This is a genomic window from Lysobacter antibioticus HS124, assembly GCF_000336385.2.
GTDB classification, from domain to species: domain Bacteria; phylum Pseudomonadota; class Gammaproteobacteria; order Xanthomonadales; family Xanthomonadaceae; genus Lysobacter; species Lysobacter firmicutimachus.
In genome coordinates, this window is the sequence record NZ_HG424534.1 from 10,326 (window position 1) to 62,936 (window position 52,611).

Here is a 52,611-nt window from a genome sequence, read left to right on the forward strand (position 1 = left end):
TCAGCCGCACCCGCTCAGCTTCAGCGTCTGTCCCGGCTTGACCAGGTAGCGCGGCGCCTTGATGCCGTTGGCCTTGGCCAGTTGCTTGGTATCGCACTGGAACTTCTGCGCCACGTCGGTCAGGGTTTCGCCGCGGCGGACCTTGTAGCTGCCCGGCTTGGCCGGCTTCTTCGCCGGCGCCGGCTTGGCGCTCGCCGCCGGGGACGGCGCCACAGCGGCCGCCACAGTGCCGTCTTCGCCGTTGCCGGTGCTCGGCACCACGGTCACCGGGCCGGTGCGGACGATGGCGCTGGCGACGTCGCTATTGACCAGGGTGCGGGCCAGGTCGGCGCGCTTGCCCTGCAGGCACCAGCGGTTGTAAAGGCCGACCATGCGCGCGGTCGCGTTGAGAGTGGTGCCGGCCGACAGGTAGGTATCGGCCTGGTAGCGCGGGTTGAGGTTGCGCAGCGCGCGCATGTAGCCCTCGCGGGTGCCGCTGCTGCCCAGGCAGATGGTCAGCTCGTAGATCGAACTCGGCCGGCTCAGGCGCAGTTGCGCCGGCTTGGCGTCGACCTTGTGGAAGTTCAGCCCGTACTCGCGCGGGTGCAGGAACAGCCAGGCCGCCGCGATCACCATCGGCACGTAGTCGCGGGTCTCGGCCGGGAACTGGTTATAGACCGACTCGTCCCAGAAATTGCGCCCGCCGCTGGCGTTGTTGATGCGCAGCGCGCGGCCCTCGCCGCCGTTGTAGGCCGCCAACGACATTTCGATGCTGTTGTTGAGCTGGCCCAGGCGCTCGTTGAGATACTCGGCCGCGGCCGCGGACGACTCGCGCGGGTCGTAGCGGGTGTCGAAGCCCGACCCGTCGTCGCCCAGGCCGAAGCGCTTGCCGGTGGCGAACATGAACTGCAACGGGCCGGCGGCGCCGGCGCGCGAAGTCACGTGGACCTTGCCGTTGGATTCCTTGGCCATGATCCCGAACAGCAGCGCCTCCGGCAGGCCGGCGCGCTCGAACTGCGGCCACATCATCTGGCGCATGTACTGGTAGTTGTCGTAGCTCTGCATCAGCGAGCCGCGCATGTCGGTCAGCCAGCGGCGGATGCCGGCCTGCACCGCCGGGTTGTACTGCACCATCTTGACGAAGCGCTGGCCGTCGGCGCTGAGCAGCGCCGCCGCGCGCGCGGCCTCCGGCACGTCGGCGGCCAGGCCTTCGCTGTCCAGCGTGCCGCTGTCCTCGCCGTCTTCGTCGACGCTGGCGGAGGCGTCGGCATTGGCCTTGAGCAGGCGCTTGTAGGCCGCCAGCAGGGTATTGGTCTGGCAGCCCTTCTGCTTCATGCAGGCCGCGAGCACGTCCTCCATGTCCTCCAGCGCCGCGTCGCTGTCCTGGCGTCCGGCCGGATCGGCGTTGCGGATCTTGACCAGGGCCGACTGGTAGCGCGCCTCGGCCGACTGCATGCGCTGGTTCAGGGCATCGACCGCGGCCTGATCGCGCTTGGACAGGGCGGCGGCTTGCGGCGACAGGCTGCACAGCGCGAGCGCCGCGGCGAGCGGCGCCAGCGCGCCGGAAATGCGGAAGGAAGCGGGCATGAGGCGTGCAGCAGGTCCTTTTTGCGGGGGGCCAGGGTAACGGCGCCGGTCCGGGCCGGGCAAGAACCGCGACACATTGCCGGCTTGCCCGGTCGGGCGGCTCGTCGCCGCATCGCCCGGAGTCCGGCGCGCGTCGCCGCAAACGCTGGGACGCGGTTCATCTGCGGCGCGCCCGGCGTCGTCCCCTGCCGCTAGAATCGATCCCCGCACTTCATTTCCTGGACCACGGACGCGACATGGCCCCGACCCCCGGCGCAAACCCGAACGACATCCTGATCGGCAAGGCGGTGACCACGCCGGACAGCGGACAGGTGTTCCTGCACACCAAGCTCGGCAACCGCCATGGCCTGGTCGCCGGCGCCACCGGCACCGGCAAGACCGTGACCCTGATGACCCTGGCCGAAGGCTTTTCGCGCCAGGGCGTGCCGGTGTTCCTGGCCGACGTCAAAGGCGATGTCGCCGGCCTGGCCGCCGCGGGCACGCTCAACGACAAGCTGCAGGCGCGGCTGAACGAGATCGGCCTCAGCGATTACGCGCCATCGGCCAATCCGGTGGTGTTCTGGGACCTGTTCGGCAAGCTCGGCCATCCGGTGCGGACCACGGTCAGCGAGATGGGCCCGACCCTGATCTCGCGCATCCTGGAACTCAACGACACCCAGTCCGGCGTGCTCGACATCGTGTTCAAGCTCGCCGACGACCGCGGCCTGCTGCTGCTCGACCTGGCCGACCTGCGCGCCCTGCTCGGCCTGGTCGCCGAGGAACGCAAGGACATCTCGACCAGCTACGGCCTGGTCAGCGCGCAGTCGATCGGCGCGATCCAGCGCGCCCTACTGCGCCTGGAGCAGGAGGGCGGCGCGCATTTCTTCGGCGAGCCGGCGCTGGAGCTGACCGACCTGATGCGCACCACCCAGGACGGGCGCGGCGTGATCAACGTGCTCGCCGCCGATTCGCTGATCCTCAAGCCGCGCCTGTACTCGAGCTTCCTGCTGTGGCTGCTGTCGGAGCTGTTCGAGCAACTGCCCGAAGTCGGCGACCTCGACCGGCCCAAGCTGGTGTTCGTGTTCGACGAAGCGCACCTGCTGTTCGACGACGCCCCGGCGGCGTTGCAGCAGCGGGTCGAGCAGGTGGTACGGATCATCCGTTCCAAGGGCGTGGGCGTGTACTTCTGCTCGCAGTTCCCCGACGACGTGCCCGACGCCATCCTCGGCCAGCTCGGCAACCGGGTGCAGCACGCGTTGCGCGCCTTCACTCCGCGCGACCAGAAAGCGGTGCGCACCGCCGCCGAGACCTTCGTCCCCAATCCGGCGCTGAACGTGGCCGAGGCGATCTCCAAGCTCGGCACCGGCGAGGCGCTGGTCTCGACCCTGCAGGACAAGGGCGTGCCGATGCCGGTGGAGCGCACCCTGGTCGCGCCGCCGCGCTGCCGCATGGGCGCGATCACCGAAGCCGAGCGCCAGCAGGTCCGCGCCGGCAGCCCGATCGGGACCAAGTACGACCAGGAAATCGACCGCGAATCGGCCGCCGAGATGCTGGCCAAGCGCGCCGAGACCGCGACCGCGCAGGCCGACGCGCCGGCGGCCAAGACCCGCGAACAGGACGACCAGGAACCAGGCGGTTTCGGCCAGGCGGTGAAGGACGCGGTGTTCGGCACCAAGCGCCGCCAGGGCATGGTCGAAACCATGGCCAAGCAGACCGCGCGCACCGTCGGCAGCCAGATCGGCCGGCAGATCCTGCGCGGTCTGCTCGGCGGCATTTTCGGCGGCAAGCGCTGACGCCGCCCGCACTGCGGCGGCCGCCCGGCCGCCGTCCCATCCACTCCATCAGGATCCGACCGTGACCAAGCACCTGCTCGCCCTCGCCTGCCTCGCCGCGCTCTCGCTGAGCGCCTGCAAGAAGCCCGACGAAGCCGCTCCCGCGGCGGAAGCGCCCCAGGCCGCCGAAGCCGCTCCGGCCCCGGCGCCGGCCGCTCCCGCGGAGCCGACGCTGGTCGCCGAAGCGCCCAAGGCCGGTTTCGACGCCGCCGCCTTCGCCGGCACCTTCTCCGGCACCCTGCCCTGCGCCGACTGCAGCGGCATCGACACCAAGATCGACCTCAAGGCGGACGGCAGCTACACCGTCGACGAGACCTACCAGGGCAAGAAGGACGGCGCGTTCAAGGGCGACGGCCACTGGGCCGCGGAAGAGGACGGCAAGCGCCTGCGCCTGGACCCGAACAGCAAGAGCGACCAGGACCGCGTGTACGAAGTGGTGTCCAACGACGAGATCCGCCTGCTCGACCAGGAAGGCAAGAAGATCGAGTCGGAACTCAACTACAGCCTCAAGCGCGCCGGCGCGGCGCAGTGACGAGAGGATGAGTCGCTGGCGCCCTCCCGCCGAGCACGGCACCGCCCTGATCACGCGGGAGGGCCACGCGCGCCTGAAGCACGAACTCGACGAACTGTGGCGGCTGCGCCGCCCCGAGGTCGTCAAAGCCCTGGCCGCCGCGGCGGCCGAGGGCGATCGCTCGGAAAACGCCGAATACACCTATCGCAAGAAGCAGCTCGCCGAGATCGACCGGCGGGTGCGCTACCTGAGCAAACGCCTGCCGCTGTTGCGGGTGGTCGACACCGCGCCCAGCGACCCGCAAGCGGTGTTCTTCGGCGCCTGGGTCGAAGTCGAGAACGTCGCCGACGGCGAGATCGCGCGCTACCGCGTGGTCGGGCCGGACGAGACCGACGCCAAGCTCGGCCACATCAGCATCGACTCGCCGCTGGCCCGGGCCATGCTCAAGCGCCGGGTCGACGACGAATTCGAAGCGCTGCTGCCGGGCGGCCCGCAACGTTACGCGATCGTCGAGGTCGCCTATCGGCCGCCCGCCGAGGAATGAGCCGCGTATGAGCGACGAGGCCCCTCTGCGAATCGCCACGGCGGCAGACGCCGAAGCCATCAGCGCCCTGGTCCTGGCTTCGGCGCAACACTGGATCTTTCCACTTTGCGATGTCGACGGCCGCGCCGTGCTGGCCGCCTCGATGGACACCGAGGCCACCCGCGAGCGCCTGCTCGCCGAGCATGCCTACCTCGTCGCCGAAGCCGAAGGCCGCATCGTCGGCGTGGCCGCGCTGCGCCTGCCGGCGCATCTGTATAACCTGTTCGTCGACGACCGCTTCCAACGCCGCGGCATCGCGCGTCGGCTCTGGTCCGGCCTGCGCGCGCATCCCTTGTTGAAGGACGCCTGGCCCGCGCAGATCACCGTCAACGCTTCGCGACACTCCGTCGGCGTGTACCTGCGCCTGGGTTTCGAGGCTCAAGGGGAAGAGCAGACGCGCGGCGGCATACCCTCGACACCGATGCTGTGGCGGGCGCCGCAGGCCTGATCGGGTCGACGCCGCGACCGCATCGACGTTCGGCGCAGATCGGCAAGTACGGCGACTCGATCCCCGGCCGCCTTATATCGCCGGGATCGGTCCGGGTTGCCATCGCCGGCGCGACGATCGACAACGCCGCTGCGAACAGACCCAGAATCGGTTTCATCGCGTTCTCCCGCCAGGGCTGCGCGAATCGGCGCGGGTCGGCACCCGAGCATCGGGCCCGATCGTTCATCGGACGCGCAATCCAATGCGTCCAGGCCACGGCGATGGCGACTCGCGGCCCCTCCGCCCCGACCCGACGGCCCAAAACGACGACGGCCCTCGCCTGAGCGAGAGCCGTCGATGCGACGGGGCGTTTGCAGCCCTGCCCTCAGCCACGCGACTGCCTGCGCAGGCCGAAGAATTGCAGTTCGGCGAAGATCGCCACCACCGCCGCCTGCGCCAACACGTAGGCCGTGCCCAGGGTGTTCGGCGCGATCGCGCCTTCGACCAGCACCAGGACCGAGGCCACGACCCACGCCAGGTTGGTCCCGATCACCGTCCACGCCATCGGCGGCGAGACCGTCTTGCGGGTCAACATCCAGCCGAGCAAGGCGGTCCAGGCCAGCAAGACCACGCCGCTGCGCTGCAGCCAACCCGCCTCGATGGCCAGCAAGCCGGACAAGGGTCCGGCCACGGCGAGTTGCAAGGCGCCGACGGCGCCGGAAATAACCGCGTCGGCGACCAGCGCACGACGTAACAGAGAAGAAGGACGAGCTTGAGCGGCGATGGCCATGGTCGACTCCTGGAGGCTAGCGGGTGAAAGGGGGACGAATCTCGGTAGCCATCACACCGCCGCGGCGGCCGCGGGTCGATTACTTGCCAGGTAATGCCACCGACCGTGGCCTCGGGCTATGGTGAGCGCATGAACGATCTCCGCCCCGTGGGCGAGCTGTTGCGCGACTGGCGCCAGCGTCGCCGCCTGACTCAATTCGATCTGGCCGAAATGGCGCAGATCTCCACCCGCCACGTCAGTTTCATCGAAACCGGCCGTTCGCTGCCGAGCCGGGCGATGCTGCTGCGCCTGGCCGACCGGCTCGAAGTGCCGCTGCGCGAGCGCAACGTGCTGATGACCGCCGCCGGGCTGGCGCCGATGTACGCCGAACGCCGGCTCGAAGATCCGGCGCTGCGCGAGGCCCAGGCCGCGGTCGACCTGGTGCTGTACGGCCACGAGCCGCACCCGGCGCTGGCGGTGGACCGGCACTGGAACCTGATCTCGCACAACCGCGCGGTCGCGCCGCTGCTGGCCGGCGTCGCCGAGCATCTGTTGGCGCGGCCGTCGAACGTGTTGCGGGTCAGCCTGCATCCGGAAGGCCTGGCGCCGCGCATCGTCAACCTCGGCGAATGGCGCGCGCATCTGCTGCACCGGCTGCGCCACCTGGCCGACAGCACCGGCGACGCGGTATTGGCCGAACTCCATGCCGAACTGGCCGCCTACCCTTGCGAGGACGATTACGACGAATCGATGCTGTCGCCGACGGCGCACGTGGCGGTGCCGTTCCGGGTGCGCAGCGATTTCGGCGAACTGGCCTTCATCAGCACCATCACGGTGTTCGGCACGCCGCTCGACGTGACCTTGTCCGAACTGGCGATCGAGTCCTTCTTCCCCGCCGATGCCGCCACCGCGCAGGCGATGCGCGCGTTCGGCGCGACCCTGGAACCGCTGCCGCCCAGCCATTGAGCCCAGCGACGCGGGCCGTTGCCCCCTCCTTACCGTCGGTCGGCGGGGCGGAAAATATTCAACCAAGCGGTTGACAATCGTCCGGCCCGGGCAGATATTCAACTCCATGGTTGACTATCGCTCCGAACAGCTCGACGCCGTGTTCCACGCCCTCGCCGACCCGACCCGACGCGCGATGTTGCGACGCTTGGCCGATGGCGAGCGGAGCGTGGGCGAACTCGCCGAGCCCTTCCGCATGACCCTGGCCGCGGCGTCCAAGCACATCAAATCGCTGGAGCGCGCCGGTTTGATCGAGCGCACGGTGCGCGGCCGCATCCACGTTTGCCGCCTGCAGCCCGCGCCGCTGCACGGCGGTTACGAATGGCTGCGCCACTACGAACGTTTCTGGAGCCAGCGCCTGGACCTGCTGGAAGCGCTGCTGCACGAAGACGACCGGCGAGGCGCGCCGGACACCGCTCCGCCGTCGCGCCGCAAGCCGCGCCCCCGCGACTGAGCGCCGCCGTGTTAGCCGCCCGCCGCTCATCCGCCCCCATCGCCCTGCGGCCGCGCAACGCAGCGGTCGCCGGCGACGCCACGTTTCGCTCGCTGCGCCGACCGGCCAGCGCGCCCCACCCCACACGCCGCCCCGCGGCCCGAAGGAGTCGCCGATGAACTCGCTCACCCCACTGGACTACGGCACGGTCGTCGCCACCGACACGGTGCGCATCGAACGCATGCTGCCCGGCCCGATCGACCGGGTCTGGGCCTACCTCACCCAGGCCGACCTGCGCGCGCGCTGGCTGGCCGGCGGCGAGATGGACCTTCGCCCCGGCGGCGCGGTCGAGCTGCGCTTCCGGCACAGCCAACTCAGCCGCGACGACGACGCCCCGCCGGACAAGTACGCCTACTGCGCGCAGGAAGTAAGCGAACACGGCCGCATCACCGCGATCGATCCGCCGCACCGCCTGGCCTATACCTGGAACGAAGCCGGCGACGAGTCGTCGGAAGTCGAGTTCGAGCTGCACGAGCACGGCGATCAGGTGCGATTGGTCGTGACCCATCGCCGCCTCGCCGACCGCAACGCCATGGTCAGCGTCGCCAGCGGCTGGCACGCTCATTTGGACGTGTTGCTGGCGCGGCTGTCCGATCAGGAACCGGGCGGGTTCTGGCGCAATCACACCCGCCTCGAAGCCGAGTACGAACGCCGCATTCCGGCGGATTGACCCACCGATATCGCCGGCAGGGGCTAAGCTGTGCGCCCTTGCCGGCGAACTTCGAGGTCGCGCGTGTCCGTACCAGCTTCCGCTCTTTCGTCCACCGCTTCATCCGCGCGCCCGACGGCGTTTCGCCGTCTGCGCGCGGCCCGCCTCGGCGCCGCTCTGCTCTGCGCCGCGCTCGCCCTGAGCGCTTGCCAGCGCCCCGCCACCGAGGCTGCGGGCGAAGGCGCGGCGCCCCAGGTCTACAGCGGCCGCATCGCCCAGTTCCAGACCATCGACGAGCGCATCGGCACCGGCGCGACGGCGCAGCCGGGGCAGACGGTGATCGTGCACTACACCGGCTGGCTGTACGACGAAAAAGCCGCCGACAAGCACGGCAGCCAGTTCGACAGCTCGCTGCCGCGCGGCCGGCCGTTCGAATTCCTGCTCGGCGCAGGCCGGGTGATCCGCGGCTGGGACGATGGGGTCGCCGGCATGAAGGTCGGCGGCAAGCGCGTGCTGATGGTGCCGCCCGACATGGGTTACGGCGCCGCGGGCGCCGGCGGCGGCGTGATCCCGCCCGACACCTCGCTGGTGTTCGAGGTCGAACTGCTCGGCGTCGAATCGCGCTGAGCCACCGCGCGCCGCGCCCCGGAGCGCGCGACCCGCCCTGCGCGCGGCTCAGGCCGCGCGCAGGGACCGGCAGGCCTGCGCCGCCAAGGCGAAGGAGTGCAGGCGCGCGGCGTGGTCGTAGATGTTCGCGGTCAGCATCAACTCATCCGGGCGATGGCGGGCGACGAAGTCGGCGATGCCTTCGCCGACTTCGGCCGCATCGCCGACCACCGCGCAGGCCAGGGCCTGGGCTACGCCGGCTTTTTCCAGCGGCGTCCAATAGCTTTCGATATCGTCGATCGGCGGCGGAATCAGCCCCGGCCGGCCGCGGCGCAGATTGACGAAGGCCTGTTGCTGAGTGGTGAACAAGCGCCGCGCCTCGTCGCTGCGATCGGCCGCGACCGCGTTCAAGGCCAGCATCGCATGCGGTCGCGCCAACCGCGCCGACGGCGCGAAATCGCGCCGGTACAGAGTCAAGGCCTCGTCCATCGCATCCGGGGCGAAATGCGAGGCGAATGCGAACGGCAGACCCATCGCCGCGGCCAGGCGCGCACTGAACAGACTCGAGCCCAGCAACCACACCGGCACGTCCAGGCCGGCGCCCGGCACCGCGCGCACCGCCTGCCCGGGCTGGGCCGGCTCGAAGTAATGCAGCAACTCCGCCACGTCCTGCGGAAAACTGTCGGCGCCGTCGTAATAGCGGCGCAACGCGCGCGCCGTGGCCTGGTCGGTACCCGGCGCGCGGCCCAGGCCGAGGTCGATCCGGTCCGGATACAGCGAGGCCAGGGTGCCGAACTGCTCGGCGACCTGCAGCGGCGCGTGGTTCGGCAGCATGATGCCGCCCGCGCCGACCCGGATGCTCGAGGTGCCGCCGGCGATATGGCCGATCAGCACCGCGGTCGCGGCGCTGGCGATGCCGGGCATGTTGTGGTGTTCGGCCAGCCAATAGCGCGTATAGCCCAGAGCCTCGGCATGCCGTGCCAGGGCCAGGCTGTTGGCGAAGGCCTGGCGGGTGTCGCTGCCCTGGGTCACCGGGGCGAGATCGAGTACGGAATACGGCAGCATGCGCGGCGATCCGGAAGAGATCCCTCCGATTTGGGGACCATCGCGCCCGATTCCAGCGCCGCTGCGTATCCGGCGCGGATACGCAGTGTTTCCGGCTCGGCGCTGAACCGCCCCGTATCGCCCGTTCCGGCAAAGCCTCGCGCGAGCGGCGGCGTCAGAACAGATCGAACCGCAGCCCTTCGCGCTCGTTGTCCCAGACCGTGCAGAACACCCACCAGCGGCCGTGCTCGTGGCAGAGCTGGATGCTGTTGGCGCCGCGCTTGAGCAATACCGGCGAATCCGGCGCCGGCCGCGCGTCGTACTTGCTCCAGACGTGGGCGACCTGGCCGAAGCGCTCGATGCGCTGGTCGGTTTCGACTTCGAAGAAGGACTGCTCGGCGAACAGGGGCGCGACGTTGGCGATATAGCTTTCGACATCGAATACCGCCGCCCGGGTCGAGCCGTCGGCCTCGACCACCGTGCGCAGCGACAAAGCGCGCGGATGCTGCAGATAGCGGAACCGGGCCCAGTCCCGCGGCGCGCCGGCCGGGCCGGAAATGCATTCGTAGACCGCGCGCACCAGCCGGCCGATGTCCTGCACGTCTTCGCGCCAGGCGGCGGGAACCGGGTCCGGAGCCTCATGCGCGCCGTGGCTGTGCGGCGAATCGAAAGCGTCGTTCATGGCCTGCCGTCCTGGTCGTGGTGAGAGAGAGAAACTGCGGCAACGCGCGGCCGGGCGCTCACCACGGCAGCGGCCAGCCCAGCGACGGCGCCGCCAGGCAGTACAAGGCCGCGGCGACCACGCCCCACATCGCCGCCTTGAGCAGGAAACCGACCAGTTTGAAGGCCAGATACAGTCCGACCGCCAAGGCCAGGATCGCCGCCACGCTCATGCATCGCTCCGCTGTTGCCGATTCGAGGCCCGAGCTTAAGCGCCGCGGCGATGGCCACCAAGTGCCGCACTGAGCGGTGCCTGAGCGGACCGGCGACCGGGCGCGACAAGTTCGCACGACAGGCTTAAGGTGACGCACTGGTCCGGTTCGCCTGCGAGTGCCGCGATGCCCTATTCCCGCTCCGTCGCCGCCGCTGCGGCATTGCTTGCGCTGTCCTCGATCGCCGGCGCGGCGCCGCCGGCCGCATCGCCCGCCGCGGACCTGGACCGGGTACGCGGCTGCTGGATCCAGCGCGTCGAGCCCGATGGCAAGGCCACGCGATGGTTGCGCCTGCTGCCCGATCACGAGCGCCCGGGCTGGCTCGGCGGCCAGATCCAGCGCGCCGATGGCGACGATCCCGATCGCCGCCTGCAGTTGGCCTTCTCGCGCGACGGCGAACGCGCCAGCCTGACCCGCGCCACGCCGGCGGCGCATGCGGGCGGCGCAACACCGCAAGGGTTGGTCGTGCAAACGCATACGCGGATCGATTTCGTCCGCGCGCTCGCCTCCGGCCAGGCCGCCGCCGATGCCGCCTCCGGCGCGACCACGCTGGAGTACCGCGCGAGCAACGGCGCGCAGCGACTGCGGGTGGAGGTCGAAGACGAGCGCTTGCGCCTGAGCATCGACGGCCTCGGGCCGCTGCGGCCGCGCCGGCCTCCGATCGCCCAGACCCTGTTCGACGGCCGCCGCGACGGTTGCGACTGAGGCGGGCGCCGCGCCGCTCAACGCGCCGCCGTCACCCGCCACACCGCGTTGCCGACGTCGTCGCTGACCAGCAGATCGCCGCGTCGATCCAGGCGCACGTCGACCGGGCGGCCGCGTGCGCGCTCCTTGCTGTCGAGAAAACCTTCCAGCACCGTCAGCGGCGCGCCGTCCGGGCGGCCGTCGCGGAACGGCACGTAGATCACCTTGTAACCGCTCTTGGGCTTGCGGTTCCACGAGCCGTGCTGGCCGACGAACAGGCCGTTGGCATAGCGCGGCGGCAGGCGCGTGCCGTGCGAGAAGGCGATGCCGAGCGAGGCGGTGTGCGGACCGAGCGCATAATCCGGGACCACGGCCTTGGCCACCAGGTCCGGCCGCGCCGGCTGGACCCGCACATCGACGTGCCGGCCGTAGTAGCTGTAAGGCCAGCCGTAGAAACCGCCGTCGCGCACCGAGGTGATGTAGTCCGGCACCAGGTCGCTGCCGATCTCGTCGCGTTCGTTGACCGCGGTCCACAGCGCGCCGGTCTGCGGTTCCCAGGCCAGGCCGTTGGGATTGCGCAGCCCGGTCGCGAACAACCGCTTCTGGCCGCTGGCGCGGTCCAGCTCCCAGATCGCGGCCCGGCCTTCCTCCATCTCCATCCCGTTCTCGCCGACGTTGCTGTTGGACCCCACGGTGATGTAGAGCTTGCGGCCGCCGCCGCCGGCGATCAGATTCTTGGTCCAGTGATGATTGATGCCGGCCGGCAGGTCGGTGACCTTGGTGCCGGCCTCGTTGATTTGCGTCGCGCCTGCGCGGTAGCGGAAACGCCAGACCGCGTCGGCATTGGCGACATAGAAGTCTTCGCCCACCAGGGCCATGCCGAACGGCGAGTGCAGGTGCTTCAGGAACACCGTGCGCAGCTCGGCCACGCCGTCGCCGTCGGCATCGCGCAGCAGGCTGATGCGGTCTGCGCTCGGCACCGCCGCGCCGGCGCGCTTCATCACCCGCCCGGCGACCCAAGCCTTCAAGCCCGAGGCCTTGCGCGCCGGCGCATTGCTTTCGGCGACCAGCACGTCGCCGTTGGGCAGCACGTGCAGCCAGCGCGGATGATCCAGTCCGGTCGCATAAGCGTTCACCGCCAGGCCTTCGGCCGGCGTCGGCGCCGTATCCGCCGGCCAGCCCACCGCCGGGGCGATGTTGACGGTCGGAATCGCGGTCGGATTCGGCGCCGGCAGTTGCGGCCGCGGGCCGGTGCCGTCGGCCACCTGCAGGTTCGCGCGCTCGCCGCAGGCGCTGAGGACCAAGGCGGCGCATGACAACGCCAACGGTCGGACCATGCGGATTCTCCTGCGTTCGCGGCGTAGCGCCAGCATGCCCGCGATGCGGCCGGCGGGCTGAGAACGCGGTCACCGCCTTCCGCCAGAACCCGCGGCGACGCCTAGAATGCGGCGCATGAAGATCACCCTCGACGAATTGCAGGCTTTCGCCGCCGTGGTCGACAGCGGCTCGATCACCGCCGCCGCGCAGGCCTTGGCGCAGACCGTGTCCGCGGTCAGCCGCACCCTGAACCGGCTCGAGAGCAAGCTGGGCACCACCCTGTTGCGGCGGACGACCCGGCGCCTGGAGCTGACCGAGGAAGGCGAAGCCCTGCTCGACCGCGCACGCGCCATCCTGGCCTCGGTCGAGGACGTCGAAGAGCAGATGGCGCTGCGCCATCAACAGCCGGCCGGGCGCCTGCGCATCAACGCCGCCTCGCCGTTCATGCTGCATGCGATCGTGCCGCTGATCGGCGCTTTCGGCCGTCGCTATCCGCAGATCGGGCTGGAGCTCAACACCAACGACCAGATCATCGATCTGATCGAACAGCGCACCGACATCGCGATCCGGATCGGCCGCCTCGCCGACTCCACCCTGCACGCCCGGCCGCTGCCCAGCAGCCGCCTGCGCGTGCTCGCCAGCCCGGCCTATCTGCAGGCGCACGGCGAACCGCGCAGCGTCGCCGACCTGAGCGCGCACCGCCTGCTCGGCTTCGCCCCGACCGCGACCTTGAACCGCTGGCCGCTACGCGATGCGCACGGCGCCGAGCTCGACATCGCGCCGCAGCTGCATGCCTCCAGCGGCGAGACCTTACGCCAGCTCGCTCTGGCCGGCGAAGGCATCGTCTGTCTGTCGGACTTCATGACCCGCGACGACCGCCGCCGCGGCGAGCTGGTGCAGGTGCTGGCGGGGCAGACCCTGGACGTGCGCCAGCCGATCAACGCGGTGTACTACCGCAACACCCCATTGGCCTCGCGCATCGCCTGCTTTCTGGATTTCCTCGCCGAACGGCTGGAGCCGCGGAACGGCACCGCGGCCTGGGAATGAGCGGCGGCGACAAGGAAAGGCCCCGCACCGCGTAGCGCCGCGATGCGGGGCCGTAAGTGGCGCGGCGGGCACGGTCCCGCGACGCACCACAAGCATCCGCCGCTCCCCTGGAGACGAAACGGCGGGTCGACGACGATCCCGTCTTGACTAGACAACGCAGCACCGCCCCGCCCCCCTACCCGAGGCGGACGGACGGCGGGAGCCGGCGGACCGGAGCCCTGTCGGCGGAAGTTGGGGCGCCGTGCACCGAAACCGGCCCCACACATGAAAACGAAGCTCCCCCGCTTCCCGCCCTTCGGCGACGGCGCTCGCGGAGGCCGTGGCGACGGTCGCGGCCCGCGCCGCTCCAGCCCCAACCGCAGCGACAGGGGCGTTGCCATTGCCGTAACGAGCTTGGCGCCGCATCGAACTCGCGAGAACGCACCGAAACCCCGGAGGGCGGCCCGCAGGGAGGGCCGGTGCGGAGCGGCCCCGTGGAAACCACGTCCCATAGGGGCTTTTGAGCCGAAACCGCCATGGCGTTTTCTTTGGTTACTTTTGACCGAAGGAAATCCAGTAGGACGTTATCGCCTTGGACACAGAAAGTGACCCGCCCGCTTGCGGACGGAAGCTTTGCTTTGAAACTTTTGCCACAGAAGCCGGCGCGAAGGTTTCGAGCTTCGGTCAACGGCGGAGGCGTTGATTTATCTGCGCGTTCCTTGGTCGCGGCTTACGCCGCTCCTACAGGGTCTGAGGACAAAGACGCCGCGAGCGGGCGAGAGAGCGGTCGCGACTTGGGCCGCTCCTACCCCCGCCATGGTTTCGGGCTTCGATCGTTGGCGTCGGCGTTGGGCTCTCTGCGTATCCCGTGGGCGCGTGGCTCGCGCCGCTCCTGCAGGAGACCCGCGGACCTGCGGATCAGGCACCGGTCGTCGCCGCGACCGGACTCAAACGCAGATCCTGGAAGTCGAAACTGAAATCGGTCAGCGGCGACACCGCCTCCATGCGCACCTCGCGCACCTTGCCGTCCGCAGTCAGAGCGAAATTGACGAAGGCATCGGCGTTGAGCCAACGCCGGTCCCAGCGCACGATGAAACTGTCGTGCTGCCAGTGCTCGAGCGTACCGACCAGTTCTGTGGTGCGGGTGAAGCGCAGGCGCAGCTTGCCGTCGGCGGCGGCCTCGATGCTCACGTCGCCGTACCACGGATCGCGATAGGTGCCGGCATAGCCTTGCGGCGGCAGCGATGGGCGAGAGTCCGGCGCGCGCGCGGCCACGTGCTTGTTCCAGCTTTCGTCGGCCTTGCTGCGGCTTTTGGCCAGGGCCGCCGCATAGGCCGCATTCCAATCCGTGCGCGGCGCCTCCAGATACGCGTCCAGCGCACGCATAGTCACCGCCTGAAACGCGCCCGGCAATTCGGCGTTGGTCAACACCACCACGCCGAGCTTGTGCTCCGGCACCAGGGTCACGCGCGAGACCATGCCCGGCCAGCCGCCGGTATGCCACACCAGCTTGCGGCCACGATAATCGGTGAGCTGCCAGCCCTCGCCGTAGCCGGCGAAGTTCGGCTTCGCCGCGGCCAGCTCCGGCACCGAGGGCTCGAGGATCGGCATCGGCGTCACCACCGACCACATCGCCTGCTGGCGCTGGGCGCTGAACAAGCGTTGTTCTTTGTCGCCGCTGCGCGTGTATACGCCGCCGTCGAGCTGCACGCGCATCCACTTGCCCATGTCATGGACGCTGGAATACAGGCCGCCGGCGCCGGCGACGTTGGCCCAGGTCATCCGCGGCGCCGGCTGCAAGTCCTTGAAGTCGGCCTTGGCGTGGCCGCTGGCGACCTTGTCGCCCGGACGAAGCGCATCGCTGTTGTAACGGGTTTCGTCCATGCCCAGCGGACGGAAGATGCGTTGCGCCAGGAACTCGCGATAGCTCTGCCCGCTGGCTTTTTCGATCACCAGCTGGGCCACGCCGTAGAGGATGTTGTCGTAGGCGTATTGGGCGCGGAAGCCGCCGCTGAGGGGCACGTCGGCCAGGCGCCGCGCCACTTCTTCGTTGCTGTAGTCGGTGCCCGGCCAGTACAGCAGGTCGCCGGCGCCCAGGCCCAGGCCGCTACGGTGGGCGAGCAGATCGCGCAGGCGCATTTCGCGGGTCACGTAGGGATCGGCCATGCGGAACCAGGGCAGATGGTCGATGACCCGGTCGTCCAGAGCCAGCTTGCCCTCGTCGGCCAGCATCGACAGCGAAGCGGCGGTGAAGGCTTTGGTGTTGGACGCGATCGCGAACAAGGTGTGGGCGTCGACCGTTTCCGGCTTGCCCAGCTCGCGCACGCCGTAACCGCGCTCCAGCACCACCCGGCCGTCCTTGACGATGGCCACCGCGATCCCCGGCACCTCGAACTGGCGCCGCACGCCTTCGACGTAGGCATCGAAGTCGCGCAGTGGCTCCGGCAGCGGCGCCGGCTCGGCCGGTGCGGTCGCCGGCGCTGCGCCGGCGACGCCGGCGCTCAGGCACAGCAGCAGGCCGGCGCCTTGGGTCTTCCAGTCGGATCGGGGCATGGTCGGGTTCCGGGACGCGAAGCCCGCACTGTGGGCGATGCCGCGCCGCCGCGCCAGAGCCGGAACGGGCCGATGGCGAGCGCGGCATAATAGGCGGCCGTCCGCCCCTCCTCCCCCACGACCGCATGTCCGCCGTTTCTTTTCCTGCCCTGCCCGGCCTGGCCGTGATCGGCGGCGGCCCCGCCGGCCTCATGGCGGCGCAGACCGCGCGCTCGCTCGGGGTCGACGTCGATCTGTTCGAGGCCAAGGGCTCGGCGGGGCGCAAGTTCCTGATCGCCGGCAAGGGCGGGCTCAACCTCACTCACGGCGAACCGCGGCCGGATTTCGACCGCCGCTACGGCGCGCGCGCCGAAGCGATCGGCCGCTGGCTCGACCGCTTCGATGCCGATGCGCTGCGCGAGTGGGCGCGCGGTTTCGGCGTCGAGACCTATGTCGGCAGCTCCGGGCGGGTGTTCCCGCTCGACCGCAAGGCCGCGCCGCTGCTGCGCGGCTGGGTGCGGCGGCTGCGCGAAGACGGCGTGCGCTTCCACGTACAGCACCGCTGGACCGGCTGGGCCGCAGACGGCGCGCTGCGCTTCGACACGCCCGATGGCGAACTGCGGGTGCGCGCCGGCGCCAGCGTGTTGGCGCTCGGCGGCGGCAGTTGGCCGGAGTTGGGCTCGGATGGCGCCTGGGTGGCGCCGCTGCGCGAACGCGGCATCGATATCGCCGAACTGGAGCCGTCCAACTGCGGCTTCGACATCGGCTGGAGCGAGCATTTCGCCTCGCGTCATGCCGGAGCGCCGCTCAAGCCGGTGGTCGCGCATTGGCGCGATGCCGAGGGCGAACGCGCACTGCAGGGCGAATGCGTGGTCACCGCCGGCGGCATCGAAGGCAGCCTGATCTATGCCTTGTCGGCGATGCTGCGCGACGCCATCGCCGCGCATGGCGACACCGTATTGCACCTGGACCTCGCACCCGGCCGCGACTTGGACCGCCTGCAACGCGACTTCGCCCAGCCGCGCCGCGGCCGCAGCGTCGGCGAGCACCTGCGCCGGCAGACGGGGCTGGACGGGGCCAAGGCCGCGCTGGTGTTCGAAACCCTGGGCAAGCACGGCCTCGACGACGCGGCCGCCGTCGCGCGCACGATCAAGCGTCTGCCGCTGCGCCTGCGCGGCGCGCGCCCGATCGCCGAAGCGATCAGCAGCGCCGGCGGCGTGCGCCTGGAGGCGATGGATGCGCAGTTGCGCCTGCAAGGACTGCCAGACGCGGTGTACTGCGCGGGCGAAATGCTCGACTGGGAAGCGCCGACCGGCGGCTACCTGCTCACCGCCTGCTTCGCCAGCGGCCTGATCGCCGGCGAAGCCGCCGCCCGCCGCTTGCTGGCGGCCGCTCCGGACCCGTAGCAGCGGCGCCCGACGGGGACTTTCCTGCGCTCGTCGCCACGACCGCCGCACCGGCGCGTCAACGCTGTGGTCCCGGCGTGGATGCGCGCCATCCCGGCCAGCGCACGTGCGTCGCCTGTCTGTGGGTACTTGCATGGCATCGCGTCGCGTCGGCTGTCGCGGCTTACGCCGCTCCTGCAAGAACGCGGCCATACGCCGCCCCTGTAGGAGCGGCGTAAGCGGCGACTACCGCAGCGGTTCACGTCGGCGCTGCGTCCGAAGCTCGGACATGCGGTGCACCGCAGGGACCGCCGTGGCCGCCGCTCAGCCCGCGCCCTTCTCCTGCGCCTTGCCCAGGTAGAACATCGACGCGCACAGGCCCACGCCCTGCGACGTCGCCGCCGGCAGGTCGCTGCCCTGCAGCGCGATCAGCTTGATCACGTCGCCGGTGGCCTCGCTGACCTTGGCCAGAGCGATGAAGCCGGTCGGGGTGGTGCCGCAGTAGGCATTCGCCGGGGCCTTCTCCGGCGGCTTCTGCTCGATCACCCGGCGCAACTCGATCGCCTGGCTGGCCTCGACTTGCATGATCGCGCCGTAAGTCTCGCCGGCCGCGTACTGATCGCCGCCGCGCACCAGGGCGACGCGTTCGGTCTTGTACAGCGCGCCGTTCTCGCCCTTGAGCTCGAGATCGTCGATGGTCAGTTTGCCGGTCATGGCTTCGGCCAGCGGATTGCCGGGCTCGAAAGTGCCCAGCGCGACCGGGGTCAGCACCGGCGGCGAAGCGCGCGTGCCCGGATCGGCGGCCGGATCGGGCACCGTCTGCGGTGCCGGCGGCGGCGCTGCGGTGGTTTCCTGCGGGGCGGCAGTGTTGACCGGCGCGCTCTGGTTGCAGGCGGCGATCGCCATGACGGCGAACGCCAATGCGGACAGGGCGGGAAGCGAGCGTCGGTTCATCGAAAATCCTCGTTCTGATGCAAGCGCGGGCGCCTGCCATGCGCAGATCGCCCGCTCGCGGCGCGTCGTCGGGGGAGGCCGGCGCGAAGGCGCAGGCGCGACACGAACGCGCAGCCTAACCGTTCGCCCGGCGTGGCCGGGTTAATAGTTTGTAAGAAACGGTAAAAGTTGCGAAATCCGTCTAAACCGTCAAGCTGCGGCGTCGTGCAACGGCTGCAGCTGCGGATCCAGGGCGACGCGCTCGTCGAAGACGAAGCAGCGGCCGTCGTAATGGCGTCCGCCGACCTGCTCGAAATAGCCCAGGATGCCGCCGTCGAGCTGGAGCAGATTGTCCATGCCGTCGGCGCGCAGCCACAGCGCGGCCTTCTCGCAGCGGATGCCGCCGGTGCAGAAGCTGACCACGGTCGCATCGGCGAGCGCCTCGCGATGCGGCGCCAGCGCCTCGGGCAGTTCGGTGAAGTTGTCGATCGGCAGGGTCAGGGCGTCGGCGAAACTGCCGTAGCCGACTTCTTCGCGATTGCGCGTGTCCAGCAGCACCACCGGCCGGCCGGTGTCGTCGCGGCCGGCGTCGAGCCAGCGCGCCAGGGTCTGCGGCGACACCGTCGGCGCGCGTTCGCGCAGCGGCGAAGCGCCGTCGCGCCGGAACGCGATGATCTCACGCTTGAGCTTGACCTTGAGCCGGGCGAACGGCATGCCCCGGCTGCGGCTGTACTTGACGATCAGATCGGCGAAACGCGGATCGGCGCGCAACTCGCCCAGCAAGTCTTCGATCGCCTGCGCGGCGCCGGCCAGGAACAGGTTGATGCCCTCGCCCGCGACCAGCGCGGTGCCGCGCAATTGCAACGCTTCGGCGCGTTCGCGCAGACGCGCGGCCAGGGCCGGCGGGTCGGCGATGGCGACGAAGTGATAGGCGGCGATATTGACGATCATCGGCCCATTCTACCTTGCGCGCCGAATCCGCCCCGGCGGCGCGCCCGCCGGGCCGTCTTTGCCGAATCGGGCGCCGGTCCGCGCAGCCGATCCGCGAGGCTCGCATGTTCCGGCTGGGCCGAAGCTGAACGTCGCGAGAACCTTCTGCGGCATCCCCGGTCGGACTTAGGGCATGGCCGCAACGCGAATGCGCGGACCGTGCGAGAAGCCGCCGCAGGGGCGGCGGCTTCGCCCTCTCACTGCGCCAAAGGAGGCGTCTGCATGAAGGTTCAGCTCAACACCGACCACCACCTGCGCGGCGACGAATCGCTCGCCCAACACGTCGAAGGCGTGGTCGATCACAGCCTGGGTCGCTATCGCGACCAGGTCACCCGGGTCGAAGTGCATCTGCGCGACGTCAACGGCGCCAAGGCCGGCGGCGGCGACAAGCACTGCACCATCGAAGCCCGCCTCGAAGGCCGGCCGCCAGTGGCCGCGACCGAGGATGCCGACACCATGCGCGCGGCCATCAGCGGCGCGGCCCGCAAGCTGCAGCGCGTGCTCGACAGTTCGCTGGGCCGCCTGAGCGCGTAAGCGCCGCCTCCCTGCCCGTCACGTTCCGCACGCCTGGCCGGACCTTGCCGGGCGCTGCGGCCCCGGCGACCGCGAACCGGTCGTCCCTCCGGCACGCCCGTACTGCGGGCGCGCCTTTCTCTTGCCGGCACGCCCTGCGGCGCCGCGCCGGCCCTCAGCGCTTGGTGGTGATGGCCCGGCGCAGGTTGTTGCGCGCCGCCGCGTCGTAGCGCCGGTGGTAGTGGTCGCTGAGGAAGATCCGCTCGCGCTTGAGCAGCCCTTTGAGAAAACGCCGGCGATTGAGCCGGAACAACGGCCCCGGCACGTGGCCGCGGTACTCCGAGGCGATGCCGCGGTCGTAGGCGTCGAACGCCGCCGGCTCGGCGCCGAGGATGGCCATGTCGCCGTCGAGGAACAGCCGGGTTTCCTCGTCCACGTCCTCGCGCGCGATCGCGCCGTGGCGCGCGGTCAATTCGATCAGTTCGGCGACGCGATCGGCGTCGATCCCGGCCAGGGGCAGCCAACGCGCGATGTGCTCGCGCGCCAACTGCGCCGACCGCGCCTCGTTGTCGCGCCGGCCGGCCTGGTAGACCGCATCGTGGTACAGCACCGCCAATGCGACCTCCATCGGCTGCCGCCAGCCCGGGCCGGCGGCGACATCGGCGTAGTGGCCCAGCACTTCGGCGACATGGCCGAGGTTGTGATAGGCCCGCGGCGGAGTCGCATAGGCCGACTCCAGCGCCATGCGCAGCTCGTCGGGCAGGCTCAACGGCAGCTGCGCCAGCGCCGCTGCGGACAATCGCGCAGGCACGCGTTCGACGGAAGGCGGAACGGGATCGGGCATTGCGGCGACCGCACGACGGAACGGAGCCCCATCTTGGCATTTCGGCGACCGCCGCGCGCGCCCTCCCCCGCGCATCGTCCTTGCGGCGGCGGACGCGGCCTGGGCCGCGCCCGCCCCGATCTCAGTACTTCTTCTCGAAGTTGATCAGGACGCTGTGGTCGTCGTCGTTGCCGCTGCCGAACAGGCCGCGGTATTCGAAGCGCAGCGCCCAGTCGCGCTCGCCCTGCAGCACAGCGCCGAGGCCGAACACGTAGCGATTGCGGTCCAGGCCGACGACGCGCGCGCGGTAGAACGGTCCGCCGAGCATGTCGGCATAGCTCATCGTCGCGATGCTGTCGTCCTCGAAGTCGTGCTGGTACTCCAACAGCACCCGCGGCGACAAGCGCCCCCAGCTCATGTCGTAACGGTAGTCGATGCGCAGACCCAGGCTGGTGGTGGTGGTGTCGACGTCCTGGTCGCGATAGCGCAGCGCGTACAGCGGATCGCCGTGCTCGGTGTAGCCGTGCAGGCGCGCACGGGCGATGTCCAGGCGCGCGTACGGGGTCACCCGCAGGCGGTCGCGCTGGTGCTCGAAGCCGGCCGAGACCGAACCGAACCACTGCTTGCCGTCGCGCGAACCGCTTACCGTGCCGCCGGTGTCGGTAACGTAGCGGCGGGTGTCGAACGAGAGCCACTGGTAGCCGAGCAGGCCGTCGAGATAGAAGGTCTTGCCCGGGTGATAGCTGGCGTAGCCGACCAGGCTGTAGCTTTCGGCCTCGCTGCGGCTGCCTCGCTGGCCGACGTCGGTGTCGTCGCGGCCGTAGCCGACGCCGCCGCCGAGGGCGAAGGCGTCGCTGAGGCGCACGTCGGCGCCGGCGCTGATGCCGCTGGTCTCGAAATCGAACCCGGCCGAGCCGCTGCGTCCGTCGCGGTTGCCGCTGTTGATCGTGCCGCCGGTCCACAGGCCGTAGCGGGTGCCGCTGCCGGCCACCGGCGCCGGCTCGGCCAGCGCCGCGCTGTCGTCGCCCAACAGCGGCTGACGGCAATCGCTGCCCGGAGTGCGGCGCGCTTCGTCGCGGCAGCGCGAGTCGATCGAGAAGCTCAGCCCGTTGTCGAAGCGGGCGCCGTTCTCGCCGCCTTCGTGCAGGCCCTCCATGCGCCGCTGGAAGTTGCCGATCTGGCTGTTGGCGAAACGCCGCGCCGCCGAGGTCTGCGCGCCGAGCAGGCCGAGCACTTCGGCGTCCTTGGACGGATCGCTGCGCGGCGCGACTTCTATCTCGATCGCCGCCGCCGAGGTCGCATGCGCGTTGCTGATGGTGAAGCTGGCCACGGCCACGCCGGCGTAACCGATCACCGGCGTGTAGCGCAGTTGGAACCCGCCGCCGGAGCCGACGATGGCCGCCGTACCCGAACCGGCCGGGGTCAGCGAGACCAGATGGGCCGCGGTGAACGGGCCGCCGCGCGCGCCGGTGGTCAGCTCGACCACGACCGTTGCGCCCGCGACCGTGCGCACCCGCCGCGACACCGCCACCGGCACCGCGTTGACGGTGATGGTCGAGGTGATCGGCGCGGACGGGCCGAAGGCGTTGTTGAGCGTGTAGGTCAGAGCGATCGCGCCGGCGGTGTCGGCGGCGGGGGTGTAGACGATGCGCGTGCCGTCGACCGTCGCCGTGCCCGAGCTCGGCGGCGCCAACAGGGTCACGCCGGTGAACGGGCTTCCGCTCGCGCCGGTCGCCGCATCGATGGTCACCGCCGTGGTCGACAGCGTGGTCGCGGTCTGCGGCTGGCCGACCGGAACCGGCAGCGCCGCGACCGTCACGGTCACGGTCGCCGGCGCCGAGGTGCCGCCCGGACCGGTCGCGGTGTAGGTGAAACTGTCGCTGCCGAAATAGTTGGCGGCCGGCGTGTAGACCACGGCGGTGCCGCTAACCGCGGCGCTGCCGTGGCTCGGGGGCGTCGCCACCGCGATCGAGGCGATGATGCCGGTGTCGTTGGCGACCACATCGATGGTCGCCGGGACGTTGGCCAAGGTGCTGGCGCTGTCGTCGACCGCGACCGGCACCGCGTCGGCGACGACGATGCTGTAGCCGATGGTGCGGTTGTAGCCGGCATCGTCGGTCGAGCGCACGGTGAAGCTGTAGTTGCCGGCCAGCACCGGCGTGCCGCTCAGCGTGCCGGCCGAGGAGAACGCGATTCCGACCGGCAGCGCGCCGGACACGATCGAGTAAGTGTACGGCGCGATGCCGCCGCTGCTGCTCAGGCTCTGGCTGTAGGCGCTGCCGACCACTCCGTTCGGCAAGGTCGACGGCGAGATCACCACCGTCGCCGGGTCGATGCGCAGGGTCCGCACCACGCTCGCGTTCTGGCCGTTGGCGTCGGTGGCGCGCACGGTCAGGCTGAAATTGCCGTCGCTGCGCGGCACGCCGGACAGCGCGCCGGCCGAGCTGAAGCTCATCCCGATCGGCAGCGAGCCGGCCAACAGCGAGTAGCTGTACGGCGCGACGCCGCCGCTGGCGCTGAAGTTCTCGCTGTAGGCGGTGCCGGCGGTGCCGTCGGGCAGGCTCGGCGGGTCGATGGTGATGCTCGGCGCGCCGACCTGGATCACGTAGTTCTGGTCGATCGAGAACGGCGCGCCGGTACCGGTGCTGGAATCGGTGGCGCGGACGGTCAGCGAATAGCTGCCCGGCACGGTCGGGGTGCCGCTGAGCACGCCGGCCGAGCTGAAGCTCACGCCGACCGGGAGCGAACCGGCCGTCAGCGAGTACGAGTACGCCGGGGTACCGCCGCTGGCGCTGAAATTCACCGTGGTGGCGACGCCGTACGGCATCGATACCGTGCCGGCGGACGGGGTCATGCTCAGCGTCGGCGCGCCGACCGTGAGGGTGAACGATTCCGACTTCGTCGACGGCCCGTCGCCGGTGCTGCTGTCGGTGGCCTGGACGTTGACGGTGAAGCTGCCGGCCTGGGCGGGCGTGCCGCTGACGGTCAGGCTGTCGCTGCCGGTGGCGGTCAGGCTCAGGCCCGTCGGCAGTCCGCTGGCGCTGTAGCTGGCGTAAGGCGCGGTACCGCCGCTCCAGGTGAAGCCGACGCTGTAGCCGGCGCCGACCTGGGCATTCAACGAACCCGTCGGGGTGACCGTGATCGTCGGCGGAGCGACGACGATCGAGACCGTCGCCGGCGCCGAGGTGCCGACGCCGTTGGTGGCGGTGTAGGTGAAGCTGTCGGCGCCGTAATAGCCGGCCGTCGGCTGGTACGTGATCGAGGCGCCGCTGGCGATCGCGGTGCCGTGCGCCGGGGCGCTGCCGATCGCGACCGAGGTCGGCGTGCCGCCGGTGATCGACAAGGCGATCGGGGTGGCTCCGGCGTTGTAGGCGACGGAGGCCGAGACCGGGTTGGCGATCGGCGCGATGTCGGCGATCTGCAGCGTATAGCCGCGCGGCGCCGAGTTGTATGGTCCCGAGCCGGTGCTGGAGTCGGTCGCGACGACGGCGAAATTGAAGGTGCCCGGCGCAGTCGGCGTGCCGCTGAGGTTGCCGGTGCTGGCCGACAGGGTCACGCCCGGCGGCAGCGAGCCGGCCGTCAAGGCATAGGTATAGGGCGAGGTGCCGCCGCTGGCCGGGTTGAGGGCGGCGCTGTAGGCCGCACCCAGCGTGCCGTTGGCCAGAGTGGTTGCCGGCAGGGTCACCGTCGCCGGATTGATGGTGAAGATGTAAGCGCGCGAGCCGGTGTAGGGTGCGCCGGCGCCGGTGCTCTGGTCGGCGGCGATGATCATGAAATTGAACGACCCGCCCGCGGTCGGCGTGCCCGACAGAACGCCGCCGGCGCTGATGTTCAAGCCCGGCGGCAAAGCGCCCGGCGGTGCCGAGAACGTGTAGCTGCCGTTGCCGCCGCTGGCGCTCAGGGTCTGGCTGTAAGCCACCCCGACCGTGGCTGCCGGCAGGACCGGCGGATCGACGTTGATGTTCGGCGCCGCCACGACCAGGCTGTAGGCGCGGCTGCCGACGAAGCTGTTGGCGTCGGTGGCACTGACGGTGAAGTTGAAGGTTCCCACCGCGGTCGGCGTGCCGCTGAGATCGCCGCCCGTAGACAGGGTCAGGCCCGCCGGCAGACTACCGGCGGTGACCGCGAACGTGTACGGCCCGGTGCCGCCGGTAGCGCTGAGGGATTGGCTGTAAGCGACCGCGGAGGTCGCATTGGACAACGTCGGCGGGCTGACGACGATGGTCGGCGCCGCCGCGACGGTGACGGTGTACAGGCGGCTGCCGATGTTCTGCGAAGCGTCCTGCGCGGTACTGTCGTCGTCTGACAGGATGCGGAAGGTGTAGGTGCCGGTTGTAGTGGGCGTGCCGCTGATCACGCCACCGGCGCTCAAACTTAATCCCGGCGGCAGCGAATCGGGTTCGGCCTGCACTGAATAGCTGTAAGGCGCCACGCCACCGCTGCTGGCGAGGGCGGTGTTGTATGCAACACCGACAGCCATAGCTGGCAGCGTAGCGGGTGAAATCGTCGGCACGACCGTGGGAACAGCGATGCTGTAACTTTTGACAGTGCTCAACGGTGTCGGCGTGCTCGAATCGGTCACCGTAATCGAAACCGAGAAAGTACCGCGTTGCGTCGGCGTACCGCTGAAAGTACCGGACGCAAAACTCAGCCCAGTCGGCAAGGTTCCGCTCGTTTGGACGAAGGTATAAGGGTCCGTGCCGCCGCTGGCGGCCATAGTGGCATTGAATGGCTGTCCAAGGACCGGCGAAATGGTCGCCGGGGTGACGGTAATCGGCGACGTCGGCGCGCTGATGTTCACGTTGACGGTGACAAAGCCGCCTATGCCATCCCGGAAAACAAAGCTGTCGCTTGTCGCTGTATTTCCGTTGTGTGTGTAGGTAACGAGTTGGGCAAGCGGATCGGTCGATGCCACGCCATGAGTCGGAGGCGTGGCGATATTACCGATACCGCTGTCATCGGGACCGTCGCAGGCACCGGCGTCTAGGACATGAGTTCCTCCGTTCGCGACGGAGATCGTGAACGTAGTGCAGTAGATGCCGGCCGTTGCCCAGCCGGACCACAGCAACGACACCGCCAAAAGCATCAAAACAGCGCCGCAGCGCTGAAGCCGCCTCAAACCGCGCAAATGATGCGAGTTCGCGCCATGCATGCCATGCCCAACCATAGTCCAGCCCCCCGCCCCGGCCTTGGTGCGATTCCTCGCCCCCAACTGCCGAAGCTCCGCTTTGCCAAATCCGGCTTTTGCGCGCCCGTCTTGCCTGGACGACGCCCCTTTCTCGACCAGTTACGCAATTCGACGGAAAAAGCGGCCGCCTTTGCCCCGACTTTGCGTTAAGCCAAGTCATGGCGCGTATGCGCCATGGCGGCTCCGGTCGGTTGTCGCCACCGTCGCTCGACGGGCGAGCCGGCCGCGATCCGTTCCGCAATCCGACCCGAAAACGGTTCGGACGCCATCCTCCGGGGGAAGAGATGACAGAAGTATTCTTGGGACAAATCATCATGGGGGGATTCAACTTCCCTCCGAAAGGCTTCGCCTTCTGCAACGGGCAGTTGCTGGCGATCGCTCAAAACCAGGCCTTGTTCTCGCTGCTGGGGACGCAGTACGGAGGCAACGGCCAGACCAATTTCGCCCTGCCCAACCTGCAGGGGCGAACGCCGGTGGGCTTCGGCAATTCGGTCGATCCGGGTTGGAACCCCTCTCCTTACAACATCGGCGAAACCGGCGGCGTCGAGAACGTCACCCTGCTCAGTACGCAGTTGCCGACCCACACTCACGGACTGGTCGGTACCAGCGGCGCCGCAGACGTGCGCACCGCCCGCAACAATTACTACGCCAAGTCTACCCTCGACATGTACGCGCTCACCAACGGCCCGCAAGTAGCGTTGTCGCAGGCCACGCTGGGTCCACAAGGCAACACCCAGCCTCACACGAACGTGCAGCCCTACCTCGCTATCAATTTCTGCATCGCTCTGGTCGGCATCTACCCGTCGCGCAACTGACGCACCGGTCCACGCGCCGGCCCGTCCGGCTTTCTTTCAGCATCCGCGTTACGGAGTCCACACCATGAGCGAACCTTACGTCGGCGAGATCCGCATGTTCGGATTCGGCCGGGTACCCACCGGCTGGTTTGCCTGCGACGGCAGCCTCTACCCGATCTCCCAGTACGAGACCTTGTTCGTCCTGCTCGGCACCACCTACGGCGGCGACGGCGTGTCCACCTTCGCCGTACCCGATCTGCGCGGCCGCGTGCCGGTGCATTTCGGCAACGGCCCGGGCTTGAGCCCCTATGTCATCGGCCAGCGCAGCGGCGTCGAAAGCGTCACCCTGGTTTCGGGCCAGATGCCGCAACACACTCACACGGTGGTGGCGACCACACTGCTTTCCACCGTCAAGCAGCCTGGATCGACGGTGGAGTTGGGGGCCCTGAGCGGCGACACGATGTATCTGACCGATATCACCGGCCTGCCGCCGGTCCCGCAGGCAGCTGCCGCGGTGACGCCGGCCGGCGGCACCCAGCCGCACGACAACCTCATGCCCACCCTTACGGTGCAGTTCTGCATCGCCTGGGCCGGCATCTACCCGTCGCAGACTTGATACGGCGTCCCGCATCGCGGGACGCACCAGCACCAGGAGCAAGACCATGTCCGAACCCTTCATCGGCCAGATCCAGCTGTTCGGCTTCAACTTCCCGCCGCGCGGCTGGGCCTTCTGCAACGGCGCCACTCTGGCGATTCAGCAGAATACCGCGCTGTTCTCCCTGCTGGGCACCCAGTACGGCGGCAACGGCCAGACGACCTTCCAACTGCCCAATCTCGTCAATCGCGCCGCCTGCGAGCAAGGCCAGGGACTGGGCCTGACCGATCGCACCATCGGCGAAACATTCGGCTCTAATAGCGTAACGCTCACTTCGCAAGAGATGCCGGCCCATACCCACCCCATGCAGATCTACAGCCAAAACGACACGACCAAGCGGCAGCCCTCGCCAGCGAATGGCAACGCCCTGGGCAGCCCGTTGGCCTCTGCATTCTTCAACGGGCCAGCCGATTCGCCCTTCCCGCCGACCGTGATCCAGCCCGCCGGCGGCGGCCAACCGCACGAGAACCGCCAGCCCTACCTGGCGATGAACTTCTGCATCGCCTTGCAGGGCGTGTTCCCCTCGTTCGGCTGACCGCAGTGCACGGGCCGACGCCGACGCTGTCGTTTCCGCCGCCGCATCGCGGCGGCCCGTGCCTGCGCTTGCCCGAGTCGCTGTCGGCGCAGGGCGTGTCCTTGCGCGCCGCGCGCGACGACGATATCGAATGGCTGCGCCTGCATTACCGCGAACGGCGCGCGGCCGAGTTCGCGCCGCTGGGTTGGCCGGCCGCGGCGCTGACCGCTTTCCTCGATCAGCAGTTCGCCATGCAGCATCTGCATTACACCCGCTACTACGCCGACGCCCAGTTCCTGATCGTCGAACGCGGCGATGCGCCGATCGGCCGGCTTTATCTGTTGCGCCGCGCGCCGGAACACCTGCTGGTCGATATCGGCCTGGCCCCGGGCCAGCGCGGACAGGGCCTGGGCGCGGCGTTGATCGGCGGCGCCCAGGCCGACGCCGCCGAATGCGGCCGCGGCCTGCGCCTGCACGTCGAGCACGGCAACGATTCGGCGCGACGGTTGTATGAGCGCCTGGGCTTCGAGCACGAGGAAGATCTGCCGACCCACGCCGCAATGCGCTGGCGTGCGCCCGCGCCGCGCGCGCACGCCTGAGGCGGGATCTCAGTTGAAGATCGCCTGATACAGGAAACCTTCGCGTTCGCGCGCCACCGGCACCAGGAAGATGCCGATCTCGCCGATCGAGTCGTGGCGCATCAGATAGGTCTGCTGCGGAAACAGGAACGAGGAGCCGTTGCGGAACAGCAGCGAAAACGGCATGCGCATCGCCTGTTGCGGGCGGGTGCTGAGCGCGCGCGCCTCGACCAGCACGAACGGGACTTCGCCGTCGTTGAGCTGCGCCGAATAGGTCTCGTTCACGTGCGAAGCGAAGTGTTCCAGCGTCAGCAGTTCCATCCCAGGCCTCCCCAAGCCGAGGCCGCATCGTCACCGCAGGCGGCGCTTGATGCAAGTCCTGCTTGCGGATTCGCGACCGACGGCGAACTCCTGCTCGGGCGCAGCGCACGTCCCGTGCGGCGCTCCGCGACACAGGTTGGCCCCGGTGCGCGATCGCCGGCCCCGGTCGCCGCCACCGCGGTCCCAGTCCGCGATAACGACGGCCGGAGCCGCCGACGGCCGGGCGTCCCTGCCCGTCCCTGCTTTCATCACTGACGGAGATGAAAGTTTTCCAACGATCGACCCGGGCAATGCCAGGTCCTGACTTGGCGCGTCCGGCCCTAGCGCGTCCGGACACAGTGCGGTGCCGCACCGGCCGCGGCATCCGCCCGGCAATGCCGGCGGGCGCCGCGGACCGGCCGACCCCGGGGATGACGCGAAACCGGCGGCGCGCCTTCGGCGCCGCGGTCGCTGCCCTCGCCGCCACGACACGGCGAGCGGCGGACCCACGGCGCACATCGTGCGCACCCAGGCCGGTTCGCGCGGTCGGCCGTGGCGCCCTGCGCCGGCGGCCGTTCCCCTACCCCTTTCCGGGGGGTACCGGTGGCCCCGGCGCGAGCACGCCGGAGCGGATGCGCGGGCCTACAAGGCCGCCACGGCGCGCGTGACCGCCGCGCCGCCGATCGCGGTCACCGCGACCACCGCATCGACGCTCGCCTCGCCGCTGTGTACGCGATAGACGTAAGTGTCGACGCCTTCGAAGCCCGGATCGGGCGTGTAGGTCGCACGGCCCTCGTCGAGCCGCACCGCGCCATGCTTCGGCGCTTCGACGATGCTGTAGCGCAGGACCGAACCGTCGCCGATCGAGCCGCGCAGCGCGACCGTGGCAGCGGCGCCATCGATGCTGTTGGTGACCAGGTCGGCCGCCGCAAGCGGGCGATAGCGATCCAGATCGCTCACGCCGCGTTCGACCGCCTCGGCGGCGCCGGCGAACGACGCGGCCGACATCGTCAGCGACGACAGCAGGGTGCTCGGGGCACCACCGGCGATGCCGACCGCGAACAGGCTCAGGCACAGTACGGCGGGCCCCTTGATACTCTTGGACAACATGCCAACTCCTTCTGGTTGAGAACGGGGGAATGCAACTCCGGACCGCGCATCCCTGCGCCTGGCGACGTTGCGGCCGTTCCTCGACCGCGCTCCCTGCCGTTTCCGGACCCGTCGCGACGTCCTGTCGCTGCCGGGAAAGCATGATCGCAAGAGCGCGTCGCAGAGGCCGAGACGGGGCGCGACCAGAGTCGGGATATTTCGATCGGCGAGGCTCGCGTTTCGATTTGCGCCGCTCGCGGCAGGACGCGGCAGGCAGGGATACGTTGCCTCGCGGCGGACGTCCCGGACCGGATCGGCAGTGTCGGCGCGAGACGGATCAAAGCCTGAGACGGCGCGGCAGCGGCAGCGCATTGGGCAAGGCCGAAACCCGTTGACCGAAACGGTCTCGGCACTCGTACGTGTCCGCTCAGGGGGGAGGAGCAACGCGAGTCGCGGCCCGCGCCCTGCGGGAAGGGTCGTCGCAGTTGCGTTGTTGCGGTCGCGGCTTGCGCCGCTCCTACAGGGGGCATGCCCCTCAGGGGTAGGTGCGACGCGAGCCGCGACTAGCCCCGCGCGGGAAGTTTCGTCGTAGTTGCGTTGTCGCGGTCGCGGCTTGCGCCGCTCCTACAGAAGGGGCATGCCCGTTCAGGGGCAGGGGTAACGCGGGTCGCGACCTGCTCCCTACGGGAAGTTTCATCGCAGTGGGGTTGTCTGCGTTGTCGCGGCTTGCGCCGCGACCGAATCGAGGCCCGCGAAGGTGCGCACGGCCGGGCGGCCGCGCGCCGGACGACTCAGTGCTCGCCCATGAAATCGCGCTTGCCGATCGCCAGGCCGTTGTGGCGCAGGATCGCGTAGGCGGTGGTGACGTGGAAGAAGAACTGCGGCAAGCCGTAGCGCACCAGATAGTCCTGGCCGCCGAAGCGGCGTTCCTTCGGCGTGCCCGGACGCAGCACGACTTCACGATCCTCCGCGCCCTCGAACAGCGCCGGCTCCAGGCCGTCGACGAAGGCCAGGGTCTTGGCGATGCGCGCCTGCAATTGGGCGAAGTCGCGCTCGTTGTCTTCGTAGGAAGGCACTTCGACATCGGCCAGACGGGCGCTCACGCCTTTGGCGAAGTCGCAGGCGATCTGGACCTGGCGCAGCAACGGAAACATGTCCGGAAACAGGCGCGCCTGCAGGTAGGCGTCCGGATCGATGCCGCGCTCGCCGGCATGCTCCTGCGCGCGCTGCAGGATCGTCGACAGGCTGCCGAGCATCTGCCGGATCACCGGCACCGAAGCGGAATACATCGAAATCGTCATGGCGAAGACCGTGGTGGGAAAACGCGCATGGTACGCCGCCGCAGCGCACATGGCTGCGGCCGGACGCAGGGGCGACGGACATTTTCCGCCGCGCCTGCCGCATCGCCCAGGGCGCCGCTTCGCCGTGCAGCGCGGCGGACCGCCCCGCACCGGCATAGGCGCGAATCAATCCGAGCGCGTACGCACGGGCTTGGAACACACCTTTCCGACGGCCGATCGCTTACCGGCCGCCCCCTTGCCGCCGGCCGCGCCGGAGCCCGCCTCGCTCATCTCCCCGGCGGTCTTGCCCGCCACGGCCCGAGTCGCGGTTGCGGCGCCGCGGCGCCGATGCGGTCGCGCAAGCGCCGCCGCCCAACGTTGCGCACCGGCGCCCTGCTCGCCCCAACTGTCGCCGGGGTTGGCCATCCGGCACCGGTCCAGCGACAGACAGCCGCAGCCGATGCATTGGTCCAGGGTGTCGCGCATCAAGCTCAAGTGAGCGATGCGCTGCTCCAGCTCTTCCTTCCATGCCGCCGACAGCCGCGCCCAGTCGGCACGGCTGGGCACGCGCGAGTCCGGCAGCGTGTCCAACGCTTCGCGGATCGTCGCCAGCGGTATGCCGACCCGCTGCGCGACCCGGATCAGCGCGATCCGGCGCAAGGTGTCGCGGCTGTAGCGGCGTTGGTTGCCTGCGGTGCGCAGGCTGTGGATCAGCCCCTTGGCCTCGTAGAAATGCAGCGCCGACACCGCCACGCCGGAACGTTCGGCGACCTGGCCTACCGAGAGCTCCATCGCCATGCTCATCGCCCTTGACCTCAACTTTGGTTGAGGTTCTATGCTGCGCCGCAAGTCCAAATCGGGTCAAGCCATGGCCGCCGCCGAACTCCGCAACGCCGTCTCCGCCTCGATACCGCAGGTCAAGGCGGTGGTGTACGACCGTCATGGCGATGCCGAGGTGCTGCGCGCGATCGATTTGCCGATGCCGCAGGCGGGTCCGGGCGAAGTGCGGATCCGGGTGCGCGCGGCCGGCGTGCGTCCCGGCGACATCGCCCTGCGCGCGGGCCGCGCCGCGGCGCCCGGCGGATTTCCGCGCCGGCTCGGCAACGAGTTCGCCGGGGTGGTCGATCAAGTCGGCAGCGACGTCGGCGACCTGAAGATCGGCGACGAAGTGCTGGGTTGGGCGGTGGCGATGAGCTATGCCGAAGTGCTGACCGTGCCGGCCGAACAGGTGGTGCACAAGCCGCCGAGCATGTCCTGGGCGGTCGCCGGCGCGCTCGCGGCGACCGGCCAGACCGCGCTGGCGGCGCTGCGCGCGCTGCGTTTGCGCGCGGGCGAGACGCTGCTGATCCACGGCGCCGCTGGCGATGTCGGCAGCGTCGCCGTCCAGTTGGCCCGCGCCTGGGGCCTGCGTGTGGTCGGCAGCGCCACGCCCGCCGATCACGATTACCTGCGTTCGCTCGGCGCGCTCGCGATCGGCGAAGACGAGGCCGGGTTGGCGCAGTTGCGCGCCGTAGCCCCGGGCGGCGTCGACGCGGTGTTCGATGCGCTCGGCGGCGCGCCCCGCCCCGCTTGGCTGGAACTGGGCGCGCCGGCGCAGCGCATCGTCAGCCTGCGCGGCGCGTCCCGCCTGCGCCGCCAACGTCTGCTCTCGTTGCGCAGCGAGCGCAGCCGCGCCGGCCTGACCGAACTGGTCGGCGCGCACCTGCGCCATGGCCTGCTGGTGCATGTGCGCGAAATGTTTCCGCTGGCCCGCGCGGCCGAGGCGCACCGCGCGGTCGAGCGCGGTCCGGGGCGCGGCAAGGTGGTGTTGATGGTCTATCAGAACGCAACGACGGAGTTGTTCGCATGAATCACGACGGATCCCTCTCGCCCATCGCGGCAGAGGAAGCGTTCGACGCCCCTGCAGGGTTCGGGACCGCTCCCTCGGGATCGCGGCCGTTGCCGGGAGGGGCTGCGGCGGCGGTCCCCGGCGAAGCGGAACTGGCCCAGCGGGCCGGGTCGGCCGTCGCCGAAGCCCCTCCCGACAGCGGCCGCGGCGGACCGGGGCTGTTCGCGCCGGCGTATCGCGCGTTGACCGCAGGCGCGGTCGCCCTGGTCGCCCTGGTCGGGTTCGAAGCGCTGGCGGTGACCACCGCGATGCCGACGGTCGCCCGATCGCTCGACGGCCTGTCCCTGTACGCGCTGGCCTTTGCCGGCACCCTGGCCGCGAGCGTGGTCGGCATGGTCGCGGCCGGGCCTTGGGCCGACGCGCGCGGGCCGGCGGCGCCGCTGCGCCAGGGCATCGCCTGGTTCGCGCTCGGCTTGCTGCTGGCCGGAGCCGCGCCCTCGATGCCGTGGCTGATCGCCGGACGGGTGGTCCAAGGCTTCGGCGGCGGACTGATTTCGGTGGCCTTGTACGTGGTGGTCGGGCGCGTATATCCCCCGCAGCTGCACGCGCGCATCTTCGCCGCGTTCGCCGCGGCCTGGGTGGTGCCGGCGATCGTCGGCCCGGCGATCAGCGGCGCCATCGTCGAGAGCCTGGGCTGGCGCTGGGTGTTCCTGTCGGTGCCGCTGGCCGCGGCGGTGGCGGCCTGGCTGGTGTTGCCGGCGCTGCGCGGGCTGGGGCCGAGCGCGGCCGCGGCCGCGATCGCGGCGATGCAACGCGCGCGGATGGCGTGGGCGTTGCTGGCCACCGCCAGCCTGCTCGCCCTGCACTACGGCGGCCAATTGCGCGACGCCACCGCCTGGCTGTGGATCGGCGCGGCGGTCGCCGCCCTGGCCGCGGCCGCCTCGCGCCTGCTGCCGCCCGGCGCGTTGCGCGCCAAGCGCGGGCTGCCGACCGTGGTCGCGCTGCGCGGCCTCGCCGCCGGCGCGTTCTTCCTGAGCGAGGCCTATATCCCGCTGCTGCTGGCGCAGGAACGCGGACTGTCGCCGACCTGGGCCGGGCTGGTGCTGACCCTCGGCGCGATCGGCTGGTCGACCGGTTCCTGGTTCCGCGGCCGCGCGCCGGCCGACGCCGATGCGCGGCGCTTCCTGCAGGCCGGCATGGCCCTGCTCGGCCTGGGCGTGATCGCGATCGGCGCGCTGGCTTGGGCGGCGACGCCGCTTGCGCTGGGCATCGCCGGCTGGGTCCTCGCCGGCTTCGGGATGGGACTGATGTACCCCACCCTGTCGGTGTTGATGCTGGAATTGTCGCCGCCGGAACGCCAGGGCGAGAGTTCCTCCGCACTGCATCTGGGTGATGCCATCTTCACAGCCACGGCACTGGCGATCGGCGGCTCGCTGTTCGCCGCGCTGCTGACCCGCTCGCACCTGCTGGCGTATCTGTGCGGGTTCGCGATCGCTGCGGCGCTGGCGCTGCTCGGCCTGGGCCTGGCGTCGCGGGTGCGGGTCGCAACGGCGCCTTCAAGCCGGTAGAAGCGGCACTCCCGCGGATGTCCTTCGGCCTCGAGTCGGGACAAGCGCTGCGACGCGCGCAAGCGCGGCAGCCGAAGCAGATGCATCGCCCCTGCGAGAACGACGACACGGCTTCGATGGCGGCGCTTTCGCCGTTGTCCGGTCTGCGCGTCGCGTGGTCGCGGCCTGCGCCGCCCTACCCCTGCTGCGCGGCGGCCTGGGCGCCGCGGCGCGGCAAGGGACGCTCCTGGGCCAGACGCTGGTACAGCGCCACCACCTGCGTCATCAGCCCTTCGGTGCTCCAGGCGCGGGCGTCCTGCGGCCCCGCCTGGGACAATTGCGCGCGCAGTTCCGGCGAACGCAGCAATCGCGCCACGTGGCCGGCGAACGCATCGACGTCTTCGTCGCTGATGAGGGCGCTGCGCGCATCGCGCAGCACCGTCGCCGTACCCATTACCGCGGTCGAGACGATCGGCACGCCCAGCGCCATGGCCTCGATCAGCACCAGGCCCTGGGTCTCGGTCGGCGAGGCGAACACGAAGGCATCGCCGGCCCGGTAGGCATCGAGCAGGGTCGTGCGCCGGTCCAGGTTGCCGAAGAAACGCACGTTCGCGTCCAGGCCGTATTCGTGCGCCAGACGCTTGAGGCGCGGCGCGTCCGGCCCTTCGCCGGCGATGATGAACATCAGCCGCGGAAACTCGGCGACCAGCCGCCGCGCCGTCTGCAACAGGAACGCGATGTTCTTCTCAACCGCCAACCGGCTGACCGTGACCAGGGTCGGCCGATCGGCGGCGATGTCGTGGGCGATGCGGAAACGCGTACCGTCGCCGCGGGCGAATTCGCTCAGGTCGATCCCGGTCGGCAGCACCGTCGCCGCGGTGGTCACGCCGTAGCGGCGCAGCACTTCGGCCATCTGCTCCGAGGGCACGATCAGGTGATCGACGCCGTGGCAGAGCATGCGCGACAGGCGCCGGGCGACGAAGCGCAGCAGCGGCGCGGGCGCCCACGGCAGGTAGTGGCCGATGTATTCCTCGAAATAGGTGTGGTAGGTCTCGACCGTCGGCCGGCCGGTCAGCTCGGCCAGGCGCACGCCCATGCGGTGGGCGCGGAACGGCGTGTGGACGTGGATCACGTCCCAATGCCGCGCCGCCAGCGCGGGCATGATGCGGCGCAGCTCCGGCGCGCGGATCAGCCGGTCCTCGGGGTCGAAGAAGATCACCCGCGAAGCCAGCCGGATCAGTTCGAACTCGTCGCTGTCGTGCTGCTCCTGACCGCTGCCGGGCCCGTAATCGGGCGCCACCACGGTCACCGAATGCCCCATCCTCGCCAGCGACTGGGCGAACGTGCGGATCGAGGTCGACACCCCGTTGACCCGCGGGAAGTAGACGTCCGACAGCATCAGGATGTTCATCCCGCCAGCCTAGCCTCCGCCCATGACCGAATCGTGGCGGCGGACCGGGCGGCCCGCCGCGCCCGCTTCAATGCCCGGCGCGCCGCTCGAACACCAACGGCGTGGCCAGGGGGCAGTCCGGGTGCATGCGGTTGAGCGCATGCACCGCACCGGCGACGCCGGTCATCAAGCCCGGCGTGAATGCGTCGCGGGCGCGGCTGCCGACCGCGCCGCGATGCTCCTCGATCGCCGACACGATCTGCATGGTGTGCTCGGCCGGATCGCCCCAACCGCCGTCCGGGTCCAGCCGTGCGGCGCGCGCCAGCAGCTCCCACAGGGCCAGATCGCCGTGGCACAGGGTATGGCTGGCGCCCCAGCCGAAGCCGCGCGCGGCCTGCGCGGCGCGACGCAGATCGCGCAGATGGCGCGCGTCGCCGGTGAGTTCGTACAGGTCGCAGGCGGCCAGGCCGATCCCGACGCTGCCGTGGCACCAGGCGTGCAGGAACTGGTCTTCGTCGGCGATGCGCGCATCGCGCCAGCAGCCGGCGCGGTCGTCGTACAAGCCGTCCTCGAACGCGAAGGCGCGTTCGGCCAGGGCCCGCCAGCGGGCACGGTCCTCGGCGCTGCCGGCGGCGCTGTGGCCGATCCGGCTCAGCGCCCAGCCGATACCGCTGGCGCCGTGGGCGTAGCCGCCGATCGGCGCGTCGAAGATCGTCGACGGCCAGCGCGCGCCGCGGTCGTCGACGATCGCCTGCGATTCCATGAACCGGGCCGCGCGCGCCGCCAGCTCGCGCCAGCGCGCGTCGCCGCTGGCGTCGGCCAGTTGCAGCAACGGCACGATCGCGCCGCTGGCCCCTTCCAGCAGATCCAGGTAACGGTCGGCGTCGAAGCCGGCCGCATCGAGGGCCTGCGCGCGTTCGATCGCCCATTCCAGCATCTGCGGCCGTTGCAGCAGATCGTGCAAGGCGATCCAGGTCCAGATCTGCGCGCCGTAGCCGATCATGCCGCCGACCGTACTCGGGCTGTCGGCCTGCTCGATCGCGCGCACCGCGCTCAAGGCGCCGTCCAGCGCCGGCTCCAGGCCTTCGACCGGATCGGCGCGTCCCGCGCGGCATTCGTGCAGATAGCCGGCCAGGCTCAGCGCGACACCGCCCAAGCCGGTGTACAGGTCTGCCTGCAGCGGCCGGGTCACCCAGCCGGTATCGCCGAGCACCGGGCTGATCCAGGTCACGCTGCCGTCGTCGCCGTACACCGCCAGGCGCAGCAATTGCCCCACCGCCTGCGCCGCGGCCGCGCGCCGGCGCTGGTCGAGCCGCTCGGCGTGCGGATGACGGGCGACGATGTCGGCGCGCACGCGCTCGTTCTTGCCCAGTCGCTGATTCAGATCGACCGTGACCAGGGCGCTGCGGATGGTCAGTTCCTCCAGTTCGACCCGCATCCGCCGCCAGCGCTGCAAGGTCTCCTCGATCCGCGCCGGGTCCAGCGGGGCGACGAAGATCGGCACGTCGCCGATGCGCATGTCTTCGATCTCGCCGTCGATCTCGTGCGCCGACGAGGGCGCGATCGGCAGGGCGACGGCGTTGCGGCGCAGAATGTCGCGGGCGCGCTCGATCGCTTTGGGCTCGTCGTGCAGCGAGGCCGGATGCCAGAGCATGCGCATGATCTCGACATAGGCCTGGGTCGGCCGGCGGATGTCGCGCGCCGGGCAGCCCAGGAAGCCGCGCAGCAGCGGCTCCAGCGCGCCCTCGGCATCGAGCGCGCGCAGGCGCGCGGTGGCCTCGACGAATCCCTCGCTGATCCGGTCCCAGAACCGGGTCACCTCGGGATGGGGGCTGGGATGGTTCTGCGACTGGCCGAAGTCGGTGCTGACGATCTCCAGCCGCGCGCGCGCCGTGCCTTCGTCGGCGATCGCCGGCATGCGGATCTGCGGTTGTTCGCCGGGCAGCGCGCCGGCGGCGGAGATGTCGACGCCGCCGAAGCCGAGCACCGGCGCGCGGAACGGCACGATGCCGGTGCGCAGCACCGACGTGCGGATCAGTTCGGAGGCCAGATCGAAGGCGCGGCCGCGCGCCGAAGGCGGCGTATCGACTTCGATCGCGAACAGGCTTTCGACGTCGATCGCGACCGGCACCGGCCCGGCCGCGATCAGGTTTTCCTGGTGCAGGTCGGTGCCGCCGAGCAACTGCATCGCCGCCAGCCAATGACCGAGATTGCGGTAGAACGTGCCCAGTTCGGCGTCGCCGTCGCAGTAGCGGTGGTCGACGAAGCCGGTCCAGCCGTAGTCGCCGCAGTCGAGCGCGTACGGCACCCGGATCCGCAGCGGATCGTCGCCGAACACGCGGGCCAGGAACGCGTCCAGGGCCAGGTCGATGCGCAGCGATCGCGGCTTGTACATGATCCGGCCGCCTTCGAAACCCAGCCGGACCACGGTCTGGCCGCCGGCATGGCGGTCGCCCTCGCCCGGCTGCACCGCGAGCAGACGCCCGGGGGCGCGGCCGAGCAGTTCGCCCAGGCGCTCGCGGTCCTGCGCGATGCGTGAGGCCAACGCTTCCAGCGCCAGGCGCTGCAGCTCCAGGGTGCGCTGCAGGCGCGCATGCAGGGCCGGATAGCGCCGGCGCAAATGCGGGTCGAACTCCGGCTGCAGCGCCAGGGTGATGAACTGCTGGAATTGCTCGACATCGTCCTGCGCCGGCAACTGCCCGCCCAGGCGTGCGGCATGCAACTCCAGCAGCAAGGTGCGGCTGAGCTTGAGCCGCGCATTGTCGTTGAGGGTCTGCGCGCCGACTTGCCGCAACAGCGCGATCTCGTCGCGGTCCAGCTTCGGCGCCAGGCCGGCCAGGGTCGCGTCCAGTCGGGCGCGCGGCTCGGCGGTGAAGGTTTCGATGATCGGAAGGAACGACTCGCCGTTGCTGGGTTCGCTCATCGTGTCGGTGCGTCCTGCGGAATCCACGGAACCGCGGGCTGGCGCGGGCCGTTCGCGTTCGCGGGATCGGCGCCGGCGCAGGCTGCGGCGGAGTTCGGCGGGCGGCAGGGCCGGCCCGCAAGATCGGACTCGCTCCCGGCTCGCGCCGGGAGCGAGTCCGCGCTGGCTCAGCGTCTGCTCAGCAGCAGTAGCCGCCGCCGGAAGCGCTGCAGCTGCTGCAACGGGTCAGCAGCGGCAGAGTGGTGTCGGTCAGCGCGGCTTCGGTCGCGGCGACGCCTTCGACGTACAGCGGGCCGGCCGGGTTTTCCGATTCCGAACCGTTCAACCAACCCGAAACGATGTCTTCGATCTGCATGAACCTCTCCTTGTCGGTAACAGACGTTCAGCGCTGGATCAGCAGCACTGGCCGCCGCCGGAAGCGCTGCAGCTGCTGCAACGGGTCAGCAGCGGCAGGGCGGTGTCGGTCAGCGCGGCTTCGGTCGCGGCGGCGCCTTCGATATACAGCGGACCCGCCGGGTTCATGTCTTCCGAACCGTTGAGCCAGCCCGAAACGATGTCGTCGATCTGCATAAACCTCTCCTTGTTCAATACATGATTGGAATCGGTGGCGGCCCGCGCCGGGATGCCGGCAGACGGGCCGATTCCGATCGGTGACGGCGAACGTGCACGGAGTCGTTGCGGACGGCGGAGCGAGCCTCATCGGCTTCGGACACCGTCCCCTGGCAACTCCGCGCCGACACGCTGCGCGCTCGCCCGCCCTCGTGTCAACTGTCAGTTCGATTATTGCGCCGCACAAGAAAAGCGTCGCGAACGTACGCGAAGTCGGCGAAAATCCGTTCGCACCGCCGTAGTGCCCGTTCATCGCATTCCGGCCCCTCTCCGTCCCGCGCATTCCGCGATAACTATCACGCTTGCCGCCCTCGCCGCCGATGTCCGACCGCTTGCAATCCGCCGCCGATGCCGCCCCCGATGCCGTCCCCGCGCGCAAGCGCCGCGGGCCGCGGCGCGCGCTGTACGGGGCGGTACTGATTTGGGCCGTATCGGCGATCTGGCACTCGTACAAGCCGCTGCCGGAAGGGGTGAGCGCGCAGCATCCGCTGCGCGCTGCGCGCGATGTCGCGTTGCTGAGCGACGTCACCTGGGTCGATGCGGACGGCACACGGCGCAGCGAACAACGGATCTTCGACGAAAGCCTGCGCCTGATCGGCCAGGCGCGGCGCGCCGTGGTCGCCGACCAGTTCCTGTTCAACGATTTCGCCGCCGCCGACGGCGAACGCCATCGCCGTCTCAGCGACGAACTCGCGGCCGCGCTCATCGCGCGCAAACGCGCTGTGCCGCAACTGCATGCGGTGTTGATCACCGATCCGATCAACACCGTCTACGGCGGCCGCCGTGCCCCGCGCCTGGAAAGTTTGCGCGCGGCGGGGATCGAGGTGGTGACGACCGATCTGGGTCGCTTGCGCGCACCGAATCCGGCCTGGTCCGGGCTATGGCAGCTGTGTTGCCGCTGGGCCGGCAACGACCCCGACGGCGGCTGGCTGGCCAATCCCTTCGGCCCCGGCCGGGTCACCCTGCGCAGTTGGCTGGCGCTGTTCAACTTCAACGCCAACCACCGCAAGACCCTGGTCGTCGACGAAGGCGACGGCTGGACCGCGTTGGTCGCCTCGGCCAATCCGCACGACGCCAGCAGCCGCCACGGCAACGTCGCTCTGCGCTTCCACGGCGCGGCCGCGCTCGACGTACTGGCCAGCGAGCGCGCGGTGGCGCGGATGTCCGGCGCGACCTGGCCGCAGGGCCTGCCGCAGGCCGCGCCGCCGCCGACCATCGTCGACGCCACCCTGGCGCCGCGCGTGCAGCTGCTGACCGAAGCGCGCATCCGCGACGCGCTGATTGCCGCGATCCAGGGAGCGCGACGCGACGAGCGCGTCGACTTGGCGGTGTTCTATCTGTCCCACCGCGGCGTGATCGATGCCCTGATCGCCGCCCAGCAGCGCGGCGTGCGGCTGCGCGTGCTGCTGGACCCGAACGAGGACGCGTTCGGGCGCAAGAAGAACGGCGTGCCCAATCGCCAGGTCGCCGCCGAACTGCATGCGGCCGACGTGCCGCTGCGCTGGTGCGACACGCACGGCGAGCAGTGTCACGCCAAACTGCTGCTCAAGCGCGGCGGCGACGGCCGGATCGAGCTGATCGCCGGCTCGGCCAACTACACCCGGCGCAATCTCGACGACTACAACCTGGAGAGCAGCGCGCGGATCTTGGCCGAAGCCGATGCGCCGGTCGCGAGCGAGGCTCTGGCGTATTTCGAGCAAAGCTGGGGCAACGGCGACGGCCGCCGGATCAGCACCGACTATGCCGCTTACGCCGACGATTCGGCGCTGCGGCGCCTGTGGTACCGCTTCGGCGAAGCCACCGGGCTGTCCAGCTACTGACCGCTCCGCGCCGCATGCTGCGGCGCAACGTGCCCGATCGGACGATGGCGCCGTCGCCGCGACGGTGGCCCACTGCGGTCGCGCCGGCCCCGGTTCCGGCGCAGGAGCCGATCGCATGTCCGTATCGCCGCATCCGCCCGCGCTTGCGTCCCAGCGCCCCTCGCCGCCGCGCCGGTATCGCCGCAGGCGCATCGCCTCGCTGCTGCTCGCGGCCTGGGCGGCGCTGACGGTCCTGTCCGCCGCGGCATCGACCGAAGTCGTGGGCTTCGGCAGCAACCCCGGCAATCTGCGCATGTACCGGTACGTGCCGCCGGGCTTGCCGGCCGGCGCGCCGCTGGTCGTAGCCCTGCACGGCTGCGCCCAGAGCGCCGCGTCCTACGATGCCGAAACCGGCTGGGAGATGCTCGCGCAACGCTGGGGTTTCGCCTTGCTGCTGCCCCAGCAGCAGAGCGCCAACAACGCCAACGCCTGTTTCAACTGGTTCGAGCCCGGCGACACCGCACGCGACCAGGGCGAGGCCTTGTCGATCCGGCAGATGATCGAACGCATGCGCGCCGACCACGGCAGCGCCGCCGACCGAGTCTATGTCACCGGCCTGTCCGCCGGCGGCGCGATGACCGCAGCCCTGCTCGCCGTCTATCCGGATCTGTTCGCCGGCGGCGCCGTCGTCGCCGGTCTGCCTTACCGCTGCGCCACCGGTTCCTCGGCGGCGTTCGCATGCATGTCGCCGGGCACCGACCTCAGCCCGAAGCAATGGGGCGACAAGGTGCGCGCAGCCGGCGCGCACGCCGGCCCCTGGCCGATTGTCTCGATCTGGCACGGCGACGCCGATTACGTGGTGCGACCGATGAATCAGGCCGAGCTGATGCAGCAGTGGACCGACGTGCACGGCATCGACCAGGCCGCCGACGTGCAGGACACCGTCGCCGGTCATCCGCACCGGGTGTATCGCGACGGCGCCGGGCGCGCGCGCGTGGAGACCTACGCCATCGTCGGCATGGGCCACGGCACGCCGGTCGATCCGGGCAGCGGCGAGACCCAGTGCGGCACCGCCGGGGCATACGTGCTCGATGCCGATATCTGCTCCAGCTACTACATCGCCCGTTTCTGGGGCTTGGACGATCTCGACCCGAACCCGCCGCAAGTCGCGCTGACCGCGCCGTACGACGGCGCCCAAGTCAACGGCCTGGTGACTCTGAGCGCCGAGGCCGCCGACGACGTCGGCATCGAGCGCGTCGACTTCCTGCTCGACGGCGCGGTGATCGCCACCGACCGTCTGCCGCCCTACCAAGCGCAATGGAACAGCGCCACCGCCACTAACGGCGCGCATGTGCTGCAGGCGCGCGCCGAAGACATCGCCGGCAACCAGGCCGGCTCGCCGCCGATATCGGTCACCGTCAGCGGCGGTAGCGACGGCCCGCCGCTGGTCATGGAATTCGTCAACGAAGACGCCAACGACGGCTACGTCAAAGCCAACGCCGACGGCAGTGCCGCCGCAGTGGGCGCGCTGGAAGCCAGTTACGGCCTGGCCGTGGGACGCGGCAGCGACGGCAAACACAATCGTAGCGTGTTGTCGTTCGATACCTCCGCCCTGCCCGACGGCGCCACCGTGCTCGGCGCCACGCTCAGCGTCGGCTTCGGCAGCGCCTACGGCGATCCGTGGAGCCAGCCGGCCGGCAATCGTCTGCTGATCGACGCGCGCCGGGGCTGCTTCGGCGGCTGTACGATCGAAGCCGGCGACTATGCCGCAGCCGCCGATGCGTCCGCGGTCGCCGAGTTGGCGCGCTTCGGCGGCGGCCGTCAGACCAGCACCCCGTTCGACGCCGCGGGCCTGGGCGCGATCGACCGCGCCGACCGCACCCAACTGCGGCTGCGCTTCGAGCAACCGCCCGGCGCGACGAACTACCTTTGGATCGAGCGCGGCGCCGGCGCCAGACTGCGGGTGGAATACCGGCCCTGAGCGGCCGCGGAGGACGGCCGGGACGCGCCCTCGCCCGGCCGACGTTCCATGACCCGGGTCGTAATCCGGTCTCGCCGGCCGCGACGCCGATACCGTATCGTGTGCGCATGGACGAGCTCCGATACCTGCGCGGCTACGGCGAACGCGTGCTGACCCAGGTCCGCGCGCTGATCGATGCCGGCCGTCTCGGCGAAGTGCTGCGCAATCGCTACAGCGCGGGCCACCAGGTCCGCGACGACAAGGCGCTGTTCGAGTACGTGGTCGCGATCAAGGACCGCTACATGCGCAAAAGCGACCCGCTCAACAAGGTCGTCTACGACAACAAGCTGCATGTGGTGAAGCATGCGCTAGGCACCCACACCGCGGTGTCGCGCGCGCACGGCGGCCGGCTCAAGGCGGCGCGCGAGATCCGCATCGCCACCCTGTTCCGCGATGCGCCGGGCGAGTTCCTGGAGATGATCGCGGTGCACGAGCTGGCCCACCTCAAGCATCGCGATCACGACAAGGCCTTCTACCAGCTCTGCGCCCACATGAGCGCGGACTACCACCAGCGCGAGTTCGATCTGCGCCTGTACCTGACGCAGCTCAAGTTGAGCCAGCTCGCGCCGGCGGAGCGCGGACCGCACGCCGCGACCGGCGACGACGCCGCCGCTCAGGCCGCCAAGGGCGGACGCCCGTAGTTGCTGGCGTAGGCGTTCTCCACCCCGGGCAGGATCTCGACGATGGCGAAGTAGCGGTCCCAGAACGGGGTTTCGCGCAAGGCCTCGACCACCAGCTCGTAGGCGTGATGGCTGCGCGCGTCCCACTGCCACAGATCGGTGACCCGGGCGTTGTAGAACTCGATGTCGTAGAAGCGCAACCGCACCTGATCGCGGTGCTGCTTGAGGATGGGCTCGACGTGCTCGGCGAGCAGACGGAAGCGCGTGTCGATGTCGAAGCCCAGCCACTCCGGCTGAGTCTTGACCAGCATGAACACGGTCAGGGGATAGCGCTGTTCGGTGTCGCTCATGATCGCCTCGTTGGCGTTTCGTGGAAGTCGCGGACACAATATGAGCGATTGCTCATATTCACTACTCGCATCCCGCCATGCCCGTCGCGCGCCGCCGCACCAGCCTGAAACCACGCAAAATCCCCCGTCAGGAACGCGCCGCCGATACCGTCGCCGCGATCCTTGAAGCGGCGGCTCGCATTCTCGAGCGCCACGGCCTGCGCGGCTACAACACCAATGCCGTGGCCGAGCGCGCCGGAGTCAGCATCGGCTCGCTGTACCAGTACTTTCCCAACAAGGACGCCTTGACCGCCGCGCTGATCGAACGCGAAACGCAAACTCTGCTGGCCGACCTCGCCGCGGTTCCGGCGCAAGCCGGCTACCGCAGCGGCATCGTCGCGTTGGTGCGGGCGGCGACCGCGCACCAGTTGCAGCGGCCGGCGCTGGCGCGCTTGCTCGATTTCGAAGAGCGGCGCCTGCCGCTGCGCGAACGCGATCTGCGCGTCGACCGCGCCGCACAGGACTGCGTGCTGGCCCTGCTCGCCCGTCCGGACGCGCCCGCGCGGCCCGGCGGCGGTGGCGCCGCGCCGGAGTTGCTGGCTCTGGACACCATCGCGATCGTGCGCAGCATCGTCGACGGCGCCGGCGAGCGCGGCGAAACCGACGCCGCCGCCCTGCAGGCGCGGGTGTTGCGCGCGGTGTTCGGCTATTTGGGCGCGCCGCGCCGGGGCACGGCGGCCGGGTGAGCGCGGCGCGGCGTTCAGAGCGCCGATTCGCTCTCGCCTTCGTCCTCGCGCACCATCAACAGGGCGATCAGGGTCAGCGCGCCGGCCGCGGCGAGATAGAAGCCGACGAATTCCAGGCCGTAGCGCTGGGCCAGCCAGGTCGCCGCGTACGGCGCCAACGAAGCGCCGAAGATGCCGGCGAGGTTGAACGCCAGCGAGGCGCCGGTATAGCGCACGGCGGTCGGGAACATCTCGGCCAGAATGGTGCCGAGTGGGCCGTAGGTCAGGCCCATGATGCCCAGGCCGAGACCGAGGAAGATCAGGGTGCCGGGCACGCTGCCGGACGAGAACAGCTCGGCGAAGTACAGGCCGAACAGCACGATCGCGCCGGTCGACAGGATCATCGCCAGACGCCGGCCGCGCCGGTCGGCGAACACCGCCGACAGCGGAATGGTCACGGCGAAGCAGACCACGCCGCCCAGCTGCAATTGCAGGAACTGCTCGCGCGTATAGCCCAATTGCGAAGTACCCCAGCTCAGCGCGAACACGGTCATCAGGTAGAACAGCACGAAGGTCGCCAAGGCGGCGAAGGTGCCGGCGATCAAGGCGCCGGGATGGTGCGCCAGCACTTTCAGCATCGGCAGGCGCACGCGCTCGTGCTGGTCGATGGCGCGCTGGAACGCCGGCGTCTCGCTGATCCGCAGGCGCACCCACAACCCCACCAGGACCAGGACCGCGCTGGCCAGGAACGGAATCCGCCAGCCCCAGGCGAAGAACGCCGCATCGCCCATGGTGCCGGTCAGCAGCAAGAAGATGCCGGTCGAGAGAAAGAAGCCGATCGGCGCGCCGAGCTGCGGAAACATGCCGTACCAGGCGCGCTTGCCCGGCGGCGCGTTTTCGGTCGCCAGCAACACCGCTCCGCCCCACTCGCCGCCCAGGCCCAGTCCCTGGCCGAAGCGGCACACGGCCAGCAGCGCCGGCGCGAGGATGCCGATGCTGTGATAGGTCGGCAGCAAGCCGATCGCCACCGTCGACAGCCCCATGGTCAGCAGCGCCGCGACCAGGGTCGCCTTGCGGCCGATGCGGTCGCCGAAATGCCCGAACACCGCCGAGCCGATCGGCCGGGCCAGGAAGGCCAGCGCGAAGGTCGCCAGCGACTGCAGGGTGGCGGTGTTCGGATCGGCGGCGGGGAAGAACAGCTTGGGAAAGACCAGCACCGCCGCGGTGGCGTAGATGTAGAAATCGAAGAACTCGATGGTGGTGCCGATCAGGCTCGCGAACAGCACGCGGGAGGCGGACGGGGCAGCGGGTGCGATCGCGACGGCGCTCATACGGGTTCCGGGCGGGGGACAGTCCATACATACCCGATCCCGGCCCCATCCGGCAAAGCCGGGCGCTGGCCGTGCGCGCCGCGATACGGCATGGTGAAGCTCCGCCCCCGCGTTCGCCGTCGTCGAGCCGCCTTCCATGAACGATCCCGCCCCCATCCGCGTGGCCCTGATCGGCTATGGTTTCGCCGGTCAGACTTTTCATGCCCCCCTGATCAGCGCCACGCCCGGCCTGCGCCTGGAGCTGGTCGGCTCACGCGATCCGGCCAAGGTCGCCCACGGACTGGCCGCCCGCGGGCTGCCTCCGGTGGCGGTGGTCGAAGACCCGTTCGCGGCAGCGACCGATCCGCGCGCCGAGCTGGTGGTGATCGCGACTCCGAACGCCAGCCACGCGCCGCTGGCGCGCGCCGCGCTGGACGCCGGCAAACACGTGGTGATCGACAAACCCTTCGCGCTGGATCTGCGCCAGGCGCGCGAGCTGAGCGCGCTCGCGCAACAGCGCGGGCGACTGCTGTCGGTGTTCCAGAACCGGCGCTGGGACAGCGACTTCCTCGCTGTCCGCGGGCTGATCCAGGACGGTCGCCTCGGCGAGGTGCTGCATTTCGAATCGCATATCGACCGTTACCGGCCGCAGGTGCGCGAGCGCTGGCGCGAACAGGCCGGCGCCGGCAGCGGACTGTGGTGGGACCTGGGGCCGCACCTGGTCGATCAGGTCTTGCTGGTGTTCGGTTTGCCGCACCGCGTGTCGGCCAGCCTGGCGGTGCAGCGCGACGGCGCCCAGGTCGCCGACTGGGCGCACGTCGTGCTCGAATACGGCCGGCGCCGGGCGATCCTGCACGCCAGCATGCTGGTCGCCGGCGGCAGCGCGCGCTTCACCGTCCACGGCCAGCGCGGCAGTGCGGTCAAGACGCTGGCCGATCGCCAGGAAGCGCAGTTGCTGGCCGGGATGCGCCCGGGCGCGCTGGAGTGGGGGCGCGACGAAGACCCGTTGATCGTCTACGACGACGCCGGCACGCATCGGTTGCCGGCGCCGGCCGGCGATCAGGGCCGCTACTACGCCGGCATCCGCGACGCCGTGCTCGGACGCGGCGCCAATCCGGTCACGCCGGCGCAAGCGCTGGCGGTGATGGCGGTACTGGAAACCGCCGAAGCCGCTGCCGCGCACGGCCACGGCCTGTCGCTGCCGCTCAGCGACGCCGAACGCGCGGCCTTCGCCGCCGACGCGATTTCGCCCTGAAGAAAATCTTGACGCCGGCGCGCGTCGCGCTTGCCGGCTGCGACAACATCGCGCAACCGCGGAAACATCCCGTCAACGCCGCGCCAACGCCGCGCAACCGCGGCCATCGCGCGCGCCGATGCGGACGCGGCCAATTTCGACTGCATCGCAAATCGCGCAAGCCGATTCCGCGGCTGCGACTAGTGCGCGAAACATCAAGGTTCGCGGCGGCGCGCATTCATAGGCTGTAGCCGCCACCATCACGCCAGGGATGCGGCGTGTTCGCCCCTGCTCCGTACCGGTCCCCGCCCGGTCCGGCCTTGTCTGCACTTGGCGCCGACGCCATTGCGTCGGCGCACTCGCGGGACCGATCGCCGCGGCCCACGCGTTCGCGGCGGGACTGTTTCGCCACGCCCCTCCTCGCATACGACTCAAGGACAAGGACATCGACATGACCACGCGCCCAATCCGCACCTCCCGCCGTCTGCGTTTCGCCGCGCTCGCCTGCGCGCTCGGGGCCGCCGGTTTCGCGCCCGGCGCGTTCGCCCAGAGCAGCGAAGTGGCTGCCGCGAACGTACGCGCCTGCGCCGCCAGCGGCATCGTCAGCGTCACCGTGCTCGGCCTCACCACGTCCCTCCCACTGCCTTGCACCGGCGAGGCCCTGCGCAGTTCGCCCGGCCGCGACGATGGGTCGGCCGCCTCGGTCGACCTCAGCCTGCTCGGCATCGTCGGCCTGCTGAAAATCGGCGCTGCGCAACAGCAGGCCATCTACACCAACGCGCCGGGGGCGACCGCGCTCGACGGCGCCTCGCAAGCCGCGGGGCTCAGCCTGGTGCAGGACCTGATCACCGTCGAGGGGGTCAGCGGCGAGCTGTCCTGCGACTCGCTGTCGGGCGACAACGTCGTGAAATGCAACGCCGGCACCCGGGTGGCGCGCATACGCGTGGCCGGTGGCGATCTGATCAACCTGCCGGCACCGATTCCGCGCAACTTCAGCCTGCCGATCGGCGGCAGCCTGCGCCTGACCGTGCTCGGCATTCCGGTCGAAGTGCCGCTGAACGGCGTGCTGACCCTCAACCGGTCCGCCGTGTCCGGGGTCGGCACCCGCAACGTGTTCGTCGCCCATCAGCCGGTGCAGCTCGGTGTCGAGGGCCGGGTCAGCGTCGCCGGTCTGGGTTTGGTCGGCGTCCGCGTGGAAGCCGCCACGAGTTCCTCGGCCGTGAGCATCGGCGCCACCCGCGCCGTCGCCGGCGTGCGCATCGACGATCTGTAATCCGGCCGCGCCCTTTCTGCGCGCGGCGCAGGAAGGGCGCTCGCCGGGACGACAGCGTCCGGGCCCGCGACGGCTGTCGTGGACCGTTGCGTTTTTCCGGTCGCGGCTTGCGCCGCCCCGCCAGCGCCCCTCCGCTGCGGGAGCGACGGAAGCCGCGACCTTTCCGTCCGGGCGGCCGCCCCGACCGCCCCGACCGCACCGCAGCGACGAAACCGGGCGGCGTCGCGGCTGGCGCCCGCAGACCGGCGCCGATGGCTGCCCGCGTCGTCCGATCGCGGGCCATCGCCTACCCTGGGCGACCGGGCGCGCAAAGCGCAACCTGGATCAATCCGGCCCGCGCAGACTGCCCGGACACGACGCCAACGGAGTTCCGCTTTGAGCCGCCGCAACACGTTCGAGCAGTACAGCGCCCGGATCGAGAAGGTCGTCGCCTTTCTCTCCGACCGTCTCGATCAGCCGCTGACCCTGGCCCAACTCGCCGACGCCGGCCATTTCTCGCCGTTCCACTTCCATCGCGTCTACCGCGGCCTGATGGGCGAGACCATCGCCAGCACCCAACGCCGCCTGCGCCTGCATCGCGCCGCGGCGGAGCTGATCGGCAACCGCCAGCCGATCGCCCAGATCGCCGTCCGCGCCGGTTACGGCAGCGTGGCGGCGTTCACCCGCGCCTTCGGTGCGGTGTACGGCGATGCGCCGGCGGCGTTCCGCAAGCGTCGTGCCGCCCTGCCCGCCCTGCCCGGCGCGGCCTTCGACCCGACTTTGGAGACGCTGATGTACACCGCCCAGATCAACACCCTCGCCCCGATCCGCGTCATCGCCCTGCCGCACCGCGGCGACTATCAGACCATCGGCCAAAGCTTCCACGCCCTCTACGCCTGGGCGGGACCGCGCGGACTGATGCGCCCGGACGCGCGCGGCATCGGCATCTACTACGACAGCCCCGCCGATACTCCGGTCGAACAGTTGCGTTCGGAGGCCTGCATCAGCGCCTCCGGCGAGATCGAGCCCGGCGAGGGCATGCGCCGGGTCGAGATCGCCGGCGGCCGCCACGCGGTGGTCGTGCACACCGGGCCCTATGCCGAACTGCAACGCGCCTACGACTGGCTGTTCTGCCAATGGCTGCCGGCCAGCGGCGAAGAAGCCGGCGATGCGCCGGTGTACGAGGAATACCTCAACGACCCCTCGCAGCTGCCGCCGGCGGAGTGGAAGACCGCGATCTGCCTGCCGCTGAAGTGAGCTCGCAGCGGGCGCGCCGGCGCGCGCCCGCTGGCGGCGGCGGGGTTCGCCGCCAGGCGTCCGCCGCCCCTGCCCTGAGCGGCGCCGCCGCGTGCGCCGCGGCGTCTTCAACTGGAACTTACATCCGCGCGGCTACCGTGGGCGCATGAGGATTCCCATCCCGGCGCAATCGCGGGAACTCCCGCGATGAGCGCGCAGTGCGATTACAGCTTCGGTATCGAGGAAGAATTCTTCCTGGTCCGGCCCGAGACCCGCCAACTCGCCGCGCAGGTGCCGGCACGCCTGCTCAAGCGCGCCCGCGCCCAGCTCGGCGAGTCGATCGAAAGCGAATTGCTGCAGGCGCAGATCGAGATCGCCTCGCCGGTGCTGTGCGACATCGCCCAAGCCCGGCGCCAGCTCGGCGAGTTGCGGCGCGGACTGTCGGCGTTGGCCGGCGAGCACGGCCTGGCCCTGCTCGCCGCCGGTACTCATCCGCTGGGGCTGTGGCGCGAGCAGATCGAAACCGACAAACCGCGCTACCGGCGCCTGGTCGAGGATTTCCAGATCGTCGCCCGGCGCAGCCTGGTCTGCGGGTTGCACGTGCACGTGCAACTGCCCGACGATGTCGACCGGGTGCAGGCGATGAACCGGGCCATGCCCTGGCTGCCGCTGTTCCTGGCGCTGTCGACCTCCTCGCCGTTCTGGGACCGGCTGCGCACCGGGCTGATGAGCTATCGTCAGGCCATGTACGACGAATGGCCGCGCACCGGCATTCCGGACTTCTTCGCCGACGAGGCCGCCTACGACGCCTTCGCCGCGGTGCTGGTGCGCGCCGGCGCGATCGCCGACGCCGGCTCGCTGTGGTGGGCGATCCGGCCCTCGCCGAACTACCCGACCGTGGAGCTGCGCATCGCCGACGCCTGCACCCGGCTCGACGACAGCCTGGCGATCGCCGCGCTGTATCGCTGCCTGATGCGGCATCTGTCCATGCGTCCGGGCGACGCGCCGCCCTGCGACGCCGCCCTGCGCCGGGTCATCGACGAAAACCGCTGGCGCGCCAAGCGCTTCGGCCTGCAGGCGCAGTTCCTCGACGAACGCGGCCGGACCGAGCCGGCCCTGACCCAGTTGCAACGCTTGCGCGAGCTTTGCGCCGAGGACGCGCGCGCGCTGGACTGCGTCGAGGCGCTGCGGACGCTGGACGCGATTATCGAGCGCGGCACCAGCGCCCATGCCCAACTGGCCTGCTATCGCGAACAGCGCGAGCGCGGCGCCACTCGCAGCGCCGCACTGCGCAGCGTGGTCGACTGGCTGCTGCACACCACCATTCCCGAGCCCTGACCCGAACGCCTCATCGCACCGACATCGCCATGAACGCCCCTGCCCGAAAACTGCTGATCGGCCTGTCTCCGCGCCTGATGCGCAACTTGCCGCCGGAGTACGGCTTCCGCAACAAGACCCTGCAGTACCTGGAGCAGTCGATGGCGCACTGGGTGATGTCCAGCGGCGCATTGGTGACGATGATCCCCACGGTGGACGCGCTGGGCGAGGTGCAGGCCAGCGATCTGTCGGTGTGCGACTACGCCAGCGCGCTGGACGGGCTGATCCTGCAGGGCGGCGCCGACATCGACCCGCAGGCCTACGGAGAACAGCCCAGCGAATTGCTGATGACCACCGACCCGGATCGCGACCGCTTCGAACTGAGCCTGCTGCGCGCCTTCGTCGAGGCCGGCAAGCCGGTGCTGGGCATCTGCCGCGGCATGCAGCTGATCAACGTCGCCCACGGCGGCAGCCTGTACCAGGACTTGGTCGGCGGCGGCGCGACCGGCGACCTGCACTACATCCCGGCGCGCTACGACGAACACGCCCACGCGCTGGATCTGCGCCCCGACGGCTGGCTGCAAGCGTTGTATCCGCAGCACGGCCAGGCACGGGTCAACTCGATCCACCACCAGGGCATCAAGGCGCTGGGCGCCGGCCTGGAGGTCGAGGCCTGGTCGCAGGACGGCATTCCCGAATGCATCCGCGCCGCCGACGGCGGCTTCGTCGTCGGCGTGCAATGGCATCCGGAATTCCACGACCGCCGCTTCCCCGATCTGTTGCCGGGGCGGCCGCTGCTGATGGCCTTCATCGAGGCGGCGCGCGCGGTGGAGCGCGCGAACGCGGCCGCATCGGGGTAGGAGCGGCGCGAGCCGCGCCCCCACCGCCGCGGTGCGCGAGCGTCGTGCGCGAGCAAGACGCAATCGATCGCTATCGCCCGAATGCCCGGGCTTCGGCGGCAACGCTGTCGAAAGCCGCGGCGCTGGGGCGCGACTTGCGTCGCTCCTCCCTCCACGTTTCGCTTACACCGCAGCGGTCACCACGATCTCCACCCGAAACTTCGGGTTGGCCAACGGCGCCTGCACGGTCGCGCGCGGCGGTGCCTGGCCTTCGGCGACCCAAGCGTCCCAGACCTCGTTCATGCCGGCGAAGTCGGCCATGTCGGCGAGGAAGATCTGCGCCATCAGGATGCGGCTCTTGTCGGTGCCGGCGCGGGCCAGCAAGGCGTCGATCGAGGCCAGGGTTTCGCGGGTCTGGCCGGCGATGTCCAGGTCCTCGCTATCGGGCACCTGCCCGGCGAGATAGGCCACGCCGTTGTACACGGCCATTTCCGACAAGCGCGGACCGACGTCGAATCGCTGGATCATGCTTCACCTCGCTGGTGTGGGGCGGCCATTGTGGGGCAAGTCGCGGCGATGGGGGCGAAGCACATTTTGGGGATTGGGGATTGGGGATTGGGGATTGGGGATTGGGGA

General features: G+C 70.3%; 48 protein-coding genes and 1 pseudogene. 27 read left to right on the forward strand and 22 right to left on the reverse strand.

Features of this window, described 5'->3' with window-relative positions; genetic code table 11:
* Positions 1–1,566, reverse strand: coding sequence for a transglycosylase SLT domain-containing protein (locus tag TX83_RS16165; protein WP_064749001.1), 1,566 nt, complete (start codon positions 1,564–1,566; stop codon positions 1–3).
* A gap of 236 nt (positions 1,567–1,802) precedes the next feature.
* On the opposite strand from TX83_RS16165, the gene TX83_RS16170 reads away from it, so the two are divergent.
* The 4 genes from TX83_RS16170 (at position 1,803) to TX83_RS16185 (ending at position 4,919) form a co-directional block, all read left to right on the forward strand.
* Positions 1,803–3,338, forward strand: a complete 1,536-nt coding sequence (locus TX83_RS16170) for a helicase HerA-like domain-containing protein (RefSeq protein WP_064749002.1) — start codon at positions 1,803–1,805, stop codon at positions 3,336–3,338.
* Positions 3,339–3,399: 61 nt separating this feature from the next.
* Positions 3,400–3,909: a copper resistance protein NlpE gene (locus TX83_RS16175; protein WP_064749003.1), complete on the forward strand. Its 510-nt coding sequence runs from the start codon at positions 3,400–3,402 to the stop codon at positions 3,907–3,909.
* A gap of 7 nt (positions 3,910–3,916) precedes the next feature.
* A complete protein-coding gene (gene greB / locus TX83_RS16180; protein WP_064749004.1) occupies positions 3,917–4,432 on the forward strand; it encodes a transcription elongation factor GreB in 516 nt (171 codons plus the stop codon).
* 7 nt (positions 4,433–4,439) lie between these two features.
* Complete coding sequence (locus tag TX83_RS16185) at positions 4,440–4,919, forward strand: GNAT family N-acetyltransferase (RefSeq protein ID WP_064749005.1); 480 nt, start codon at positions 4,440–4,442, stop codon at positions 4,917–4,919.
* Between the two features lie 364 nt (positions 4,920–5,283).
* On the opposite strand, the gene TX83_RS16190 is transcribed toward TX83_RS16185, so the two are convergent.
* The gene (locus tag TX83_RS16190; RefSeq protein ID WP_064749006.1) at positions 5,284–5,688 is read right to left on the reverse strand and encodes a hypothetical protein; all 405 of its coding nucleotides are present in this window, start codon (positions 5,686–5,688) and stop codon (positions 5,284–5,286) included.
* Positions 5,689–5,817: 129 nt separating this feature from the next.
* Here TX83_RS16190 and TX83_RS16195 point away from each other — a divergent pair, with 129 nt between their 5' ends.
* The 4 genes from TX83_RS16195 to TX83_RS16210 all read left to right on the forward strand — a co-directional run bounded on the left by TX83_RS16195 (position 5,818) and on the right by TX83_RS16210 (position 8,441).
* On the forward strand, positions 5,818–6,633 hold the full coding sequence (locus TX83_RS16195) for a helix-turn-helix domain-containing protein (RefSeq protein WP_064749007.1): 816 nt from the start codon (positions 5,818–5,820) through the stop codon (positions 6,631–6,633).
* A gap of 106 nt (positions 6,634–6,739) precedes the next feature.
* The gene (locus TX83_RS16200) at positions 6,740–7,126 is read left to right on the forward strand and encodes an ArsR/SmtB family transcription factor (protein WP_064749008.1); all 387 of its coding nucleotides are present in this window, start codon (positions 6,740–6,742) and stop codon (positions 7,124–7,126) included.
* 154 nt (positions 7,127–7,280) lie between these two features.
* Positions 7,281–7,835, forward strand: a complete 555-nt coding sequence (locus tag TX83_RS16205; RefSeq protein ID WP_064749009.1) for an SRPBCC family protein — start codon at positions 7,281–7,283, stop codon at positions 7,833–7,835.
* Between the two features lie 129 nt (positions 7,836–7,964).
* Positions 7,965–8,441 carry an FKBP-type peptidyl-prolyl cis-trans isomerase gene (locus TX83_RS16210; protein ID WP_064749037.1) on the forward strand — a complete coding sequence of 159 codons (477 nt, stop codon included), beginning with the start codon at positions 7,965–7,967 and terminating at the stop codon, positions 8,439–8,441.
* A gap of 48 nt (positions 8,442–8,489) precedes the next feature.
* Here TX83_RS16210 and TX83_RS16215 read toward each other — a convergent pair whose 3' ends face one another.
* From TX83_RS16215 to TX83_RS23410, 3 genes are all read right to left on the reverse strand, one after another.
* Complete coding sequence (locus TX83_RS16215) at positions 8,490–9,485, reverse strand: LLM class flavin-dependent oxidoreductase (RefSeq protein WP_064749010.1); 996 nt, start codon at positions 9,483–9,485, stop codon at positions 8,490–8,492.
* Between the two features lie 154 nt (positions 9,486–9,639).
* Positions 9,640–10,146, reverse strand: coding sequence for a hypothetical protein (locus TX83_RS16220; protein ID WP_064749011.1), 507 nt, complete (start codon positions 10,144–10,146; stop codon positions 9,640–9,642).
* Between the two features lie 58 nt (positions 10,147–10,204).
* Positions 10,205–10,357 carry a hypothetical protein gene (locus TX83_RS23410; RefSeq protein ID WP_186442621.1) on the reverse strand — a complete coding sequence of 51 codons (153 nt, stop codon included), beginning with the start codon at positions 10,355–10,357 and terminating at the stop codon, positions 10,205–10,207.
* A gap of 165 nt (positions 10,358–10,522) precedes the next feature.
* Here TX83_RS23410 and TX83_RS16225 point away from each other — a divergent pair, with 165 nt between their 5' ends.
* Positions 10,523–11,101: a hypothetical protein gene (locus tag TX83_RS16225; RefSeq protein WP_064749012.1), complete on the forward strand. Its 579-nt coding sequence runs from the start codon at positions 10,523–10,525 to the stop codon at positions 11,099–11,101.
* Between the two features lie 17 nt (positions 11,102–11,118).
* Here TX83_RS16225 and TX83_RS16230 read toward each other — a convergent pair whose 3' ends face one another.
* Positions 11,119–12,453: a PQQ-dependent sugar dehydrogenase gene (locus TX83_RS16230; RefSeq protein WP_222423778.1), complete on the reverse strand. Its 1,335-nt coding sequence runs from the start codon at positions 12,451–12,453 to the stop codon at positions 11,119–11,121.
* A 79-nt stretch (positions 12,454–12,532) separates the two neighbouring features.
* Here TX83_RS16230 and TX83_RS16235 point away from each other — a divergent pair, with 79 nt between their 5' ends.
* Positions 12,533–13,444: a LysR substrate-binding domain-containing protein gene (locus TX83_RS16235; protein WP_064749014.1), complete on the forward strand. Its 912-nt coding sequence runs from the start codon at positions 12,533–12,535 to the stop codon at positions 13,442–13,444.
* 897 nt (positions 13,445–14,341) lie between these two features.
* Here the strand turns inward: TX83_RS16235 and TX83_RS16240 are convergent.
* Entirely contained in the window at positions 14,342–15,976 is a 1,635-nt protein-coding gene (locus TX83_RS16240; protein ID WP_064749015.1) for a serine hydrolase, read from the reverse strand.
* A gap of 125 nt (positions 15,977–16,101) precedes the next feature.
* Between TX83_RS16240 and TX83_RS16245 the strand changes: the two genes are divergently transcribed.
* Entirely contained in the window at positions 16,102–17,361 is a 1,260-nt protein-coding gene (locus TX83_RS16245) for a TIGR03862 family flavoprotein (protein WP_064749016.1), read from the forward strand.
* A 303-nt stretch (positions 17,362–17,664) separates the two neighbouring features.
* Here TX83_RS16245 and TX83_RS16250 read toward each other — a convergent pair whose 3' ends face one another.
* Together TX83_RS16250 and TX83_RS16255 are read right to left on the reverse strand one after the other, a co-directional pair.
* Positions 17,665–18,294, reverse strand: a complete 630-nt coding sequence (locus TX83_RS16250) for a hypothetical protein (protein WP_141233532.1) — start codon at positions 18,292–18,294, stop codon at positions 17,665–17,667.
* A gap of 189 nt (positions 18,295–18,483) precedes the next feature.
* The gene (locus TX83_RS16255) at positions 18,484–19,224 is read right to left on the reverse strand and encodes a sulfurtransferase (protein WP_064749018.1); all 741 of its coding nucleotides are present in this window, start codon (positions 19,222–19,224) and stop codon (positions 18,484–18,486) included.
* A 261-nt stretch (positions 19,225–19,485) separates the two neighbouring features.
* Between TX83_RS16255 and TX83_RS16260 the strand changes: the two genes are divergently transcribed.
* Complete coding sequence (locus TX83_RS16260) at positions 19,486–19,797, forward strand: HPF/RaiA family ribosome-associated protein (RefSeq protein ID WP_064749019.1); 312 nt, start codon at positions 19,486–19,488, stop codon at positions 19,795–19,797.
* 154 nt (positions 19,798–19,951) lie between these two features.
* On the opposite strand, the gene TX83_RS16265 is transcribed toward TX83_RS16260, so the two are convergent.
* Together TX83_RS16265 and TX83_RS16270 are read right to left on the reverse strand one after the other, a co-directional pair.
* Positions 19,952–20,521 (reverse strand): HD domain-containing protein, encoded by a 570-nt coding sequence (locus TX83_RS16265; RefSeq protein WP_064749038.1) that lies wholly within the window; start codon positions 20,519–20,521, stop codon positions 19,952–19,954.
* Positions 20,522–20,741: 220 nt separating this feature from the next.
* A complete protein-coding gene (locus TX83_RS16270; RefSeq protein ID WP_079248262.1) occupies positions 20,742–25,766 on the reverse strand; it encodes a putative Ig domain-containing protein in 5,025 nt (1,674 codons plus the stop codon).
* Positions 25,767–26,071: 305 nt separating this feature from the next.
* Between TX83_RS16270 and TX83_RS16275 the strand changes: the two genes are divergently transcribed.
* The 4 genes from TX83_RS16275 to TX83_RS16290 all read left to right on the forward strand — a co-directional run bounded on the left by TX83_RS16275 (position 26,072) and on the right by TX83_RS16290 (position 28,349).
* The gene (locus tag TX83_RS16275) at positions 26,072–26,602 is read left to right on the forward strand and encodes a phage tail protein (RefSeq protein ID WP_064749021.1); all 531 of its coding nucleotides are present in this window, start codon (positions 26,072–26,074) and stop codon (positions 26,600–26,602) included.
* Positions 26,603–26,666: 64 nt separating this feature from the next.
* The gene (locus TX83_RS16280) at positions 26,667–27,197 is read left to right on the forward strand and encodes a phage tail protein (protein ID WP_064749022.1); all 531 of its coding nucleotides are present in this window, start codon (positions 26,667–26,669) and stop codon (positions 27,195–27,197) included.
* Between the two features lie 46 nt (positions 27,198–27,243).
* Positions 27,244–27,771, forward strand: coding sequence for a phage tail protein (locus TX83_RS16285; RefSeq protein WP_064749023.1), 528 nt, complete (start codon positions 27,244–27,246; stop codon positions 27,769–27,771).
* A 68-nt stretch (positions 27,772–27,839) separates the two neighbouring features.
* Positions 27,840–28,349, forward strand: coding sequence for a GNAT family N-acetyltransferase (locus TX83_RS16290; protein ID WP_064749039.1), 510 nt, complete (start codon positions 27,840–27,842; stop codon positions 28,347–28,349).
* Positions 28,350–28,358: 9 nt separating this feature from the next.
* Here TX83_RS16290 and TX83_RS16295 read toward each other — a convergent pair whose 3' ends face one another.
* From TX83_RS16295 to soxR, 4 genes and pseudogenes are all read right to left on the reverse strand, one after another.
* Positions 28,359–28,649 (reverse strand): DUF6916 family protein, encoded by a 291-nt coding sequence (locus TX83_RS16295; RefSeq protein WP_064749024.1) that lies wholly within the window; start codon positions 28,647–28,649, stop codon positions 28,359–28,361.
* Positions 28,650–29,270: 621 nt separating this feature from the next.
* Positions 29,271–29,738: an Ig-like domain-containing protein gene (locus tag TX83_RS16300; RefSeq protein ID WP_064749025.1), complete on the reverse strand. Its 468-nt coding sequence runs from the start codon at positions 29,736–29,738 to the stop codon at positions 29,271–29,273.
* Between the two features lie 770 nt (positions 29,739–30,508).
* Positions 30,509–31,018 carry a DUF1993 domain-containing protein gene (locus TX83_RS16305; protein ID WP_064749026.1) on the reverse strand — a complete coding sequence of 170 codons (510 nt, stop codon included), beginning with the start codon at positions 31,016–31,018 and terminating at the stop codon, positions 30,509–30,511.
* 351 nt (positions 31,019–31,369) lie between these two features.
* A pseudogene (gene soxR / locus TX83_RS16310) lies at positions 31,370–31,862 on the reverse strand (redox-sensitive transcriptional activator SoxR); the annotation flags it as partial.
* Positions 31,863–31,865: 3 nt separating this feature from the next.
* Between soxR and TX83_RS16315 the strand changes: the two are divergent.
* Positions 31,866–32,846, forward strand: a complete 981-nt coding sequence (locus TX83_RS16315; protein ID WP_079248266.1) for an NADP-dependent oxidoreductase — start codon at positions 31,866–31,868, stop codon at positions 32,844–32,846.
* 197 nt (positions 32,847–33,043) lie between these two features.
* The gene (locus tag TX83_RS16320) at positions 33,044–34,393 is read left to right on the forward strand and encodes an MFS transporter (RefSeq protein ID WP_064749041.1); all 1,350 of its coding nucleotides are present in this window, start codon (positions 33,044–33,046) and stop codon (positions 34,391–34,393) included.
* Between the two features lie 175 nt (positions 34,394–34,568).
* On the opposite strand, the gene TX83_RS16325 is transcribed toward TX83_RS16320, so the two are convergent.
* From TX83_RS16325 to TX83_RS23420, 4 genes are all read right to left on the reverse strand, one after another.
* Positions 34,569–35,783, reverse strand: a complete 1,215-nt coding sequence (locus TX83_RS16325; protein ID WP_064749027.1) for a glycosyltransferase — start codon at positions 35,781–35,783, stop codon at positions 34,569–34,571.
* 67 nt (positions 35,784–35,850) lie between these two features.
* On the reverse strand, positions 35,851–38,685 hold the full coding sequence (locus TX83_RS16330; protein ID WP_064749028.1) for a type 2 lanthipeptide synthetase LanM family protein: 2,835 nt from the start codon (positions 38,683–38,685) through the stop codon (positions 35,851–35,853).
* Between the two features lie 178 nt (positions 38,686–38,863).
* A complete protein-coding gene (locus tag TX83_RS23415; RefSeq protein ID WP_087960745.1) occupies positions 38,864–39,040 on the reverse strand; it encodes a DUF6229 family protein in 177 nt (58 codons plus the stop codon).
* Between the two features lie 38 nt (positions 39,041–39,078).
* Entirely contained in the window at positions 39,079–39,255 is a 177-nt protein-coding gene (locus tag TX83_RS23420; protein WP_087960746.1) for a DUF6229 family protein, read from the reverse strand.
* A gap of 359 nt (positions 39,256–39,614) precedes the next feature.
* Here TX83_RS23420 and TX83_RS16345 point away from each other — a divergent pair, with 359 nt between their 5' ends.
* The 3 genes from TX83_RS16345 (at position 39,615) to TX83_RS16355 (ending at position 43,754) form a co-directional block, all read left to right on the forward strand.
* Positions 39,615–41,114, forward strand: coding sequence for a phospholipase D family protein (locus TX83_RS16345; protein ID WP_079248264.1), 1,500 nt, complete (start codon positions 39,615–39,617; stop codon positions 41,112–41,114).
* Between the two features lie 115 nt (positions 41,115–41,229).
* Positions 41,230–43,074: an extracellular catalytic domain type 1 short-chain-length polyhydroxyalkanoate depolymerase gene (locus tag TX83_RS16350; protein WP_075575206.1), complete on the forward strand. Its 1,845-nt coding sequence runs from the start codon at positions 41,230–41,232 to the stop codon at positions 43,072–43,074.
* Positions 43,075–43,181: 107 nt separating this feature from the next.
* Positions 43,182–43,754: a M48 family metallopeptidase gene (locus TX83_RS16355; RefSeq protein WP_075575207.1), complete on the forward strand. Its 573-nt coding sequence runs from the start codon at positions 43,182–43,184 to the stop codon at positions 43,752–43,754.
* Here the strand turns inward: TX83_RS16355 and TX83_RS16360 are convergent.
* On the reverse strand, positions 43,727–44,083 hold the full coding sequence (locus TX83_RS16360) for a darcynin family protein (protein ID WP_064749029.1): 357 nt from the start codon (positions 44,081–44,083) through the stop codon (positions 43,727–43,729). The two genes, TX83_RS16355 and TX83_RS16360, sit on opposite strands and share 28 nt — an antisense overlap.
* A 77-nt stretch (positions 44,084–44,160) precedes the next feature.
* Between TX83_RS16360 and TX83_RS16365 the strand changes: the two genes are divergently transcribed.
* Complete coding sequence (locus TX83_RS16365) at positions 44,161–44,808, forward strand: TetR/AcrR family transcriptional regulator (RefSeq protein ID WP_064749030.1); 648 nt, start codon at positions 44,161–44,163, stop codon at positions 44,806–44,808.
* Between the two features lie 14 nt (positions 44,809–44,822).
* On the opposite strand, the gene TX83_RS16370 is transcribed toward TX83_RS16365, so the two are convergent.
* Positions 44,823–46,103, reverse strand: coding sequence for an MFS transporter (locus tag TX83_RS16370; RefSeq protein ID WP_428992573.1), 1,281 nt, complete (start codon positions 46,101–46,103; stop codon positions 44,823–44,825).
* A gap of 151 nt (positions 46,104–46,254) precedes the next feature.
* On the opposite strand from TX83_RS16370, the gene TX83_RS16375 reads away from it, so the two are divergent.
* The 5 genes from TX83_RS16375 (at position 46,255) to TX83_RS16395 (ending at position 51,996) form a co-directional block, all read left to right on the forward strand.
* Complete coding sequence (locus TX83_RS16375; RefSeq protein ID WP_064749032.1) at positions 46,255–47,352, forward strand: oxidoreductase; 1,098 nt, start codon at positions 46,255–46,257, stop codon at positions 47,350–47,352.
* A gap of 430 nt (positions 47,353–47,782) precedes the next feature.
* The gene (locus TX83_RS16380) at positions 47,783–48,604 is read left to right on the forward strand and encodes a hypothetical protein (RefSeq protein ID WP_064749033.1); all 822 of its coding nucleotides are present in this window, start codon (positions 47,783–47,785) and stop codon (positions 48,602–48,604) included.
* A 375-nt stretch (positions 48,605–48,979) separates the two neighbouring features.
* Positions 48,980–49,840, forward strand: coding sequence for an AraC family transcriptional regulator (locus TX83_RS16385; RefSeq protein WP_075575208.1), 861 nt, complete (start codon positions 48,980–48,982; stop codon positions 49,838–49,840).
* Positions 49,841–50,026: 186 nt separating this feature from the next.
* Complete coding sequence (locus tag TX83_RS16390) at positions 50,027–51,157, forward strand: carboxylate-amine ligase (protein ID WP_064749034.1); 1,131 nt, start codon at positions 50,027–50,029, stop codon at positions 51,155–51,157.
* A gap of 29 nt (positions 51,158–51,186) precedes the next feature.
* On the forward strand, positions 51,187–51,996 hold the full coding sequence (locus tag TX83_RS16395; RefSeq protein ID WP_064749035.1) for a gamma-glutamyl-gamma-aminobutyrate hydrolase family protein: 810 nt from the start codon (positions 51,187–51,189) through the stop codon (positions 51,994–51,996).
* A gap of 162 nt (positions 51,997–52,158) precedes the next feature.
* Here TX83_RS16395 and TX83_RS16400 read toward each other — a convergent pair whose 3' ends face one another.
* Entirely contained in the window at positions 52,159–52,503 is a 345-nt protein-coding gene (locus TX83_RS16400) for a RidA family protein (protein WP_064749036.1), read from the reverse strand.
* Between the last annotated feature and the right edge of the window lie 108 nt (positions 52,504–52,611).

Bases quoted from the DNA above. Each gene is read 5' to 3' on its own strand.
- TX83_RS16165 (WP_064749001.1), bottom strand. From the start codon at position 1,566: ATGCCCGCTTCCTTCCGCATTTCCGGCGCGCTGGCGCCGCTCGCCGCG.
- TX83_RS16170 (WP_064749002.1), top strand. From the start codon at position 1,803: ATGGCCCCGACCCCCGGCGCAAACCCGAACGACATCCTGATCGGCAAG.
- greB (WP_064749004.1), top strand. From the start codon at position 3,917: ATGAGTCGCTGGCGCCCTCCCGCCGAGCACGGCACCGCCCTGATCACG.
- TX83_RS16185 (WP_064749005.1), top strand. From the start codon at position 4,440: ATGAGCGACGAGGCCCCTCTGCGAATCGCCACGGCGGCAGACGCCGAA.
- TX83_RS16190 (WP_064749006.1), bottom strand. From the start codon at position 5,688: ATGGCCATCGCCGCTCAAGCTCGTCCTTCTTCTCTGTTACGTCGTGCG.
- TX83_RS16195 (WP_064749007.1), top strand. From the start codon at position 5,818: ATGAACGATCTCCGCCCCGTGGGCGAGCTGTTGCGCGACTGGCGCCAG.
- TX83_RS16200 (WP_064749008.1), top strand. From the start codon at position 6,740: ATGGTTGACTATCGCTCCGAACAGCTCGACGCCGTGTTCCACGCCCTC.
- TX83_RS16205 (WP_064749009.1), top strand. From the start codon at position 7,281: ATGAACTCGCTCACCCCACTGGACTACGGCACGGTCGTCGCCACCGAC.
- TX83_RS16215 (WP_064749010.1), bottom strand. From the start codon at position 9,485: ATGCTGCCGTATTCCGTACTCGATCTCGCCCCGGTGACCCAGGGCAGC.
- TX83_RS16220 (WP_064749011.1), bottom strand. From the start codon at position 10,146: ATGAACGACGCTTTCGATTCGCCGCACAGCCACGGCGCGCATGAGGCT.
- TX83_RS23410 (WP_186442621.1), bottom strand. From the start codon at position 10,357: ATGAGCGTGGCGGCGATCCTGGCCTTGGCGGTCGGACTGTATCTGGCC.
- TX83_RS16225 (WP_064749012.1), top strand. From the start codon at position 10,523: ATGCCCTATTCCCGCTCCGTCGCCGCCGCTGCGGCATTGCTTGCGCTG.
- TX83_RS16230 (WP_222423778.1), bottom strand. From the start codon at position 12,453: ATGCTGGCGCTACGCCGCGAACGCAGGAGAATCCGCATGGTCCGACCG.
- TX83_RS16235 (WP_064749014.1), top strand. From the start codon at position 12,533: ATGAAGATCACCCTCGACGAATTGCAGGCTTTCGCCGCCGTGGTCGAC.
- TX83_RS16240 (WP_064749015.1), bottom strand. From the start codon at position 15,976: ATGCCCCGATCCGACTGGAAGACCCAAGGCGCCGGCCTGCTGCTGTGC.
- TX83_RS16245 (WP_064749016.1), top strand. From the start codon at position 16,102: ATGTCCGCCGTTTCTTTTCCTGCCCTGCCCGGCCTGGCCGTGATCGGC.
- TX83_RS16250 (WP_141233532.1), bottom strand. From the start codon at position 18,294: ATGAACCGACGCTCGCTTCCCGCCCTGTCCGCATTGGCGTTCGCCGTC.
- TX83_RS16255 (WP_064749018.1), bottom strand. From the start codon at position 19,224: ATGATCGTCAATATCGCCGCCTATCACTTCGTCGCCATCGCCGACCCG.
- TX83_RS16260 (WP_064749019.1), top strand. From the start codon at position 19,486: ATGAAGGTTCAGCTCAACACCGACCACCACCTGCGCGGCGACGAATCG.
- TX83_RS16265 (WP_064749038.1), bottom strand. From the start codon at position 20,521: ATGGCGCTGGAGTCGGCCTATGCGACTCCGCCGCGGGCCTATCACAAC.
- TX83_RS16270 (WP_079248262.1), bottom strand. From the start codon at position 25,766: ATGGTTGGGCATGGCATGCATGGCGCGAACTCGCATCATTTGCGCGGT.
- TX83_RS16275 (WP_064749021.1), top strand. From the start codon at position 26,072: ATGACAGAAGTATTCTTGGGACAAATCATCATGGGGGGATTCAACTTC.
- TX83_RS16280 (WP_064749022.1), top strand. From the start codon at position 26,667: ATGAGCGAACCTTACGTCGGCGAGATCCGCATGTTCGGATTCGGCCGG.
- TX83_RS16285 (WP_064749023.1), top strand. From the start codon at position 27,244: ATGTCCGAACCCTTCATCGGCCAGATCCAGCTGTTCGGCTTCAACTTC.
- TX83_RS16295 (WP_064749024.1), bottom strand. From the start codon at position 28,649: ATGGAACTGCTGACGCTGGAACACTTCGCTTCGCACGTGAACGAGACC.
- TX83_RS16300 (WP_064749025.1), bottom strand. From the start codon at position 29,738: ATGTTGTCCAAGAGTATCAAGGGGCCCGCCGTACTGTGCCTGAGCCTG.
- TX83_RS16305 (WP_064749026.1), bottom strand. From the start codon at position 31,018: ATGACGATTTCGATGTATTCCGCTTCGGTGCCGGTGATCCGGCAGATG.
- TX83_RS16315 (WP_079248266.1), top strand. From the start codon at position 31,866: ATGGCCGCCGCCGAACTCCGCAACGCCGTCTCCGCCTCGATACCGCAG.
- TX83_RS16325 (WP_064749027.1), bottom strand. From the start codon at position 35,783: ATGAACATCCTGATGCTGTCGGACGTCTACTTCCCGCGGGTCAACGGG.
- TX83_RS16330 (WP_064749028.1), bottom strand. From the start codon at position 38,685: ATGAGCGAACCCAGCAACGGCGAGTCGTTCCTTCCGATCATCGAAACC.
- TX83_RS23415 (WP_087960745.1), bottom strand. From the start codon at position 39,040: ATGCAGATCGAAGACATCGTTTCGGGTTGGTTGAACGGTTCGGAATCG.
- TX83_RS23420 (WP_087960746.1), bottom strand. From the start codon at position 39,255: ATGCAGATCGACGACATCGTTTCGGGCTGGCTCAACGGTTCGGAAGAC.
- TX83_RS16345 (WP_079248264.1), top strand. From the start codon at position 39,615: ATGTCCGACCGCTTGCAATCCGCCGCCGATGCCGCCCCCGATGCCGTC.
- TX83_RS16350 (WP_075575206.1), top strand. From the start codon at position 41,230: ATGTCCGTATCGCCGCATCCGCCCGCGCTTGCGTCCCAGCGCCCCTCG.
- TX83_RS16355 (WP_075575207.1), top strand. From the start codon at position 43,182: ATGGACGAGCTCCGATACCTGCGCGGCTACGGCGAACGCGTGCTGACC.
- TX83_RS16360 (WP_064749029.1), bottom strand. From the start codon at position 44,083: ATGAGCGACACCGAACAGCGCTATCCCCTGACCGTGTTCATGCTGGTC.
- TX83_RS16365 (WP_064749030.1), top strand. From the start codon at position 44,161: ATGCCCGTCGCGCGCCGCCGCACCAGCCTGAAACCACGCAAAATCCCC.
- TX83_RS16375 (WP_064749032.1), top strand. From the start codon at position 46,255: ATGAACGATCCCGCCCCCATCCGCGTGGCCCTGATCGGCTATGGTTTC.
- TX83_RS16380 (WP_064749033.1), top strand. From the start codon at position 47,783: ATGACCACGCGCCCAATCCGCACCTCCCGCCGTCTGCGTTTCGCCGCG.
- TX83_RS16390 (WP_064749034.1), top strand. From the start codon at position 50,027: ATGAGCGCGCAGTGCGATTACAGCTTCGGTATCGAGGAAGAATTCTTC.
- TX83_RS16395 (WP_064749035.1), top strand. From the start codon at position 51,187: ATGAACGCCCCTGCCCGAAAACTGCTGATCGGCCTGTCTCCGCGCCTG.
- TX83_RS16400 (WP_064749036.1), bottom strand. From the start codon at position 52,503: ATGATCCAGCGATTCGACGTCGGTCCGCGCTTGTCGGAAATGGCCGTG.